The organism is Arthrobacter ginsengisoli, from assembly GCF_031456935.1.
In the GTDB taxonomy this organism is placed as follows: Bacteria; Actinomycetota; Actinomycetes; order Actinomycetales; family Micrococcaceae; genus Arthrobacter; species Arthrobacter ginsengisoli.
Map to the genome: position 1 here is coordinate 1 of NZ_JAVDVQ010000022.1, position 57,671 is coordinate 57,671.

Annotated in this window: 53 protein-coding genes and 1 tRNA gene (1 of these 54 running past the window's edge); 20 read left to right on the top strand and 34 right to left on the bottom strand. The window is 66.5% G+C overall.

The genetic code is table 11. The annotated features are described in order from the left end of the window. Positions 1-102: 102 nt before the first annotated feature. From J2X01_RS18055 to rpoB, 7 genes are all read right to left on the bottom strand, one after another. Entirely contained in the window at positions 103-1,653 is a 1,551-nt protein-coding gene (locus J2X01_RS18055; protein WP_310060635.1) for a carboxylesterase/lipase family protein, read from the bottom strand. 199 nt (positions 1,654-1,852) lie between these two features. Next, positions 1,853-3,043 carry an elongation factor Tu gene (gene tuf, locus J2X01_RS18060; protein ID WP_310060638.1) on the bottom strand — a complete coding sequence of 397 codons (1,191 nt, stop codon included), beginning with the start codon at positions 3,041-3,043 and terminating at the stop codon, positions 1,853-1,855. A gap of 241 nt (positions 3,044-3,284) precedes the next feature. Beyond that, entirely contained in the window at positions 3,285-5,399 is a 2,115-nt protein-coding gene (gene fusA, locus J2X01_RS18065; protein ID WP_310060641.1) for an elongation factor G, read from the bottom strand. Positions 5,400-5,468: 69 nt separating this feature from the next. Then, positions 5,469-5,939 (bottom strand): 30S ribosomal protein S7, encoded by a 471-nt coding sequence (gene rpsG, locus J2X01_RS18070; protein WP_011692813.1) that lies wholly within the window; start codon positions 5,937-5,939, stop codon positions 5,469-5,471. 1 nt (position 5,940) lies between these two features. Next, positions 5,941-6,315, bottom strand: a complete 375-nt coding sequence (gene rpsL / locus J2X01_RS18075) for a 30S ribosomal protein S12 (RefSeq protein ID WP_011692814.1) — start codon at positions 6,313-6,315, stop codon at positions 5,941-5,943. A gap of 536 nt (positions 6,316-6,851) precedes the next feature. Then, positions 6,852-10,751 (bottom strand): DNA-directed RNA polymerase subunit beta', encoded by a 3,900-nt coding sequence (locus J2X01_RS18080; protein WP_310060645.1) that lies wholly within the window; start codon positions 10,749-10,751, stop codon positions 6,852-6,854. A gap of 105 nt (positions 10,752-10,856) precedes the next feature. Beyond that, positions 10,857-14,375: a DNA-directed RNA polymerase subunit beta gene (rpoB, locus tag J2X01_RS18085; RefSeq protein WP_310060648.1), complete on the bottom strand. Its 3,519-nt coding sequence runs from the start codon at positions 14,373-14,375 to the stop codon at positions 10,857-10,859. A 368-nt stretch (positions 14,376-14,743) separates the two neighbouring features. On the opposite strand from rpoB, the gene J2X01_RS18090 reads away from it, so the two are divergent. Together J2X01_RS18090 and J2X01_RS18095 are read left to right on the top strand one after the other, a co-directional pair. Next, positions 14,744-15,943 (top strand): acetyl-CoA C-acetyltransferase, encoded by a 1,200-nt coding sequence (locus tag J2X01_RS18090; RefSeq protein ID WP_310060650.1) that lies wholly within the window; start codon positions 14,744-14,746, stop codon positions 15,941-15,943. 3 nt (positions 15,944-15,946) lie between these two features. Continuing rightward, a complete protein-coding gene (locus J2X01_RS18095; protein ID WP_310060652.1) occupies positions 15,947-16,471 on the top strand; it encodes an aminoacyl-tRNA deacylase in 525 nt (174 codons plus the stop codon). A 113-nt stretch (positions 16,472-16,584) separates the two neighbouring features. Here the strand turns inward: J2X01_RS18095 and rplL are convergent, their stop codons facing one another. From rplL to J2X01_RS18140, 9 genes are all read right to left on the bottom strand, one after another. After that, complete coding sequence (gene rplL, locus J2X01_RS18100) at positions 16,585-16,959, bottom strand: 50S ribosomal protein L7/L12 (protein ID WP_024365995.1); 375 nt, start codon at positions 16,957-16,959, stop codon at positions 16,585-16,587. Positions 16,960-17,032: 73 nt separating this feature from the next. Continuing rightward, the gene (gene rplJ, locus J2X01_RS18105; protein ID WP_310060656.1) at positions 17,033-17,617 is read right to left on the bottom strand and encodes a 50S ribosomal protein L10; all 585 of its coding nucleotides are present in this window, start codon (positions 17,615-17,617) and stop codon (positions 17,033-17,035) included. 310 nt (positions 17,618-17,927) lie between these two features. After that, positions 17,928-19,037, bottom strand: coding sequence for a GNAT family N-acetyltransferase (locus J2X01_RS18110; protein ID WP_310060658.1), 1,110 nt, complete (start codon positions 19,035-19,037; stop codon positions 17,928-17,930). Between the two features lie 93 nt (positions 19,038-19,130). Then, entirely contained in the window at positions 19,131-20,243 is a 1,113-nt protein-coding gene (locus tag J2X01_RS18115; RefSeq protein ID WP_310060660.1) for a GNAT family N-acetyltransferase, read from the bottom strand. An 82-nt stretch (positions 20,244-20,325) separates the two neighbouring features. Next, complete coding sequence (gene rplA / locus J2X01_RS18120) at positions 20,326-21,033, bottom strand: 50S ribosomal protein L1 (RefSeq protein WP_310060664.1); 708 nt, start codon at positions 21,031-21,033, stop codon at positions 20,326-20,328. A 139-nt stretch (positions 21,034-21,172) separates the two neighbouring features. Beyond that, complete coding sequence (gene rplK, locus J2X01_RS18125; RefSeq protein ID WP_255768063.1) at positions 21,173-21,604, bottom strand: 50S ribosomal protein L11; 432 nt, start codon at positions 21,602-21,604, stop codon at positions 21,173-21,175. Positions 21,605-21,733: 129 nt separating this feature from the next. After that, positions 21,734-22,597, bottom strand: coding sequence for a transcription termination/antitermination protein NusG (nusG, locus tag J2X01_RS18130; RefSeq protein WP_310060668.1), 864 nt, complete (start codon positions 22,595-22,597; stop codon positions 21,734-21,736). A gap of 115 nt (positions 22,598-22,712) precedes the next feature. After that, positions 22,713-22,982: a preprotein translocase subunit SecE gene (gene secE, locus J2X01_RS18135; protein WP_310060673.1), complete on the bottom strand. Its 270-nt coding sequence runs from the start codon at positions 22,980-22,982 to the stop codon at positions 22,713-22,715. A 92-nt stretch (positions 22,983-23,074) separates the two neighbouring features. Then, positions 23,075-23,147 (bottom strand) — tRNA-Trp (locus tag J2X01_RS18140). Positions 23,148-23,369: 222 nt separating this feature from the next. On the opposite strand from J2X01_RS18140, the gene J2X01_RS18145 reads away from it, so the two are divergent. Beyond that, positions 23,370-24,587, top strand: a complete 1,218-nt coding sequence (locus tag J2X01_RS18145; RefSeq protein ID WP_310060676.1) for a pyridoxal phosphate-dependent aminotransferase — start codon at positions 23,370-23,372, stop codon at positions 24,585-24,587. 82 nt (positions 24,588-24,669) lie between these two features. On the opposite strand, the gene J2X01_RS18150 is transcribed toward J2X01_RS18145, so the two are convergent. Further along, positions 24,670-25,344 (bottom strand): LuxR C-terminal-related transcriptional regulator, encoded by a 675-nt coding sequence (locus J2X01_RS18150; RefSeq protein WP_310060679.1) that lies wholly within the window; start codon positions 25,342-25,344, stop codon positions 24,670-24,672. Further along, a complete protein-coding gene (locus J2X01_RS18155; protein ID WP_310060682.1) occupies positions 25,341-26,702 on the bottom strand; it encodes an ATP-binding protein in 1,362 nt (453 codons plus the stop codon). Before J2X01_RS18155 ends, J2X01_RS18150 begins: the two co-directional genes overlap by 4 nt. 124 nt (positions 26,703-26,826) lie before the next feature. On the opposite strand from J2X01_RS18155, the gene J2X01_RS18160 reads away from it, so the two are divergent. The 5 genes from J2X01_RS18160 to J2X01_RS18180 all read left to right on the top strand — a co-directional run bounded on the left by J2X01_RS18160 (position 26,827) and on the right by J2X01_RS18180 (position 30,973). Further along, positions 26,827-28,470 (top strand): PspC domain-containing protein, encoded by a 1,644-nt coding sequence (locus tag J2X01_RS18160; RefSeq protein ID WP_310060684.1) that lies wholly within the window; start codon positions 26,827-26,829, stop codon positions 28,468-28,470. Position 28,471: 1 nt separating this feature from the next. Then, positions 28,472-28,768 (top strand): hypothetical protein, encoded by a 297-nt coding sequence (locus J2X01_RS18165; protein WP_310060687.1) that lies wholly within the window; start codon positions 28,472-28,474, stop codon positions 28,766-28,768. A gap of 3 nt (positions 28,769-28,771) precedes the next feature. Further along, the gene (locus tag J2X01_RS18170; RefSeq protein WP_310060690.1) at positions 28,772-29,026 is read left to right on the top strand and encodes a PspC domain-containing protein; all 255 of its coding nucleotides are present in this window, start codon (positions 28,772-28,774) and stop codon (positions 29,024-29,026) included. 157 nt (positions 29,027-29,183) lie between these two features. Beyond that, positions 29,184-30,209 (top strand): 6-phosphofructokinase, encoded by a 1,026-nt coding sequence (locus tag J2X01_RS18175; RefSeq protein ID WP_310060693.1) that lies wholly within the window; start codon positions 29,184-29,186, stop codon positions 30,207-30,209. Between the two features lie 53 nt (positions 30,210-30,262). Next, entirely contained in the window at positions 30,263-30,973 is a 711-nt protein-coding gene (locus tag J2X01_RS18180) for a GNAT family N-acetyltransferase (protein WP_310060696.1), read from the top strand. Positions 30,974-30,995: 22 nt separating this feature from the next. Here J2X01_RS18180 and J2X01_RS18185 read toward each other — a convergent pair whose 3' ends face one another. From J2X01_RS18185 to J2X01_RS18210, 6 genes are all read right to left on the bottom strand, one after another. Then, on the bottom strand, positions 30,996-32,522 hold the full coding sequence (locus J2X01_RS18185) for a DHA2 family efflux MFS transporter permease subunit (protein WP_310060698.1): 1,527 nt from the start codon (positions 32,520-32,522) through the stop codon (positions 30,996-30,998). 45 nt (positions 32,523-32,567) lie between these two features. Then, positions 32,568-32,966: an ankyrin repeat domain-containing protein gene (locus J2X01_RS18190; RefSeq protein WP_310060700.1), complete on the bottom strand. Its 399-nt coding sequence runs from the start codon at positions 32,964-32,966 to the stop codon at positions 32,568-32,570. After that, complete coding sequence (gene ygfZ / locus J2X01_RS18195) at positions 32,963-34,045, bottom strand: CAF17-like 4Fe-4S cluster assembly/insertion protein YgfZ (RefSeq protein WP_310060702.1); 1,083 nt, start codon at positions 34,043-34,045, stop codon at positions 32,963-32,965. The genes J2X01_RS18190 and ygfZ overlap by 4 nt, the downstream gene beginning before the upstream one ends. Before the next feature lie 22 nt (positions 34,046-34,067). Next, positions 34,068-34,775, bottom strand: coding sequence for a flavodoxin family protein (locus J2X01_RS18200; RefSeq protein WP_310060778.1), 708 nt, complete (start codon positions 34,773-34,775; stop codon positions 34,068-34,070). 107 nt (positions 34,776-34,882) lie between these two features. Next, positions 34,883-35,497 carry a nitrobindin family protein gene (locus tag J2X01_RS18205; RefSeq protein WP_310060704.1) on the bottom strand — a complete coding sequence of 205 codons (615 nt, stop codon included), beginning with the start codon at positions 35,495-35,497 and terminating at the stop codon, positions 34,883-34,885. Positions 35,498-35,669: 172 nt separating this feature from the next. Further along, positions 35,670-36,404: a permease gene (locus J2X01_RS18210; protein ID WP_310060706.1), complete on the bottom strand. Its 735-nt coding sequence runs from the start codon at positions 36,402-36,404 to the stop codon at positions 35,670-35,672. Positions 36,405-36,663: 259 nt separating this feature from the next. On the opposite strand from J2X01_RS18210, the gene J2X01_RS18215 reads away from it, so the two are divergent. The 8 genes from J2X01_RS18215 to asd all read left to right on the top strand — a co-directional run bounded on the left by J2X01_RS18215 (position 36,664) and on the right by asd (position 44,854). Further along, entirely contained in the window at positions 36,664-37,362 is a 699-nt protein-coding gene (locus tag J2X01_RS18215; protein ID WP_310060708.1) for a winged helix-turn-helix transcriptional regulator, read from the top strand. Between the two features lie 287 nt (positions 37,363-37,649). Beyond that, positions 37,650-38,621 (top strand): mycothiol synthase, encoded by a 972-nt coding sequence (mshD, locus tag J2X01_RS18220; protein ID WP_310060711.1) that lies wholly within the window; start codon positions 37,650-37,652, stop codon positions 38,619-38,621. Between the two features lie 136 nt (positions 38,622-38,757). Next, a complete protein-coding gene (locus J2X01_RS18225; protein WP_310060713.1) occupies positions 38,758-41,022 on the top strand; it encodes an RNA degradosome polyphosphate kinase in 2,265 nt (754 codons plus the stop codon). Between the two features lie 11 nt (positions 41,023-41,033). Continuing rightward, the gene (locus tag J2X01_RS18230; RefSeq protein ID WP_310060715.1) at positions 41,034-42,011 is read left to right on the top strand and encodes an NUDIX hydrolase; all 978 of its coding nucleotides are present in this window, start codon (positions 41,034-41,036) and stop codon (positions 42,009-42,011) included. Positions 42,012-42,039: 28 nt separating this feature from the next. Further along, positions 42,040-42,843 carry a thymidylate synthase gene (locus J2X01_RS18235; protein WP_310060717.1) on the top strand — a complete coding sequence of 268 codons (804 nt, stop codon included), beginning with the start codon at positions 42,040-42,042 and terminating at the stop codon, positions 42,841-42,843. Further along, positions 42,840-43,427 (top strand): dihydrofolate reductase, encoded by a 588-nt coding sequence (locus J2X01_RS18240; protein ID WP_310060719.1) that lies wholly within the window; start codon positions 42,840-42,842, stop codon positions 43,425-43,427. Before J2X01_RS18235 ends, J2X01_RS18240 begins: the two co-directional genes overlap by 4 nt. 4 nt (positions 43,428-43,431) lie before the next feature. Then, entirely contained in the window at positions 43,432-43,656 is a 225-nt protein-coding gene (locus tag J2X01_RS18245; protein ID WP_310060722.1) for an NF038396 family protein, read from the top strand. Between the two features lie 67 nt (positions 43,657-43,723). Next, positions 43,724-44,854, top strand: coding sequence for an aspartate-semialdehyde dehydrogenase (asd, locus tag J2X01_RS18250; RefSeq protein WP_310060724.1), 1,131 nt, complete (start codon positions 43,724-43,726; stop codon positions 44,852-44,854). 40 nt (positions 44,855-44,894) lie between these two features. Here the strand turns inward: asd and J2X01_RS18255 are convergent, their stop codons facing one another. Beyond that, positions 44,895-46,001, bottom strand: a complete 1,107-nt coding sequence (locus J2X01_RS18255) for a winged helix DNA-binding domain-containing protein (protein WP_310060727.1) — start codon at positions 45,999-46,001, stop codon at positions 44,895-44,897. Between the two features lie 69 nt (positions 46,002-46,070). Between J2X01_RS18255 and J2X01_RS18260 the strand changes: the two genes are divergently transcribed. Continuing rightward, positions 46,071-46,550: a hypothetical protein gene (locus J2X01_RS18260; protein ID WP_310060729.1), complete on the top strand. Its 480-nt coding sequence runs from the start codon at positions 46,071-46,073 to the stop codon at positions 46,548-46,550. 13 nt (positions 46,551-46,563) lie between these two features. On the opposite strand, the gene J2X01_RS18265 is transcribed toward J2X01_RS18260, so the two are convergent. From J2X01_RS18265 to J2X01_RS18280, 4 genes are read right to left on the bottom strand one after another with little or no spacing between them, the layout of a single operon-like run. After that, the gene (locus J2X01_RS18265; RefSeq protein ID WP_310060731.1) at positions 46,564-47,631 is read right to left on the bottom strand and encodes a UDP-N-acetylmuramate dehydrogenase; all 1,068 of its coding nucleotides are present in this window, start codon (positions 47,629-47,631) and stop codon (positions 46,564-46,566) included. A gap of 52 nt (positions 47,632-47,683) precedes the next feature. Next, complete coding sequence (locus tag J2X01_RS18270) at positions 47,684-48,961, bottom strand: MFS transporter (RefSeq protein ID WP_310060733.1); 1,278 nt, start codon at positions 48,959-48,961, stop codon at positions 47,684-47,686. Positions 48,962-48,976: 15 nt separating this feature from the next. Beyond that, the gene (locus tag J2X01_RS18275; protein WP_310060735.1) at positions 48,977-49,414 is read right to left on the bottom strand and encodes a MaoC family dehydratase; all 438 of its coding nucleotides are present in this window, start codon (positions 49,412-49,414) and stop codon (positions 48,977-48,979) included. A 2-nt stretch (positions 49,415-49,416) separates the two neighbouring features. Beyond that, a complete protein-coding gene (locus tag J2X01_RS18280; RefSeq protein ID WP_310060737.1) occupies positions 49,417-49,926 on the bottom strand; it encodes an FAS1-like dehydratase domain-containing protein in 510 nt (169 codons plus the stop codon). Between the two features lie 147 nt (positions 49,927-50,073). Between J2X01_RS18280 and J2X01_RS18285 the strand changes: the two genes are divergently transcribed. Together J2X01_RS18285 and J2X01_RS18290 are read left to right on the top strand one after the other, a co-directional pair. Then, complete coding sequence (locus tag J2X01_RS18285) at positions 50,074-50,451, top strand: ArsR/SmtB family transcription factor (RefSeq protein WP_310060780.1); 378 nt, start codon at positions 50,074-50,076, stop codon at positions 50,449-50,451. Continuing rightward, on the top strand, positions 50,448-52,118 hold the full coding sequence (locus J2X01_RS18290; RefSeq protein ID WP_310060739.1) for a SulP family inorganic anion transporter: 1,671 nt from the start codon (positions 50,448-50,450) through the stop codon (positions 52,116-52,118). Before J2X01_RS18285 ends, J2X01_RS18290 begins: the two co-directional genes overlap by 4 nt. On the opposite strand, the gene J2X01_RS18295 is transcribed toward J2X01_RS18290, so the two are convergent. Then, positions 52,115-52,339, bottom strand: coding sequence for a DUF3188 domain-containing protein (locus J2X01_RS18295; RefSeq protein WP_310060741.1), 225 nt, complete (start codon positions 52,337-52,339; stop codon positions 52,115-52,117). The genes J2X01_RS18290 and J2X01_RS18295 overlap by 4 nt on opposite strands. A gap of 204 nt (positions 52,340-52,543) precedes the next feature. On the opposite strand from J2X01_RS18295, the gene J2X01_RS18300 reads away from it, so the two are divergent. Then, positions 52,544-54,268 (top strand): HNH endonuclease signature motif containing protein, encoded by a 1,725-nt coding sequence (locus J2X01_RS18300; RefSeq protein ID WP_310060744.1) that lies wholly within the window; start codon positions 52,544-52,546, stop codon positions 54,266-54,268. Positions 54,269-54,790: 522 nt separating this feature from the next. Here J2X01_RS18300 and J2X01_RS18305 read toward each other — a convergent pair. The 4 genes from J2X01_RS18305 to J2X01_RS18320 form a co-directional block, all read right to left on the bottom strand. Continuing rightward, the gene (locus J2X01_RS18305; RefSeq protein ID WP_310060746.1) at positions 54,791-55,279 is read right to left on the bottom strand and encodes an SRPBCC family protein; all 489 of its coding nucleotides are present in this window, start codon (positions 55,277-55,279) and stop codon (positions 54,791-54,793) included. 67 nt (positions 55,280-55,346) lie between these two features. Further along, complete coding sequence (locus tag J2X01_RS18310; RefSeq protein WP_310060748.1) at positions 55,347-55,793, bottom strand: hypothetical protein; 447 nt, start codon at positions 55,791-55,793, stop codon at positions 55,347-55,349. Between the two features lie 294 nt (positions 55,794-56,087). Beyond that, entirely contained in the window at positions 56,088-56,951 is an 864-nt protein-coding gene (locus J2X01_RS18315) for an HpcH/HpaI aldolase/citrate lyase family protein (protein ID WP_310060752.1), read from the bottom strand. A 144-nt stretch (positions 56,952-57,095) separates the two neighbouring features. Then, positions 57,096-57,671, bottom strand: the 3' portion of a protein-coding gene (locus tag J2X01_RS18320; RefSeq protein WP_310060755.1) for a hypothetical protein. The gene runs 234 nt beyond the window's last position; 576 of the gene's 810 nt are visible here — the last part of the coding sequence; its start codon lies off the right edge, out of view; it ends in the stop codon at positions 57,096-57,098.

The window sequence follows — 57,671 nt, forward strand, 5'->3', positions numbered from 1 at the left end:
CCGCCGGCATCTGGCACAACTGGCGCATCAACGCACCCCGCAAGCGCTCACTCATCGCCTACGACCACTAAAACCAATAGGACTTAATCATCTAGTGGGAGGTCAGCGGAGGCCTGCCCAGAGGGACCGCTCCCAGGACCGCGGGTCCTCCACGATCCGGGAAGCCGTGTCGAAGCGCATCGTGGCCCGGCGCCCGGTTTCATACCGCGGCCAGCCCGGGTCGCCGGTGCGCGCAAAAGCCACCCACGCGGCGTGCATGGTGCGCGCGAGCTCCTGCGGCGGCTCGTTGCCGAGCATCGGCCCGAACAGCGGCACGTCCGGCGACGCGATGTCGAAGACAAAAGGAATCTCCAGGGCGTGGACCGCGCCGAGGCCGGGTGAAGCCCAATGGAACTCGTACATGTAGGTCCACGCCGCAGGGGCGGCCCCGGCGTGCGCCTCGGCGAGGCGGATCGCCGGGATCCGCATCCACCAGTCGGTCTGGGCCGCCGCGAGCAGCTCACCCGGGGGCGCCGTCGGGTATCTCTCCCGGTACGCGGCCAGTGCGGTGCCGGCCGGGAGTCCGTAGGCCGCCAGGCATTGGTGGCCGTAGGCGCGGACCGGCCCGGTCAGGATCTCGTCGGTGATCCCGGCGATCGCGCCGCTGACCGCCAGCCACAGCCGCCAGTCGTCGGCGTTCGTGCCGACGATCACGTCCACCTGAGCTCCGGCTCCGGCCGCGATCTGTTCGATCGGCGCGCCCGGCAGGATGTCGCCGTCGATCACGGGCTGCCACGGCATCACGCTGGCCACTACCGCCTGGCCCCAGCGGTCCGGGTCCGGGTCGGCGATCAGCTCGGCCTTCAACTCGGCCTGCGCCGCCAGCAGCCGCTCGACTCCGGCGCCCGCAATCGCCTCACGCGTCGCGGGCACGCCGAGTTTATCGGCCAGGTATCCGGCGATGCGCAGCGCGTCCGCGGCCGGCGTGACCTGGTGCGCCGCGCCGCTTTGCAGGATCGCCCGCCGGAAGAGTCCCTCGGCGCACGGCATCGCGAGCAGCATGCCGATGCTCATTGCGCCGGCGGATTCCCCGAAGACCGTGACGTTGCCGGGGTCCCCGCCGAAGGCGTCGATGTTCTCCCGCACCCACTGCAGCGCCGCGACCTGGTCAAGCAGTCCGAGGTTGGCGATCCCGTCGTCGAGATACAGGAATCCCTCGGCGCCGGGCCGCCAGTTGATGACGACGCAGACGACGCCGTCCCGGGCGAAGTGGCTCCCGTCGTAGGCCGCCGTCGAGCTGAGCTCGAACATGCCGCCCTGGATCCAGACCATCACGGACAGCCCGGCCGCGGCCGGATCCGGGGTCCAGACGTTCAGGGTGAGGCAGTCCTCGGACGGCGCGGCCCGCTTCACCGCGGCGAAGGCGGCCCCGACTTCCTCCCAGTCCTCGGCGGCCCCCTCCACCGGACCGGTGGTCGGCGGCGCCACCTGCGGGGGCTCGGGCCCGAGAGCCGTGGCGTTCCGCACACCGGGCCACGGCGAAACCGGCTGCGGCGGGCGCAGCCGGTTAGCGCCGAACGGCGGCGCGGCGTACGGCACCCCGAGGAAGGCGTACACACCGCCGGACATGCTGCCGCGCAGCTCACCGTTGACCGTTGACACCAGTTCGTTCATCACACCATCGTGGGACCCGCGCCCCGGCCCGGTAAGGGGCCTTGGACCTGCCGCCCGGGCGGGCACGCCGCGGTCCGCAAGGAACAAGCCCCGCCGCAAAAAAGAACAGCCCCGCTGCGATTGCAGCGGGGCTGTTCTTTGTTTCACGGGGCCGTCAGACGGCCAACCCGATCAGAGATCTAACACAGATCGGCAAGTATTACTTGAGGATCTTGGTAACGCGTCCCGAACCAACGGTGCGGCCGCCTTCGCGGATAGCGAAGCCGAGGCCCTCTTCCATGGCGATGGGCTGGATGAGCGCAACGGTCATCTCAGTGTTGTCGCCGGGCATAACCATTTCCGTGCCTTCCGGCAGGGTGATGACGCCGGTTACGTCCGTGGTGCGGAAGTAGAACTGCGGGCGGTAGTTGGAGTAGAACGGGTTGTGACGCCCGCCTTCGTCCTTGGAGAGGATGTAGACGTTAGCCTCGAAGTCGGTGTGCGGGGTGATGGAACCCGGCTTGACGACAACCTGGCCACGCTCGACGTCGTCGCGCTTCAGACCGCGGAGCAGGAGGCCACAGTTCTCGCCGGCCCATGCTTCGTCGAGCTGCTTGTGGAACATCTCGATACCGGTAACCGTGGTCTTCTGGATCGGGCGGATGCCGACGATCTCGACCTCGGAGTTGATGGCGAGGGTTCCACGCTCGGCGCGGCCCGTAACAACGGTGCCACGGCCGGTGATCGTGAAGACGTCTTCGATCGGCATCAGGAACGGCTTGTCACGGTCACGTACGGGGTCCGGAACGGACTCGTCGACAGCTTCCATGAGGTCCTCGACGGACTTGACCCAAACCGGGTCGCCTTCGAGAGCCTTCAGGCCGGAAACGCGCACAACCGGAGCGTTGTCGCCATCGAAGCCCTGAGCCGAAAGCAGCTCGCGAACTTCCATTTCGACGAGGTCGAGGAGCTCTTCGTCATCGACCATGTCCGACTTGTTCAGTGCAACCAGCAGGTAGGGAACGCCAACCTGGCGGGCCAGCAGGACGTGCTCGCGGGTCTGAGCCATCGGGCCGTCAGTGGCGGCAACCACGAGGATTGCACCGTCCATCTGTGCGGCACCGGTGATCATGTTCTTGATGTAGTCAGCGTGACCCGGAGCGTCTACGTGTGCGTAGTGGCGCTTCTCGGTCTGGTACTCAACGTGGGAGATGTTGATGGTAATGCCGCGCTGACGCTCTTCGGGAGCAGAGTCAATAGACGCGAAGTCGCGCTGCTCGTTGAGTGTCGGGTACTTGTCGTACAGCACCTTGGAAATCGCGGCCGTCAACGTCGTCTTACCGTGGTCAACGTGACCAATGGTGCCGATGTTAACGTGCGGCTTAGTCCGCTCGAACTTTGCCTTTGCCACAGGTTCCTCCTAGAACGTTTTCAAATGACTTACCCTTCGACCGCGCTTGTCGCGGCGAAACTTTAGCAAGTCTACTTGGGGGGCTTTGGATTGATGAAATTGCAGATTCAGGAACTAATACTAGTCCCACGAGCCTGTCGGTGCAGATGGCCGCCGGCCGGGCCGGAACCGGCCATCTGCACCAGGCGAATTTCCGGAACCGGAAACGCACCCGAGATTGCTGCTTTGAGAGCCTTGGAGACTACTCGCCGCGGGTCTTCTGGATGATCTCGTCGGCAACTGCCTTCGGGACCTCGGCGTAGCTGTTGAACGTCATGGAGTACACAGCGCGGCCCTGGGTCTTCGAGCGCAGGTCACCGATGTAGCCGAACATGCCGGACAGCGGGACGTGCGCGCGGATGACCTTGACGCCCTGGGCATCTTCCATGGACTGCATCTGGCCACGGCGGGAGTTGAGGTCACCGATAACTTCACCCATGTATTCCTCAGGGGTGCGGACCTCGACATCCATCAGGGGTTCGAGCAGGACAGGGTTCGCCTTGCGTGCGGCTTCCTTGAAAGCCATACGGCCGGCGATCTTGAACGCCATTTCCGAGGAGTCAACATCGTGGTACGCGCCGTCAATCAGCGTGGCCTTGATGCCGACAACCGGGTAACCGGCCAGGACGCCGTCGTTCAGTGCGTCCTGGATACCGGCGTCAACCGACGGGATGTATTCGCGCGGAATACGGCCACCGGTGACCTTGTTCTCGAACTCGTACATTTCGCCTTCGGACGTGTCCAAGGGCGCGATCGCAATCTGGATCTTTGCGAACTGGCCGGAACCACCGGTCTGCTTCTTGTGCGTGTAGTCGTGACGCTCTACAGCGCGCTTGATGGTTTCGCGGTAGGCAACCTGGGGCTTGCCCACGTTGGCCTCGACCTTGAATTCGCGGCGCATGCGGTCCACCAGGATGTCCAGGTGGAGCTCGCCCATGCCGGCGATGATGGTCTGACCGGTGTCCTCGTTGAGGGAGACCTGGAAGGTCGGGTCCTCAGCGGAGAGCTTCTGGATGGCTGTGGACAGCTTCTCCTGGTCGCCCTTGGTGTTCGGCTCGATCGCAACGGAAATCACGGGCTCCGGGAAGCTCATGGATTCGAGCACGATCTGGTTGCTGGAGTCGCACAGGGTGTCGCCCGTGGTGGTGTCCTTCAGGCCGATCGCTGCGTAGATGTGGCCGGCGGTAGCGCCGTCAACGGGCATTTCCTTGTTGGCGTGCATCTGGAACAGCTTGCCGATGCGCTCCTTCTTGCCCTTGGTGGAGTTGACCACCTGGGAGCCTGCTTCCACGTGACCGGAGTACACGCGGATGAAGGTGAGCTGACCGAAGAACGGGTGCGTCGCAATCTTGAACGCCAGAGCCGAGAACGGCTCCTCGGAGGAAGGCTTGCGCGTCAGTTCCTTCTCTTCGTCGCGGGGATCGTGACCGATCATCGGCGGGACGTCGAGCGGGTTCGGCAGGTAGTCGACAACAGCATCAAGCATCGGCTGAACGCCGCGGTTCTTGAATGCGGAGCCACAGAACACCGGGTAGAGCTCGGAGTTGATCGTCATCTTGCGGATGCCGGCCTTGAGCTCGTCTTCGGTGATTTCTTCACCTTCGAGGTACTTCTCCATGAGCTCTTCGGAGGACTCCGCAACGGTCTCAATGAGCGCTGCGCGGTACTCTTCAGCCTTTTCCTTGAGGTCAGCCGGGATCTCCTGGACCTCGTACTTGGCACCCATGGTGACGTCACCCTTGGAGTCGCCGGGCCAGACCAGTGCGCGCATGTAGAGCAGGTCGACGACGCCGATGAAGTCGTTCTCGGCGCCGATCGGCAGCTGCATAACGAGCGGCTTGGCACCGAGGCGGCTGATGATGGTGTCGACGGTGAAGTAGAAGTCAGCGCCGAGCTTGTCCATCTTGTTGACGAAGCAGATACGCGGGACGTTGTACTTGTCGGCCTGGCGCCAGACAGTCTCAGACTGCGGCTCCACGCCTTCCTTGCCATCGAACACGGCAACTGCACCGTCGAGGACGCGCAGGGAGCGCTCAACCTCAACCGTGAAGTCCACGTGGCCGGGGGTGTCGATGATGTTGATCTGGTTGTTTTCCCAGAAGCAGGTCACGGCGGCAGACGTGATGGTGATGCCGCGTTCCTTTTCCTGTTCCATCCAGTCAGTCGTCGAAGCGCCGTCGTGCGTTTCGCCGATCTTGTGGTTCACACCCGTGTAGAACAGGATGCGCTCGGTAGTAGTGGTCTTGCCAGCATCGATGTGGGCCATGATGCCGATATTGCGGACCTTGCTAAGGTCGGTAAGCACGTCCTGTGCCACGGGGTCTCCCTTTCGGATGGACTGCACGTTCGCCGCCGGCTCGGTTGAGCCGACGGCGTCCGGGAAGTATTACCAGCGGTAGTGTGCGAAGGCCTTGTTGGACTCGGCCATCTTGTGGGTGTCTTCGCGACGCTTCACAGCGGCACCGAGACCGTTGGAGGCATCCAGAATCTCGTTCTGGAGACGCTCGGTCATGGTCTTCTCGCGGCGGGCCTTCGAGTAGCCAACCAGCCAGCGCAGGGCGAGGGCGGTCGAGCGACCCGGCTTGACCTCAACCGGAACCTGGTAGGTGGCGCCACCGACGCGGCGGGAGCGGACCTCGAGGGAAGGCTTGACGTTCTCCATGGCCTTCTTGAGGGCTGCAACCGGGTCGCCGCCGGACTTGGCACGAGCACCTTCGAGGGCACCGTAAACGATGCGCTCTGCGGTGGACTTCTTGCCGTCAACGAGCACCTTGTTGATCAGCTGGGTGACCAGCGGGGAGCCGTAAACGGGATCTAGGACTAGCGGCCGCTTGGGGGCCGGACCCTTGCGAGGCATATTACTTCTTCTCCATCTTTGCGCCGTAGCGGCTACGAGCCTGCTTACGGTTCTTGACACCCTGGGTATCGAGGGCGCCACGGACGATCTTGTAACGGACACCCGGAAGGTCCTTCACGCGGCCGCCACGGACGAGCACAATGGAGTGCTCCTGCAGGTTGTGGCCCACACCGGGGATGTAAGCGGTGACTTCAACGCCACCGTTGAGGCGCACACGTGCAACCTTACGCAGAGCCGAGTTCGGCTTCTTCGGGGTCGTTGTGTAGACGCGGGTGCAGACACCGCGGCGCATGGGGCTGCCGTTAAGCGCGGGAGCCTTGGTCTTCTTGACCTTAGGCGTGCGGCCCTTGCGGACCAGCTGGTTAATCGTAGGCACTCTCGTGTTCTCCGTTTTATCCGGAGCGGCCGTTGGCAGCCGCTCTCTTGTCGCTGCGCCCCGCCGCTCGAGCTTTGAAGTTCTCTCCAGAGCAGCTGAGGCGAAGCCTTAATAGTCGGACCGCACGCCGGGATCCGCGGACTTCCATCCGGACCGCCCCTAGGCATGCGAAAATGTGGCATACGTTGCACAAGAACCCTGCAAACCGGAAACGTCGTCCTGGTTCAGCCTTTCAGCTTCCACCGGCGCACTCATCCACTGCCACAATAACAATTAGTCTCAAGTCTAACACGGACGGGTCCCAGCCCTTAATCGGCCCGCAACCAGGCCCATCCGACGTCGCCCGTTTCCCGACGTCGATTGCTCCGTAACCGCCCTTTTGGAGCCTCAAAAGGGCCGTGGGCCCACGCCGGCAGAGTTCCCTGGCCGAGCTTGCGAGGTGAGGGGGCCGGTGGGGAGCAATCGACGGGTTAAAAGGGGATGGTCCCCCACCTTGCGGTGCGGGACCATCCCATGGTGCAGGCTTTGAACTGCCGTTAGCGGAAGTCGCTGCCCAGGTCGTAGTCATCCAGCGGGATGGCGTGGAACTCGGGAGCCCCGTCACCGCCCAGGGAATCGTAGGAGAAGTCACTGAACGCGCTGGGGCCGGTGAACAGGTTGGCCTTTGCTTCTTCAGTGGGCTCCACGGTGACCTCGGTGTAGCGCGGGAGACCCGTGCCGGCCGGGATGAGCTTACCGATGATGACGTTTTCCTTGAGGCCGAGCAGCGGATCGCTCTTGCCTTCCATGGCCGCCTGCGTCAGGACGCGGGTGGTCTCCTGGAAGGAAGCTGCGGACAGCCAGGACTCGGTCGCCAGGGACGCCTTGGTGATGCCCATGAGCTCGGGACGGCCGGATGCCGGCGTCTTGCCCTCGGACACAACACGGCGGTTGGCATCTTCGAAGCGGCTGCGCTCGGCGAGCTCGCCGGGCAGCAGGTCCGATTCGCCGGACTCGATGACCGTGACGCGGCGCAGCATCTGGCGGACGATAACCTCGACGTGCTTGTCGTGGATACCGATGCCCTGGCTGCGGTACACGCCCTGGACCTCGTCAACCAGGAACTTCTGCGCGGCACGGGGGCCCATGATGCGCAGAACCTGCTTGGGGTCGACCGGACCGTTGATGAGCTTCTGGCCGACACTGACGTGATCGCCGTCTTCGATGAGAAGACGTGAACGGCGCAGGACCGGGTAAGCGATCTCTTCGGATCCGTCATCGGGGGTGATGACCAGGCGCATCTGGCGCTCGGACTCTTCGATGGTGATGCGGCCGGCTGCTTCGGCAATCGGTGCGACACCCTTCGGAGTACGGGCTTCGAAGAGCTCCTGGATACGGGGCAGACCCTGGGTGATGTCGTCGCCACCGCTGGAGGAGACAGCACCACCGGTGTGGAACGTACGCATGGTCAGCTGGGTGCCCGGCTCACCGATGGACTGTGCGGCGATAATGCCGACTGCCTCACCGATGTCGACGGTCTTGCCCGTGGCCAGCGAACGGCCGTAGCACAGGGCGCAGGTGCCGACGCTGGACTCACAGGTGAGTACGGAGCGGACCTTGACCTCGGTGATGCCGGCGGCGAACAGTTCGGCAATGACGACGTCGCCGCAGTCGGTGCCTCCTGCTGCCAGGACCTTGCCCTTGGAGTCAACGACATCCACGGCCAGGGTACGGGCGTACGCGCTGTTCTCGACGTTCTCGTCCAGGACCAGCTCGCCGTTGGAGTCAGCGACGGCGATGGCGGTCATAAGACCGCGCTCCGTGCCGCAATCCTCTTCGCGGACGATGACATCCTGCGAGACGTCCACCAGGCGGCGGGTCAGGTAACCCGAGTTGGCGGTACGCAGCGCGGTGTCAGCCAGACCCTTACGGGCACCGTGTGTGGCGATGAAGTATTCCAGCACCGACAGGCCCTCGCGGTACGAGGACTTGATCGGACGCGGGATGATCTCACCCTTAGGGTTGGCCACCAGGCCACGGATACCCGCGATCTGGCGGACCTGCATCCAGTTACCACGGGCACCGGAGGACACCATGCGGTTGATGGTGTTCATCGGCGACAGGCTGTCACGCATCGCCTGGGCGATCTCGTTCGTGGCCTTGTTCCAGATCTCGATCAGTTCCTGGCGACGCTCGTCGTCGTCGATCAGGCCCTTGTCGTACTGGCCCTGGATCTTGGCGGCCATGGTCTCGTAGCCGGCGAGGATCCGCGGCTTGTCCTTGGGCACCTCGATGTCGGAGATGGCGACGGTGACGCCGGACCGGGTGGCCCAGTAGAAACCGGCATCCTTCAGGTTGTCCAGCGTTGCCGCCGTGACGACCTTCGGGTAGCGCTCGGCGAGGTCGTTGACGATCGTGGACAGTTCGCCCTTGTCGGCAACGTTCTCAACCCAGGGGTAGTCCGCGGGAAGCGTCTCGTTGAAGAGGACCTGGCCCAGGGAGGTCTGGACGAGCACGGTCTGACCCGGCTCGTAGCCTTCCGGAGCTTCCCAGCCGGCGTAAGGGACAAAGCCCTCGAGCCGGATCTTGACCTGGGAGTTCAGGTGCAGCTCGTGCAGGTCGAACGCCATGATGGCTTCCGCGACGGAGGAGAAGATCCGGCCTTCGCCAGCTGAACCGACACGCTTCGTGGTCAGGTGGTAGAGGCCGATGATCATATCCTGCGAAGGCAGCGTCACCGGGCGGCCGTCGGACGGCTTCAGGATGTTGTTCGAGGACAGCATCAGGATCCGGGCTTCAGCCTGGGCTTCGGGGCTCAGCGGCAGGTGCACTGCCATCTGGTCGCCGTCGAAGTCAGCGTTGAAGGCGCCACAAACCAGCGGGTGGAGCTGGATTGCCTTGCCTTCCACGAGCTGCGGTTCGAACGCCTGGATGCCGAGGCGGTGCAGGGTGGGTGCACGGTTCAGCAGCACGGGGTGCTCGGTGATGATCTCTTCGAGGACATCCCAGACCTGCGGGCGGTAGCGCTCGACCATCCGCTTGGCCGACTTGATGTTCTGGGCGTGGTTGAGGTCAACCAGGCGCTTCATCACGAACGGCTTGAAGAGCTCCAGCGCCATCTGCTTCGGCAGGCCACACTGGTGCAGCTTCAGCTGCGGACCGACGACGATCACGGAACGGCCGGAGTAGTCAACACGCTTACCCAGGAGGTTCTGGCGGAAACGACCCTGCTTGCCCTTGAGCATGTCGCTCAGGGACTTCAGCGGACGGTTGCCCGGTCCGGTGACCGGGCGGCCGCGGCGGCCGTTGTCGAAGAGGCTGTCAACAGCTTCCTGAAGCATGCGCTTCTCGTTGTTGACGATGATCTCCGGAGCACCGAGATCAAGCAGGCGCTTGAGGCGGTTGTTGCGGTTGATCACGCGGCGGTACAGGTCGTTGAGGTCGGAGGTCGCGAAGCGGCCACCGTCCAACTGGACCATCGGGCGCAGTTCCGGCGGAATCACCGGGACGGCGTCCAGCACCATGCCGAGCGGGCTGTTGTTGGTCGTCAGGAACGCGTTGACCACCTTGAGCCGCTTCAGGGCGCGGGTCTTGCGCTGGCCCTTGCCGTTGGCGATGATGTCGCGGAGCATGTCCGACTCAGCCTGCATGTCGAAGTTCTCAAGACGCTTCTTGATCGCTTCGGCACCCATGGAGCCTTCGAAGTACATGCCGTAGCGGTCGCGGAGTTCGCGGTACAGGCCTTCGTCGCCTTCAAGGTCAGCGACCTTGAGGTTCTTGAAGCGGTCCCAGACCTGCTCGAGGCGCTCGATCTCAGCATCCGCGCGCTTGCGGACGTTGGCCATCTGGCGGTCAGCGGAGTCGCGGGCCTTCTTCTTGTCGGCAGCCTTGGCGCCTTCGCCTTCGAGACGGGCAAGCTCGTTCTCGAGGTCGCGGGCGATCGTGGCGATGTCCGAGTCGCGGTTGTCGATCAGCTGCTTCTTCTCGATGTCGTGCTCAACCTGGAGGTTGGGCAGTTCTTCGTGGCGGCTGTCGACGTCGACGCTCGTGATCATGTAGGCGGCGAAGTAGATGACCTTTTCGAGGTCCTTCGGTGCCAGGTCAAGGAGGTAGCCCAGGCGGGACGGGACACCCTTGAAGTACCAGATGTGCGTGACCGGGGCGGCCAGCTCGATGTGGCCCATGCGCTCACGGCGGACCTTGGCACGGGTGACCTCAACGCCACACCGCTCGCAGATGATGCCCTTGAAGCGGACGCGCTTGTACTTACCGCAGTAGCACTCCCAGTCGCGGGACGGTCCGAAGATCTTCTCGCAGAAGAGGCCGTCCTTCTCAGGCTTGAGCGTGCGGTAGTTGATGGTTTCCGGCTTCTTAACCTCGCCGTAAGACCAGCCACGGATGTCTTCCGCGGTGGCGAGGCCGATCTGCATGAGGCCGAAGGAGGATTCGCTGGACATATGGTCCCTGTTCTCTCTTGTTCTCTAAATTCTGAAGTCTTGGGTTACGGGAAGAGGGAGGTGGCTTACGACGGCGGGGGCGAACCCGCCGTCGTAAACCCCCTGCTAGACCTCTTCTACGGAACTGGGCTCTGCACGAGACAGATCGATGCCCAGTTCTTCCGCAGCCGTGAAGACTGCGTCATCAGAGTCACGCATTTCAATTGTGGTTCCGTCCGTGGAAAGAACTTCCACGTTCAGGCACAGCGACTGCATTTCCTTGATCAAGACCTTGAAGGACTCAGGAACGCCCGGCTCCGGGATGTTCTCGCCCTTGACGATGGCTTCGTAGACCTTCACACGACCGTGGATGTCATCCGACTTGATCGTGAGGAGCTCCTGGAGCGTGTAGGCGGCGCCGTAAGCTTCGAGCGCCCACACTTCCATTTCACCAAAGCGCTGGCCACCGAACTGTGCCTTACCACCCAGCGGCTGCTGCGTGATCATGGAGTACGGGCCGGTGGAGCGCGCGTGGATCTTGTCGTCCACCAGGTGGTGGAGTTTCAGGATGTACATGTAGCCGACCGAGATCGGATCCGGGAACGGCTCGCCGGAGCGGCCGTCGAACAGGCGGGTCTTGCCGGAGGAGTTGATCAGGCGGACACCGTCGCGGGTGACGTTGGTGGAGTCCAGCAGGCCCGTGATTTCCTCTTCACGCGCACCGTCGAAGACCGGCGTTGCCACAGTGGTCGAGCCACTCTCGCGCGGCAGGTTCGGCAGCTGCTTGACCCACTCGGGCTCGCCCTCGATCTTCCAGCCGGTCTTGGCAACCCAGCCGAGGTGCGTTTCGAGCACCTGGCCGACGTTCATACGGCCCGGAACACCCAGCGGGTTCAGGACGATATCAACGGGGGTGCCGTCGGCAAGGAAGGGCATGTCCTCGATCGGGAGGATCTTGGAGATGACACCCTTGTTGCCGTGACGGCCGGCGAGCTTGTCGCCGTCGGTGATCTTGCGCTTGGCAGCGACGTAGACGCGGACCAGCTGGTTGACGCCCGGGGGCAGCTCGTCGTCGTTGTCGCGGTCGAAGACGCGGACACCGATCACGGTGCCGGACTCGCCGTGCGGAACCTTCAGCGAGGTGTCGCGCACTTCGCGGGACTTCTCACCGAAGATGGCGCGCAGCAGACGCTCTTCCGGGGTCAGCTCGGTCTCGCCCTTGGGCGTGACCTTTCCGACCAGGATGTCGCCGGCTTCGACCTCGGCACCGATGTGGATGATGCCACGCTCGTCCAGGCCGGCCAGGACTTCCTCGGACACGTTCGGGATGTCACGGGTGATTTCCTCGGCACCAAGCTTGGTGTCGCGGGCATCGATCTCGTGCTCCTCGATGTGGATGGAGGACAGCACGTCCTCCGCCACGATCCGCTGGGACAGGATGATAGCATCCTCGAAGTTGTGGCCTTCCCATGACATGAATGCCACGAGCAGGTTCTTTCCGAGGGCCAGTTCGCCCTGGTCCGTTGCCGGGCCGTCAGCGATGATGCCGCCGACTTCCAGGCGCTGGCCTTCGCTGACCAGAACGCGGTTGTTGTAGCAGTTGCCCTGGTTGGAGCGGGCGAACTTGTTGATCCGGTAGTTGGTTTCCGTACCGTCGTCGTTGAGCATGATGACCAGCTCAGCGGAGACCTCGGTAACCACACCTGCCTTCTTGGCGATGGTGACGTCACCGGCGTCGACGGCAGCGGCGCGCTCCATCCCGGTGCCGACGAACGGCGCCTCGGAACGGACCAGCGGCACGGCCTGGCGCTGCATGTTGGCACCCATAAGTGCACGGTTGGCATCGTCATGCTCGAGGAACGGGATCAGGGCGGTTGCCACGGACACCATCTGGCGCGGGGAAACGTCCATGAACTCGACGTCGGCGGCGGGAACCAGCACGGGCTCGCCTCCACCACCACGGGCGCGGACGAGGACGGTCTCTTCGGCGAACTTCTTGTTCTCATCCAGCGGGGCGTTGGCCTGGGCAATCAGGACCTCCGCCTCGTCGTCGGCCGTGAGGTACTCGACCTCGTCGGAGACGACACCCTCGGACACGAGCCGGTACGGGGTCTCGATGAAGCCGAACGGGTTGATGCGTCCATACGAGGCCAGCGAACCGATCAGGCCAATGTTCGGGCCTTCAGGAGTTTCGATGGGGCACATACGTCCGTAGTGCGACGGGTGAACGTCTCGGACTTCCATGCCTGCACGGTCACGGGACAGACCACCCGGGCCAAGGGCCGACAGGCGGCGCTTGTGGGTCAGACCCGACAGCGGGTTGTTCTGGTCCATGAACTGTGACAGCTGGGACGTTCCGAAGAACTCCTTGATGGCTGCCACGACGGGGCGGATGTTGATCAGAGTCTGCGGCGTGATGGCCTCGACGTCCTGGGTTGTCATCCGCTCCCGGACGACGCGTTCCATCCGGGACAGGCCGGTGCGGACCTGGTTCTCGATCAGTTCGCCGACGGCGCGGATGCGGCGGTTGCCGAAGTGGTCGATGTCATCGATCTCTACACGCAGCTCGTGGTCCTGGCCGTCGCGCTTGCCCGTGAGGGTCTTCTCACCGGCGTGCAGGGCAACCAGGAACTTGATCATGGCGACAATGTCTTCAACGTGCAGGACAGACGCTTCCTTGTCGCCAAGGGAGCGGTCGATGCCGAGCTTGCGGTTGATCTTGTAACGGCCGACCTTGGCCAGATCGTAGCGCTTGGAGTTGAAGTACAGGTTGTCCAGCAGTGACTGGGCAGCCTCGACCGTGGGCGGCTCGCCCGGTCGCAGCTTCCGGTAGATGTCCAGCAAAGCGTCTTCGCGGGTTTCGGTGGCGTCCTTCTCCAGCGTTGCGCGCATGGAGTCGTACTGGCCGAACTCCTCGAGGATCTGGCCTTCAGTCCAGCCGAGGGCCTTCAGCAGCACCGTGACGGACTGCTTGCGCTTGCGGTCGAGGCGAACGCCGACCTGGTCGCGCTTGTCGATTTCAAGTTCGAACCAGGCGCCGCGGGACGGGATGATCTTCGCGGTGAAGATGTCCTTGTCGCTGGTCTTGTCGGCGGTGCGCTCAAAGTAGGCGCCCGGGGAGCGGACCAGCTGCGAGACAACAACACGCTCGGTGCCGTTGACGACGAAGGTGCCCTTCTCGGTCATCAGCGGGAAGTCACCCATGAACACGGTCTGCTGCTTGATTTCGCCCGTGTTGTTGTTCATGAATTCGGCCTTGACGTACAGCGGAGCCGAGTACGTTGCGTCCCGGTCCTTGCACTCGGCCATGGTGTACTTCGGATCAGCGAACTCCGGCTCGGAGAAGCTCAGGGACATGGTGCCCTGGAAATCCTCGATCGGGGAGATCTCTTCAAAGATGTCGGACAGTCCCGAGGAGGTGGCGACGCTGAGGTCGCCTTCCTCGGTGGCCTTGGCTACGCGCGCCTGCCAGCGTTCGTTTCCGACCAGCCAGTCGAAGCTGTCGGTTTGCAGGGCAAGCAGATTCGGAACGTCAAGTGGTTCGTGAATCTTTGCGAATGAGAGCCGGCGGGTTGCACCATCGGTGCTGTCGGCATTGATAGCGGTTGCAGCGTTGTTTACATTAGAGGTGCTCGAGGCGACCAAGAGGGATCCTTCCACAGACCTTCAGGCGTTTTCAGATCTCCCCCGTTATGTACCCTGCAGAGTGACTCCGCAGTGCTACCAGTCCGGTTCCGCTATATGACCCGGGACCCGCGCTGCCCATGCTGGTGCACGTTGTAGACGGCACATTGATGGCGCAGCTGCCAGGCTAAGCCCACCGCTATATGAAGGCTGAAGGTAAACAGGGAAGACGCAAATATCTACGATACGGCAAAGCAACCTACTTGTCTACCCCACTTCGCCCGGGATTGCAAGCACCGGCCGCCCGGCCCGGGCAGCCGCCCAAATGGCCCCGTGACGGGCGTCACGATAACCTAGCTGTATATCGTTCAAGATTGGAAGAGATAACCATGAGCAACTCCACAGACGACAATGACGTTGTCATCCTCGCCGCCGCCCGCACACCCCAGGGGCGCCTGAACGGGCAGCTCGCCGGCTTCACCGCCGTGGAGCTCGGCGCCCATGCCATCCGGGCGGCACTGGCCGCCAGCGGGGTGAAGGCCGAGCAGGTGGACTCGGTGATCATGGGCCAGGTGCTGCAGGCCGGGGCCGGCCAGAACCCCGCCCGGCAGAGCGCCATCGGCGCGGGCATCGGCTGGAACGTGCCCACCGTGACCATCAACAAGGTCTGCCTGTCCGGGCTGACCGCGGTGATCGACGCCGCCCGGATGATCCGCGCCGGCGACGCCACCGTCGTCGTCGCCGGCGGCCAGGAGTCGATGACCCGCGCGCCGCACATCCTTCCCGGCTCCCGGCAGGGCTGGACCTACGGTTCCGTCCAGGCGCTCGACGTCGCGGCCCACGACGGTCTCACCGACGCGTTCGACGGGCACTCCATGGGGCTGTCGACCGAGACCCGGAACCTCACGCTGGGGATTGACCGCACCTCCCAGGACGAGGTGGCGGCCGCGTCCCACCAGCGCGCCGCCCGTGCCGCCAAGGACGGCGTGTTCGACGGCGAAATCGCACCGATCAGCGTCAAGCAGCGCAAGGGCGAGCCGATTGTCCTGACCGCGGATGAAGGCATCCGGCCGGACACCACCGTCGGCTCGCTGGCCGGACTGCGGGCGGCGTTCGTCACGGACGGCACCATCACCGCCGGCAACTCCTCCCCGCTGTCCGACGGCGCCGCCGCCCTGGTGCTCTCCTCACGGAAGTTTGCCCAGGACAACGGCTTCGAGTACCTCGCCGTCGTCGGCAGGCCCGGGCAGGTGGCCGGTCCGGACAACTCGCTGCACTCCCAGCCCTCCCGTGCGATCCAGAGCGCCCTGCACAAGGCCGGCTGGTCCGCCGCGGACCTGGACTTCATCGAGATCAACGAGGCCTTCGGTTCCGTGGCCGTGCAGTCCCTCAAGGACCTCGACTACCCGCTGGAGAAGTGCAACATCCACGGCGGCGCGATCGCCCTGGGCCACCCCATCGGTGCCTCCGGCGCCCGGCTTGCGCTGCACGCGGCGCACGAGCTGAAGCGGCGCGGCGCCGGCAAGGCGGCCGTGTCCCTGTGCGGCGGCGGCGGGCAGGGCGAAGCGCTCCTGCTGTACCGCGACTGAGCCATGACGGACCCATCGGGGGCTGAGCGGGGAGCGCCCGGCAAGGGCGCGGCCGGTGACGGTGCCGGCCGGGAGCGGTTCCTGGCCGACGCCGCCGCCCGGGGGCTCAGTGTCCAACTCGTTGAGCGCCAGAACGCCGGCAGCCTGGCGGAGGCGGCACAGATCCTCGGGATCCGGCCCGCGGACATCGTGAAGTCCCTGGTGGTCAAACACAAGGACGGCAGCTTCCTGTTCGCGCTGATTCCCGGCGACCGGCAGATTTCCTGGCCCAAGCTCCGGGCGCTGCTCGGGGTCAACAAGCTCTCGCTCCCGGCGGCGGACGCCGCCCTGGCTGCCACGGGCTACGAGCGCGGCACCATCACCCCGCTCGGGAGCACCGTGGCCTGGCCGGTGTACGCGGACCGCAGCATCACCGGCCGCCGGATTTCGATGGGTGCCGGGGAACACGGCTACAGCGCCTTCGTCGACGCCGACGCCCTGACCGACGCCCTCGGCGCCGTCGTCGCGGATATCTCCGAACCGGCCTGATCCGCGGCTTAACTCCCCCGGGTTAAAGCAGGAAACCCCGCCCACCGGAGTGGACGGGGTTTCCCGGAGCGGAACGGGAACGCGGGGTTCCCGTCCAGTTCAGAAGCGGCGAGTTACTTGAGGGTAACGCGAGCGCCGGCTTCTTCGAGCTGTGCAACAGCCTTCTCGGCAGCTTCCTTGGTGACGCCTTCGAGGATGGCCTTCGGAGCGCTGTCAACAACGTCCTTGGCTTCCTTGAGGCCCAGGGAAGTGATCGCGCGAACTTCCTTGATGACTGCAATCTTCTTGTCGCCCGGGTGCTCCAGGATGACGTCGAATGCGGTCTGCTCTTCTTCTTCTGCGGCGCCGCCGGCAGCGGGGCCAGCAACTGCAACAGCAGCGGCCGTAACTTCGAAGGTCTCTTCGAAGAGCTTAACGAACTCAGAGAGCTCGATGATGGTCAGTTCCTTGAAAGCTTCAATGAGCTCTTCGTTGGTGAGCTTCGCCATGGTGTGGCGTCCTTCCTATAGTGGTGCCCGGCGGCCGGAGCCGTGCCTTCGCACCGGAGTCTGGTTTAGAGAGTTAGTTCTCTTCGGGGGCTGCGGCGTCGGCCGGAGCCTCAGCGGCGGCTTCAGCCGGAGCTTCTTCAGCGGCGGGTGCTTCGGCTTCAGCCGGGGCACCGTTCTCTTCTTCAAGCTTGAGGCGCAGCGCGTCGATGATGCGTACAGCAGCGGCAGCAGGAGCCTTGAGGATGCCTGCAACCTTGGCGAGCTGCAGCTCGCGGGACTCGAGTGCTGCCAGGGCAGCAACTTCGCTGGCGTTCAGTGCCTTGCCCTCGAAGTAACCGGTCTTGATAACCAGCTGCTTGTTGGTCTTGGCAAAATCCGTCAGGCTCTTGGCAGCGGCAACTGCGTCACCCTTGATGAACGCGATTGCAGTGGGGCCGGCGAGCTGACCGTCGAATGCTTCGACCCCAGCTTCCTTGGCTGCAATGGCGGTCAGGGTGTTCTTGACGACCGAGAACTTGGTGTCCTGGCCGAGAGAGACACGCAGCTGCTTGAGCTGTGCAACGGTGAGCCCGCGGTATTCGGTCAGGACAGCGGCGTTCGATTCCTTGAAATCGTTAGTGATCTCAGCTACTGCTGAAACCTTGCTAGGCGTTGCCATAACCCTCCTTCCGGGGATAGTGCCGGTGTTTCCCGGTCCCCGCTCAAAAGAGCTGCAAACTAAAAACGCCCCGCGCAGATGCACGGGGCTTGTCTCGACGCGGTCCATGACTGCGGAGCTTTGCTTCGTTCACCTGCGCCGGCCGCCCTATGTTCAGGGTCCTTCGTCTGGAGATCCACTGGCTCTCCCGGCGCGGCTGCAGAAGTGAGCCTTGCTTGGGAGAGTGGATTTCCAACAACCGACGGTCTTTGGTCCCCCCAGCTTACGCGAGGCGGGGCGGATGCTCCAAATCGGACGCCCGGCGGGCTGCTTAGCTGACGCTGGGGCCGAAGTCCGGGAGTTCCTTCTGCCAGATGCCCGTCACGCCGGCCGTGGTGAATCCAAGCTGCTGGTTGACGGTGAGCAGGTACCGGTTTTCCGGGGCGTTCCAGGTGTACAGGACGCGGGCGTCCGGGAACTGCTCCGAGAGCCGCTCCATGTTCGAGACTTTGATCAGCAGGCCCAGCTTGTTGCCGCGGTGGTCCCGGAGCACCATGGTGTCGTCCTGGAACACGACGTCGGGGCGCAGCGCGAGGACGCTGATGGTGGTCAGCCCCACGAGCTCGCCGCTGGCAATGTGCTCGACGGCGGTGACCACGGTCCGGCGCCCCTGCGCGATCGCGGCGTCCTCGGCCTCCCGGAGGATGCGGCCGTCGAAGACCATGCCCGTGTCGTCTACGCCGGGCACACCGTCCTCGCCGGCGCTGTTCTCCAGCACCGCGACGGCTTCGAGCCACTGCTCCGGGCACCGGTCCGTCCAGTGGTGCAGGCGGTAACGGCCGGCGTTGGCTTCCTCGGCCTCGGTTTCCAGCGCCTCGACAAGCACACTGTCCAGCGGCAGCCTGCAGGCACTGAATTGCTCGATGTGCTGCAGCGTGTAGCCGCTGTGCCGGGCGAACTCCACATCCCGGCTGTTCAACGGGACGAAGCCGAGACCCGTCCCGGGTACCAGTTGGCCTGCCTCGCTGTCACCCAGGGACGCGCTCGGATGGTTCGTGTCGATCAGGATGGTGTGGCGGCCCTCGTCGCGGGCGAAGTGCTCCGCGGCTTCGAGCAGTTGCCGGCCCACGCCCTGGCCCTGGAACTCCGGCAGGATGTCGAGGGCGAATTCGGCCAGGTCCAGGTTGTCCGACAGCGGCAGGGCAATGTCAACGGTCCCGACGATCTCGCCGCCGACCTTGGCTACCAGGATGACCTGGCGCTCGTACGGGTCCGCCATTTCCAGCAGCTTCTCCCCTGGCGCATAGGCGAGATCGTCGCTCCCCCAGGTCTGCATCCTGACCTTCCGGCCCACCTCGACGGCGGCGATGAAGTCGGCGGCGTCCTGCCCGTCCAGCGAATCAGGGATCCACAGCTGTTCAATCCGTACGTCGTTTGCCATTACGGGCATCATCCCCAGCTGTTCTGCCATCTAACGGGTACCGGAAACCCGGCAGCCGCCGGACTCTTCATCGCCAGCATATGCCGGTTTCGGTCACCGTTCCATGGGCGCCCCGGTGACCACGCGCTGCCATTCACCGTCCCAGCCGGCGGGCTGGAAGCCGAGGGCGATATTGATGGCGAGCATGTGCTCGTTTTCCGCCGCGTTGTAGGTGATGACGCGTTCCACCGCCGGGTACTCCGCCAGCAACCGGCGGAGGTTGATGATCTTGACCAGCATGCCCAGACGGTGCCCGCGGTGGTCCGCAGCGACGAGGGTGTCGTCCTGGTCGGCCAGCCACGGTTTCGCCGGGGTGAGCTGCAGTACGGAATAGGCGGCCAGGTCCCCGCTGTGCCGGTGCCTCGCCACCGCCACAAGCGACACGAGGCCGGCCCGCTGCCAGGTGTCCTCCACGTGCCGGACCCGCGCCACGTCCCACCGCTCGGCGTCGACGCTCAACTCCCCGGTCGGTACATCCGTGCTCATCCGGGACATCAGGAGCGCGAATTGTTCCGCGTACTCGTCCGGGCAGCTGCCCGTCCAGGACAGCAGTTCATATACCTGCCCCGCCTTCGCCCGGGCCTCCCGTTCCAGGGCGTCCCAGCCGGCGGCATGTGCCGGCAGGTCCAGGGCGCTGAACCGCTCGACCTGTTCCAGGCGGTAGCCGGCGTGCCGGGCAAACCGGACACCCGGCGCTCCAGCGGGAAGCGCCCCGGCTCCGGTGGCCGGCCTGACCGTGTCCGGTGAGCCGGCGTCGAAATCGGCCGGGTGTTCGGTGAAGCTCTGCAGAATGGTGCGGCCCTCGGCAGCGGCAAGTTCCTCGGCGTGCCGCAGCAGCGCGGAGCCGATGCCCCGGCCGGTGAACTCCCCAAGCACCTCGACGTGGAGGAGGGCGCTGCCAAGGTTCTCCTGGAGTTCGCAGCGCACCCACGAGCGCGCCACCATCCGGCCACCCTGGCGGACGAAGAAGAGGCGGATCTGCCGGTACCGGTTGTCGCACCAGAACTGAAGCCGGGCGTCGGCCGGCGTCGCCCGGTCAAGGTTCCCCCACGCGGCCAGGCTCATGGCGTCGCACAATTCCCCGAATTCCAGGAAATCGGCGGCGGCCGGGGAATCGAGGGCGTCGGGAACCACGAGGCGTTCTATCCGGTACGTCGCGGCAGTCACCGGGCCAGCCTAACCGGCCCCCGGAATGCGGAAAAGACCGCCCCGCAGAAGCGGGACGGTCTTTTCTCGGAGCCGGTGAGGATTAGACCTCGGTCAGGACCTTGGTGACGTTGGGGTCAACCGAGATGCCCGGGCCGAACGTCGTGGCGACGGTGGCCTTCTGGATGTAGCGGCCCTTGGAAGCGGACGGCTTGAGGCGGAGGACCTCTTCCAGAGCGGCTGCGTAGTTCTCGGCCAGCTTCAGGGCATCGAAGGACACCTTGCCGATGATGAAGTGCAGGTTCGAGTGCTTGTCGACGCGGAAGTCGATCTTGCCGCCCTTGATGTCGTTGACGGCCTTGGCGACGTCAGCGGTCACGGTGCCGGTCTTCGGGTTCGGCATCAGGTTACGCGGACCCAGAACCTTACCGAGGCGGCCAACCTTGCCCATGAGGTCAGGGGTGGCGACGGCGGCGTCGAAGTCGGTCCAGCCGGCGGAGATCTTTTCGATCAGGTCATCGGAACCAACGAAGTCGGCGCCGGCTGCGATTGCTGCGTCGGCCTTGTCGCCCGTTGCGAAAACGAGGACGCGGGCGGTCTTACCGGTGCCGTGCGGCAGGATAACGGTGCCGCGGACCATCTGGTCAGCCTTACGCGGGTCTACACCCAGGCGGAAAGCAACCTCAACGGTGGCGTCGAACTTGGACGGGTTGGTGTCCTTGGCCAGCGTCACTGCCTCGAACGGCGCGTAGAACTTCTCCGCGTCGATCTTGGCTGCGGCTGCCTCATATGCTTTGCTGCGCTTTGCCATGCTGCTTATTCTCCTTGTGCAGTTGTGGTCTGCGGACCGCGCTGGGCCCTGCCACAGTCAGGTTCCGGACGGTTCATCCGTACCGGAATTCCAACATTTCAATGATTAAGTGGTGCCGGTTTCCCGGCGGGGAAGGCTATTAGCCTTCGACGGTGATACCCATGGAACGGGCGGTGCCGGCGATGATCTTCGCGGCGCCTTCCAGGCTCGTGGCGTTGAGGTCTTCCATCTTGGTGGTGGCGATCTCGTTGACCTGGGCCTGGGTCAGCTTGGCAACCTTGACGGTGTGCGGGGTAGACGAACCCTTGGCAACACCGGCAGCCTTCTTGATGAGCTCTGCAGCCGGCGGGGTCTTGGTGATGAACGTGAAAGACCGGTCCTCGTAGACCGTGATTTCAACAGGAATAACGTTGCCGCGCTGGGCTTCCGTCGCAGCGTTGTACGCCTTGCAGAATTCCATGATGTTGACACCGTGCTGGCCAAGCGCAGGACCGATCGGCGGGGCCGGGTTAGCGGCACCTGCCTGGATCTGCAGCTTGATGAGGCCGGTGACCTTCTTCTTGGGAGCCAATGTAGGGTCCTTCTCTCAATAATGTCCTGGGACACAGGAGCGTGCCTCAGGTTGGTGGCCGCCATGGCGAGGCGGCCGGCCGCCCCTGGCTGCTAAAGCGGGCAGTCCGGGGCGAATTCTGTGGGGTAACTAGATCTTGCTGACCTGGTTGAAGGCCAGGGTGACCGGGGTCTCGCGCTCGAAGATGGAGACCAGCACCACCAGGGTCTGGGAATCGATCTTGATCTCGGAGATCGTGGCCGGAAGGGTCTCGAACGGGCCTTCCTTGACGATGACCGATTCGCCGACCTCGAAGTCGACGTCGACCTGCGCGGCCGCGTGCTTGACCGGCTTGCCCTTCTCGGCCTGCTCTTCCTCGAAGACCGGGGCGAGCATGGAGAAGACCTCATCGAGGCGCAGCGGGACCGGGTTGTGGGCGTTGCCCACGAAGCCGGTGACGCCGGGGGTGTGGCGGACGGCGCCCCAGGAGGCATCCGTCAGGTCCATGCGGACCAGGACGTAGCCGGGGATGCGGACGCGGTTGATGACCTTGCGCTGAGCGTTCTTGATCTCAACGACTTCCTCCATCGGAACCTGGATTTCGAAGATGTAATCTTCCATGTCCAGGGTCTGGATGCGGGTTTCAAGGTTGGCCTTGACGCGGTTTTCGTAGCCGGCGTAGGAGTGGATGACATACCAGTCACCCTCCTGGCGGCGCAGCTTGGCCTTGAACTCATCGGCCGGATCAACCTCGGCGGCGGCAGCGGCAGCCGCCAGCGCGTCGCCGGACTCGCCGTCGGTTGCTTCTTCGCCAGCGTCGGCGTTCTCGTCGGTGTCCGCCTCGGCGGACTCGCCAGCGGCGGCGTCCCCGGCTTCCGCCGTGTCAGCAGCCTCGTCGGCGACGTCGGATTCGGGCGCAGCAGACGCAGCCTCGGACTCTTCCCCGGCTTCCACCGCGGCGTCCTGGCTCTTATCCAGCTCAGTCTCAGTTACCTCGAGCTCCTGCTCAGACACTTGGTCTCCTGCTTCCTCATTGCCTAACATGCCTATTTAAATGACTCAATTCCGCACACCCCGCGGAACCTCCGGTGTCCCGGTGGTAATCCACGCAGTCTGCGGACCGGTCGCCTTAGCGGTCCGTTGGTCCCTGGCCGCCGAAGACCCAGGCCACTGCGGTCCCGAAGGCCAGATCCAGCACGGTGACGAGGAGCATCATGATGACCACGAACACCAGTACCACGACCGTGTAATTGATCAGTTCCTTGCGGGTCGGTGCGACGACCTTCTTCAGCTCGCCGATGACCTGGCGGACGAAGAGTGCAATTCGAGCGAAGAGGCCTGCCTTGGGGGCATTCTTGGCGGGGCGGCCACTGGAGCTGCTTGCAGCCGTTTCGGTCACCTGGTCCTCACTTATCCTCGCAAAGTCGGATACCCGGCTCTGAACTGAACCATGGTTGCTGCGCTCGTCCCGGAGAAACCGGAACAGCTGCGCAGGGCAGACAGGACTCGAACCTGCAACCTGCGGTTTTGGAGACCGCTGCGCTACCAATTGCGCCACTACCCTATGGATCGAAAATCCGCTCCGGCCCGGTTCCCCAGATTTCCCTGAGGCGCAGACCATCATCGTGTTTTCAACACCGGAGAACCAGTCTACGCAACAACTGCGCCTACGTCGAACCGGCACTCACGGACCCCCGTCATACCGGACGATCCGGTGAACAGCATAGAGTAGATCCCGTCGAATCCCACAAACAGCCACCCGCTGCAAGCGAAGAATGGACCCGCGATGCCTGCCGCCCGCATTTCACAGCGAATTTCCGCCATAGCCGAATCCGCCACGTTGGCAGTTGATGCCAAGGCGAAGGCGTTGAAGGCGGCCGGCCGCCCGGTCATCGGCTTCGGCGCCGGCGAGCCGGACTTCCCGACCCCCGATTACATTGTGCAGGCAGCCATCGAAGCCGCCGGCCAGCCCAAGTTCCACCGCTACTCCCCCGCCGGCGGCCTGCCGGAGCTGAAGCAGGCCATTGCGGCCAAGACGTTCCGCGATTCCGGCTACCGGGCCGAGGCATCCCAGGTGCTCGTCACCAACGGCGGCAAGCAGGCCGTGTACAACACCTTCGCCACGCTGCTCGATCCCGGCGACGAGGTCATCGTCCCCACGCCGTTCTGGACCACCTACCCGGAGGCCATCCGGCTCGCGGGCGGCGTGCCGGTCGAGGTCTTCGCCGGTCCGGAGCAGGAATACCTGGTCACCGTGGAGCAGCTTGAGAGTGCCCTCACGGACCGCAGCAAGATCCTGCTGTTCGTTTCCCCGTCCAACCCCACCGGTGCCGTGTACTCGCCGGAACAGGTCAGGGAGATCGGCCAGTGGGCCGCGTCGAAGGGCCTGTGGGTGGTCACCGATGAGATCTACGAGCACCTGACGTACGACGGTGTGCCCTTCACCTCGATCGCGACCGCCGTCCCGGAGCTGGGCGACAAAGTTGTGATCCTCAACGGCGTTGCGAAAACCTATGCCATGACCGGCTGGCGGGTCGGCTGGATGATCGGCCCGGCCGACGTTATCAAGGCCGCCACCAACCTGCAGTCGCACGCCACGTCGAACGTGTCCAACATCCCGCAGATGGCTGCCCTCGCCGCCGTGTCCGGTCCGCTGACCGCCGTCGACAAGATGAAGCTCGCGTTCGACCGGCGCCGCAAAGCCATCGTGGCCGGACTGAACGCCATCGAGGGCGTTGAATGCCCGACGCCGAAGGGCGCCTTCTACGTCTACGCGGACGTCCGCGCCCTGCTGGGCAAGGAGTTCCCGTCCGCGAACGGGCCCGTCCGGCCCTCGACGTCGGCGGAGCTGGCCACGCTGATCCTGGACGAGGTCGAAGTGGCGGTGGTTCCGGGCGAGGCGTTCGGCCCCTCCGGTTACCTGCGCCTCTCCTACGCCCTCGGCGACGAGGACCTGGCGACCGGCGTCGCCCGCCTGCAGGACTTCCTCGGCAAGGCCCAGTAGGACGCCCGCAACCCCCGTTGCGCTATCACTTACGGTCCTTATTCCAGCGCGATAAGGACCCTAAGTGGTAGCGCATCCGTGGCTAGAGGAGGCGGCGTTCGGCGGCCCAGCGGGTGAGTTCGTGCCTGCTCGAGAGCTGGAGCTTGCGCAGCACGGCCGAGACGTGGGTCTCCACCGTCTTGATCGAGATGAACAGTTCCTTGGCGACTTCCTTGTAGCTGTAACCGCGGGCGATCAGCCGCATCACCTCGAGCTCGCGCGCGGACAGCCGGTCCAGTTCGTCGTCGGCGATGTCGGACGGGGCGGTTCCGAAGGCATCCAGCACAAAGCCCGCCAGCCGGGGCGAGAAGACCGCGTCGCCGCCCGCGACGCGACGGACGGCGTCGGAGATTTCCGCTCCGGAGATGGTCTTGGTGACGTAGCCGCGGGCCCCGGCCCGGATCACCGAAACGACATCCTCGGCCGCGTCCGAGACGCTCAGGGCGAGGAACCTGGTGCTGCCCAGCAGGGGCGCCGAGCCCGCCAGCACTTCGCGGCCGCCGCCGCCGAGCCCGCCCGGCAGATGGACATCGAGGAGCACGACGTCGGGACGCACCGCGGCGATCACCGCCACGGCCGCTTCCACTGTCCCGGCCTCGCCGGCGACGATGATGTTCGGGTCCAGGTCGGCCTTCAGGCCGGAGCGGAAGATGGCGTGGTCATCCACGATCACGACCCGGATTTCCGGGGCCGGGCTCCCCGATTCGGTGCTGCTCACAGTCGTGCCTCTCCGTTGCTGTTATTGGCGGCGGCGCCGGCGGGTGCTGCCGCGGCCAGGGGCAGCCTCAGCCGCACCTCGGTGCCGTCTTCGCTGCTGGTAATGCTGGCGGTGCCGCCATGGCGGTTCATCCGGCCGATGATCGATTCGCGGACTCCGAGCCGGTCCGCGGGGACGGCGTCCGGGTCGAAGCCGGGGCCGCGGTCCTTCACGAAGACCTCCGCCGAGCCGTCGGTCACTTCCAGGTACACCGACACGGCGCCGCCGCCGTGCCGGGCCGCGTTAAGCATCGCCTCGCGGGCCGCCTGGACGAGGGCCTCGTGGCGTTCGGACATGGCGCAGTCGCCCACGCTGACCACCTCGACGACATGGCCCAGGGCGTCCTCCACTTCCGCCGCCGCGGCCTGGATGCCCTCGGACAGTTGCCCGGCTTCCTTGCCCGGGTCCCGGTACAGCCAGCCCCTCAGTTCGCGCTCCTGGGCGCGGGCAAGGCGGACGACGTCGGTCTCGCTGCCGGCGCGCCGCTGGATCAGGGCCAGGGTCTGCAGCACGGAATCGTGCAGGTGCGCCGCGATCTCGGCCCGCTCGGTGGCGCGGACACGGCCGGCCCGCTCCGCCTCCAGGTCCCGCCAGAACCTCAGCCCCCAGGGCAGGAGGACCAGGGCCACGCCGCCCAGCACCGCCACCGAGGCCAGCAGGGCAAGCCAGGTCTGCTCCCAGGACCCGGAGCCGGAGACCATGACCAGGACCCCGGCCACAACGAGCGCCAGCCCGGCCGCCAGACGGGCCCAGCCGCCGGCCTGGTCCGCCTTGGTCTTGTCCACGAGGCCGGCCCGGCGGGTGTCATCCAGTTGCATCCAGGCGATGGCCGCGCCGCCCAGGATGGCGGCGACCGGGATGAGGGTTCCGAGCGGAACATCCACGCCGAGCAGGCCGGCGATCAGGATACCGGCAGCCAGCAGCAGTCCCGCGCCGAGCAGAATCTCCTTGCCGTAGCGCATGCCGGTGACCCGGCTCCGCCAACTGTCGGCGGGAACCGCTGCGGCCGGCGCGGCTGCCGGGCCCGGACCGGCCCCGCCCGCGGCATCGGGTGCGGGTGCGGGTGCGCTGACTGCCGGGGCAATGGGCGACACCGGCTGGCGGGCAGTGCGTTTGGCGTTTTCGTCCGCGGTGGGCACCATAATCCAGAGCCAGGCATAGAACGCGACGCCGGCACCTCCGGCGAGCGCGGCCACCACCATGCCGATCCGGACCACCCGCACCGGCAAGCCCAGGTGCCGGGCGAGGCCGGCGCAGACGCCGGCAATCACCCGGTCGCTGCCGCGGACCAGCGGCGGACGGGACACGGCGGTTGTCATGAGTCAATCCAAGCACGGATCAGGGTTGCCCGGACCCGTTTCCAGCCCTAACCGGGGGTGACTCAGGGACAGTTCAGGGTGTTCCCCAGTAGAGCGGATCGGCGCCGGACGGGAGGATCGAAGTATGAATCCGCACACGCCGAACCACGATGAGGACCACGAGCCCGCAGGCCGCACTGCCGGGCAGTCCGCAGCCAAACCGGCCGACCACGCCGCTGATCAGTCCGCAGCCCAACCGGCCGACCACGCCGCTGATCAGTCCACCGACACCGCCGGCAGCTCCACGGCCGACCACCGGCCCGCGGCGGATACATCCGCCACCCTTCCGCTGGACTTTCCGGCCGGGCCCACCGGCCCGGGAATGCTTCCGCCCCCGCCGCCGTCCTCCGGCTCCGGCCCGACGCCCCCGCCCTACTACGGCCCGCCGGCCCCGCCGGCAGCAAGCCAGCCGCAGAATTTCTTCGACTGGATCCGCAGCCAGGGCATCCACCGTGGCCGCGAGCGCTGGGTCGGCGGTGTCGCCAGCGGCATCGCCGGGCGCTTCGGCGTCGACCCGCTGATTGTCCGCGGCATCCTGATCGTCCTGACAGTGTTCGCCGGCGTCGGGGTCCTGCTCTACGGCGTCGCCTGGGCCCTCCTGCCCGAACCCGACGGCCGCATCCACGTCCAGGAGGCCGCCGCCGGCCGCTGGTCGTCCGGCATGACCGGTGCCCTGATCACCACGGTCATCGGCTTCCCGAGCCTGGGCACCGGCGTGTGGGGCTGGGACCGCTACGGCTTCGGCCCCTTCATCTGGACCGTCCTCTGGGTAGGTGGCCTCATCTACCTCGTCTACTTCCTGACACAGCGCAACAAGCCCCGGATCGGAGCCACGCCCATGTCCTCGACGCCCCAGCCCGCCGGCCCGGCGGGCCCCGCCTACCCGGCAACAGCGTCAACAGCCTCGTCCACGCCGTCAGCCGCGTCGGCGCCCTTCGCCGCCACCGGCTACGGCGCGTCCGAGACGCTGCCCCACTACGGCGGGTCAACCGTGCCCGGCCCGGCCTGGGGCGCACCGCCGCCCTCGGGCCCCGGCTTTCCCCCCGGCGGCGGCTACCAGCCGGGGCCGGGCGGCGGACCCGTCCCGCCGGCCAAGGCCCGGAACTTCGGCCCCGGTGCCCCCGCCGTCGCCGTCACGGCCGGCCTCGCCCTGCTCGTGGGCGGCGGCCTCAAAGCCCTCGACGTCGCAAATGTGATCGACCTCGGCACCTCCAGCAACGCCATCGTCTGGGCCAGCGCCGCTGCGGTCCTCGGTCTTGGCATCCTCATCGCCGGCCTCCGGGGCCGCACCTCGGGCATCCTCGGGTTCTTTGCCGTCGTCGCCCTGATCGCCGGCGGCATCTCCAGCGTGATCCCCAACGGCGACCGTTTCCGGCCGCAGAACGCCGACTGGTCCCCGGTGAGCATCGAACAGGCGCTGGGCGGCTTCGACACCACCGCCGGAAACGGGACGGTTGACCTGACGAGGCTCGCACTCAACCCGCCGCTGCGGACCGATCTTGTGGTCCCCATCGACGCCACGGCGAGCAACCTCACGGTGGTCATTCCGGATACCGTTCCGGTGGAGGTCCGCGCCGACATGACAATGGGCAACCTCAATGAGGGCGGCCAGAACCACGGCGGCATGACCACCCAGCAAAGCCACTACAACACCGGCAAGCCGGGGGCCACCCTGATCGTGAAGATCAACGGCACCTTCAGCAACGTCACCATCAAGGAAGGGAACTGACATGAGCAGCTATGACGCACCGACCGGCCGCGCGGAAGACAGCAGCCCGGCCACTCCCCCGCCGACCGCGGTCCCCGAGCCGTTTGAGGACTCCCCGGCACGCGTGGGCACGATCGTCTGGGGGCTGGTCGTGGTGGCCCTCGCCGCGCTCCTCATCGTCTCCCAGCTCGGCATCGTGGCGCTGAACGGCACCTACGTGCTGATCGGCCTGATGATTGGCGCCGGCGCGGCGCTCGTGATCGGCGGGCTGCTCTCGGCCCGGGGGCGTGACAAAGAAGCCCCGACAAGGAAGGCTTGAGCCATGGAAAAGTTCTTCAGCACCGTCAGGGGCCTTGGCCTGAAACGTGGTCCGCAGCGCTGGTTGGGCGGTGTCTGCGGCGGGATCGCCGCCAAGCTGAACGTGGATGTGGCGTTCGTCCGGATCGCGTTCCTGCTCTTCGCACTGCTTCCCGGACCCGCCTTCGTGTTCTACCTCACGGCCTGGCTGCTCCTCCCGGACCAGCGGAACGCCATCATCCTCGAGTCCTTCCTGGCGAAGCGCTCGATCCGGCCCTGAAACCCCTCCCGCCAGCAACGGAAGTGCCCCCGCCCCCGGCAGGGGCACTTCCTGCTGTAACCTTTTGTGTCCTGCCCCACAGGCGCCATTAGACTCTAGGTGAGCTCAGCGTGGCGCTCTGCCTGTAACCACTTCGAGCCAGGATTTGAGCCGAGACATGAAAATTGGAATCCTCACCAGCGGCGGCGACTGCCCCGGTCTGAACGCCGTCATCCGCGGCGTCGTCCTGAAGGGCATCGCCGTCCACGGCCACGAATTCGTGGGATTCCTCGATGGCTGGCGTGGCGTCGTCGAGGGCGACATCATCGAGCTCCCCCGCACCATGGTCCGCGGCATCGCCAAGCAGGGCGGCACCATTCTGGGCACCTCGCGCACCAACCCGTTCGAAAACAACGGCGGCCCCGAGGTCATCAAGGCCAACATGGACCGGCTCGGCATCGATGCCCTGATCGCCATCGGTGGCGAAGGCACCCTGGCCGCGGCGAAGCGGCTCACCGACGCCGGACTGAAAATCGTCGGCGTCCCCAAGACAGTCGACAACGACCTTGACGCGACCGACTACACCTTCGGCTTCGACACCGCCGTCGAGATCGCCACCGAGGCGATCGACCGGCTGCGCACCACGGGAGAATCCCACCACCGCTGCATGATCGCCGAGGTGATGGGCCGCCACGTCGGCTGGATCGCCCTGCACGCCGGCATGGCCTCGGGCGCCCACGCCATCCTCATCCCGGAGCAGAAGGCCTCGATGGAGCAGATCGCCGAGTGGGTCCTCTCGGCCCGTGACCGTGGCCGCGCACCGCTCGTGGTGGTCGCGGAGGGCTTCGTGCCGGAGGGCCAGGAGACGCCGCACTCCGAACGCGGCCTGGACACCTTCGGCCGGCCGCGGCTGGGCGGGATTTCCGAAATGCTGGCCCCCGACCTGGAGGCCAGGACCGGCATCGAAACCCGGGCGACAGTGCTGGGCCACATCCAGCGCGGCGGGGTTCCCACCGCATTCGACCGTGTGCTGGCGACCCGCCTGGGCATGGCCGCCGTCGACTCAGTCGTCGAAGGACGCTGGGGCACCATGGTGTCCCTCAACGGCACCGACATCGTCCACGTCGGCTTCGACGCTGCGCTCGGCAACATCAAGGCCGTCCCGCAGCACCGCTATGACGAGGCCGCGGTCCTCTTCGGCTGATCCTCCTGATCCCTCCGCGCCGAGCCCGACACGCCGGTGGGTAGGCTGAAGTCATGACACTTGAGCCCGGTTCGATCGACATCATCCAGCTCGCGTGGGCCCGCCGCCTGGGGCTCGACGACGGCGCCTTCGCGGCTGCCGCGGGCGAACGCATCACGCGCGCCGATGAGGCGGCCCGGACCGTGCAGTTCGTCCGGCTGTTCGGCAATTCTGTCCTGGTGGGCCCGCAATGGGCGCTGGATGCCGCCGCCGGGCTGCCCGACGGCGAACTCGCCCAGCACGTCACCCTGCTCACCATCAGCCGGGACCATGGCGGCCACGGACTCGGCGCCGCCGCGCTGTTCTTCGCCGACGACCTGCCGTTGCAGCAGCCGGCCGAGGAGCTCACCGTCTCACACGGCAACCCGGAAGCGGTCGAACTGGAATCCCTGTGTCCGCCGGATGACGTGAACGAGGTAGGTCTTTCCGACCTCGAGCACCGTTTCACGATCATGCACGCGGAGGACGGCCGGCGGACCCCCGTGGCCTGCGGCGCCTACACCGAGTGGGAAGGGATCATGGCGCAGATGGGCGTGCTGGTCGCTCCGGAGTGGCGCCGCCGCGGGCTGGGCTCGCTGGCGGCCTCGATTGCGGCCCACGAGGCGCTCGCCTCCGGGCTGACGCTGCAGTGGCGCTCCGATGTCAGCAACAAGGGCTCGCTGGCCATCGCCCGGAGCCTGGGCTTCGCCGCCGGCGGCATCCAGACCAGTGTGCTGCTGGGCTGACCGGCAGCACCCCGGTCCCACCTCAGCGGGACGGCGCCGCGGCGTCCCTGGCACCGGCTGACGTGGACGGCACGGCGCCGGGTGTCCCCCAGCCCTGCACCGGCTGGGGCTTGGCGAAGAACAGCGCCACCGCCGCGCCGAGCAGGATGACAGCGGCGGGCAGCAGGATGGACTGGCCCATCGCCGTCGAGAATCCATCCTGCAGGGATTCGGACAGGGCGCCGCCAAACGACATCGGGCTTGCCTCCCCGGATCCGCCCGGGACGGCAGGGAGTTCCGCCACAAGCCGGGCCTGGATCAGGACCGCAATCGCCGCGCTGCCCAGGACGGCCCCGATCTGGCGCGTGGTGTTGTACACGCCGGCGCCGGCGCCGGCCAGCCGCGGCGGCAGGTTCCGCGTGGCGGTGGTACTCAGCGGCGCCCAGATGCCGGCGTTCGCGAACCCGAGCACGGCGCTCGGCAGCAGGAACAGCAGGATCGGCGTATCCGGGTGCATCAGGAACCCATTCCAGAACAGCGCCACGGACATCAGGAACAGGCCGGCGGCGGTGATGAACTTCGGGTTGACCCGGTCGATGATCTTGCCGACCACCGGCGCGAGTCCGCCGGAAATGAGCGCCATCGGCACCATCATCAGCGCGGACTGGGTGGGGGTCAGGCCGCGGACAACCTGGAAGTAGAAGATCAGCGGCAGGGTGAAGGCGGTGACCGTGAAGCCGACCGTGGTGATGCCGATGTTCGCGAGGGAGAAGTTGCGGTCCTTGAACAGGGACAGCGGCAGCAGGGGTTCGCCCTTGTTCACCTTTTGCCACAGGACAAACACCACCAGCACCGCGATCCCGGCGATGATGAGCCCCCACACCGTGATGGGGCCGGTGATGGTGCCCCAATTGTAGGTCTCGCCTTCCTGGATGCCGAACACCAGCAGGAACAGCCCGACGGCACTGAGCAGCACGCCGGGGATATCGAACTTGTGCGGGTGCGTGCTCAGCGTAGGCACGAAACGCAGCGCCAGGAAGAATCCGACGACGCCCACCGGGAGGTTGATGAAGAAGATCCACTCCCAGCCGAGGCCGTCGACCAGGACGCCGCCGAGGATCGGCCCGACCAGGGTGGCGACGCCCGCGGTGGCGCCCCAGATTCCCATCGCGGCCCCGCGCCGGTCCGGCGGGAAGATCCGGGTGATGACGGCCATGGTCTGGGGTGTCATCAGCGCGGCGCCGAGGCCCTGGAACACGCGGGCCAGGATCAGCGTCTCCACATCGCCGGAGAGACCACACCAGAGCGAGGCCAGCGTGAAGACGACCAGCCCGGTCAGGTAGAGCCTTTTCGGGCCGAACCGGTCGCCCAGCCGGCCGGTGATCAGCAGCGGGACCGCGTAGGCGAGCAGGTAAGCGCTGGTTACCCAGATCACCGAGTTGATGTCGGTGTTCAGGCCTTCCATGATGCTTGGGTTGGCCACCGACACGATGGTCGTGTCGACCAGGATCATAAAGAACCCGATCACGAGCGACCAGAGTGCCGGCCACGGCCTGGCGACGTTTTCCATGAGTTTCCTTACGGTAAAGGTCCAGCCGGGCACCTGGCGGACGAATCAGCCTAACAGGGCAAGAATGTCTTTCCGCTCGAACATCTCCGCGGCGGCCCGGGCGGATGGCGTGCCGGCGTCGGGGTCAGCGCCGGCGTCAACCAGTGCCTTCACCACCTCCGTGTAGCCCTTGAAAACGGCTCCGGCGAGCGGCGTCTGGCCGCGGTCGTTGGCGGTATTGGCATCCCCGCCGTGGGCCAGGATCAGCCGGACCGTGTCGGCGTGGCCGTGATAGGCAGCCAGCATCAGCAGGGAATCGCCGGCCGCGGTCATCATCGTCGCCGGGGCACCGGCGGACAGGTAGCGGCCGAGCAATGCATCGTTGCCTTCGCGGGCCGCATCGAAGAGGGCATGGGCCAGGGCGAGGGTCTCCTCGTCCGGGACGCCCGGGGTGTCGCCGCTCATCGGGTGCCCCGCAGGAAGCCGGTCTGGCGCCCGACGACCTGGCCGGCGTCGGGGGCGACGATGACCTCCTGCGCGGCGGTGTACGGCTCCTCGCCGTCAAGGACGGTCAGGACTTCCCCGGGCGGGACCGAGCGCTTCACCACCGCCAGGGCCACCGGCCCCATTTCGAAGTGCTGCGCCACCGAGGTCACGGTGCCGACCTTGCGGTCACCGGACCGGACCTCGCTGCCAACGGCGGGCATCGTGTGCTGCGAGCCGTCAAGCTGCAGGAACACCAGCCGGCGGGGCGGGTGGCCCAGGTTGTGGACCCGGGCCACGGTTTCCTGGCCCTTGTAGCAGCCCTTGTTCAGGTGCACGGCGGTGCGGAGCAGGTCCAGTTCGTGCGGGATGGTCTTGTCATCGGTTTCGGCGCCCCAGCGCGGACGCCACGCTGCGATCCGCAGCGCCTCGGCGGCCCAGATCCCGGCGAGGGGGCGGTCGCCGACGGTGGCTTCCAGCTCAGCGGCCGGGACAAGGTACTCGAACCAGGGCCGTTCCAGCCCGGGGTGGGTGTCCTCGCCCACGACCGCATAGGAATAGCCGCCGGCTCCGACGTGCGGCCAGGGGTCTTCCCAGACCAGCAGGCCGGACCATTCCGGCACCGGGCGGGTGGTTCCCAGCACGGCCCAGTCCGCCGAAACGTCGGCGATCTCCACGCGGAGCATGAACTTCATCTTGTTGAGCCACTCGGCCAGCGGCCCGGCCTCCGCGGCCTCCACGATCAGCCAGGTCGTCGCGCCGTCGTCGAGCACCCGTGCGTCGAATTCGATCCGGCCCTGCACACTCAGCAGCAGCAGTTCGCTGGACTGTCCGGGCGCCAGGTTGGTGAGCTGCTGTGAGGACAGGGTGTTGAGCCAGCTCAGCCGGTCCGGCCCGGCGACGGTCACGACGCCGCGGTGGGACAGGTCCACGACGGCGCTGCCGGCGGCCAGCGCCCGCTGTTCGCGCAGCGGTTCGCCGTAGTGGGAGGCGACGCCGGCGTCAGCGCCGCCGGCTTCGACGGCGCCGGGGCGCGCCAGCAGGGGGCTCTTGATAGTCATATGTAGTAGAAGTCCTTCAGGGTTAGCGGTATTCCGGATTTTCAAAGTCAAACCGGGTTCCGGCTTTCCAGGCGTCGGGCAGGTTGCCGTAGGCGGGAATGCCGCCTGCGTCCTTCAGCATCCGGGCCAGGTGCAGCAGGTTCCAGGTCATGAAGGTGGTGTTGCGGTTGGTGAAGTCGCTTTCCGGACCGCCGGAGCCTTCGTCAAGGTAGCTCGGGCCCGGCCCCACAGCGCCGATCCAGCCGGCGTCCGCCTGCGGCGGGATGGTGAAGCCGATGTGCTGGAGGCTGTACAGGACGTTCATGGCGCAATGCTTGATCCCGTCCTCATTGCCGGTGATCAGGCAGCCGCCCACCTTGGGGTAGAACGCCCACTGCCCCTTGCCGTTGAGTTCGCCGGAGTGCGCATAGAGGCGTTCGATCAGTTTCTTGGTCTGGGAGGAGTTGTCGCCCAGCCAGATCGGCCCGGCCACGACGACGATGTCGGCGTCCCGGACGGCCGGATAGAGCTCCGGCCATTCGTCGGTCCGCCAGCCGTGCTCGCGCATGTCCGGGTAGACGCCGCTGGCGATGTCGTGGTCCACCGTCCGGATGACCCGCGTGGTGACCCCGTGTTTCTCCATGATCCGGCGGCTGACCTCGATCAGTCCCTGCGTGTTGGAGGTCTCCGGGGACTTCTTGAGGGTGCCGTTGAAGTACACGGCCTTGAGATCGCTGAAATCGGCAGGCATGGCAGGTATGGCATTCACTGTGGTGCTCCCTGCGGTCGCTACGGACAACGGACAATCAGTGAGACCCCAAGACCAGGCTGCGGTTCGACGGCGCGGGGCGCCGCCGGTCAGTTGACCTTGTGAAGGATGGCGGAGGCGTGGGCCTCCAGGCCGCTGCCGCCGTCGGGACCCTTGCCGGTAGCCACGTCCCAGCGCCAGAGCAGGTTGCCGTCCACGAGTCCGAAGATCCTGGTGGCGGCCGTGTACTCCTTGGAGTGGCTGCCGCGCATCACCATGTCGGTGCTGAGCTGGATCTGCGGGCCCTTGATCTGGCCGTAGTACAGTTCCGAGATCCCGCCGGGGTGGGCGATCGAGACGGAGATGTCGAAGCCGCCGTCTTTGTTACGCAGGGCCTCGACCTCGTCGGCGCTTTTGAGCACGGGAACGATGTCAGCCGGGATCAGACCCGGGCCGCCGTCTTCTTCGCGCTGCTTGCGCTCCAGGGCCCAGAAACCGGTTTCGACGGTCAAAGGACGCAGCCGGGTGCCTTCGTCATCCGTCAGCCAGCTCTCGGCACGGTACTGCAGGTAGGGCAGACCGTTGTGCGTGAACGATACGTGCTGCAGGAAGTGCTCGGAATCCTCTTCCCCGGCCCCAAGCCTGCCCCGGCCCTCCCACTCACCAATGAGCCAGGACAGCGGAACAATTTCGGGTGTCAGGTCTGTCGGTATTTCAATCGGCACAGCTACCTCTGGAAAAGAAGACGGCTAATAGTTTCTGGCTGTTACTTCTGGCCTTTGAATAGGCGATAGACAACAAAGCCGGCGAACCACGCCATGGCCAGGCTGGCAACGCCGAGCAGAACAAGGAAGAAGATTTCAAATGCAAGTACGGACATGATGCCATCCTAGCGCGTTAGAAGATGAGTAGTTTGTCTATGAAGTAGGCCAGCGAACCGACGGCGGAAACCGGGCCCAGCCCTATTCCGAGGGCTGCCGCAAAGCTTAGCGATTCACCGCGGAGGATCACCAACCGGCGGAAACTCACCAGCACGGCTCCCACCACAACCCCGACAATTGCGGCCGGCAGCACCGCAATGTCGGAGAAGATGAAGCCCGCGAGCGGGCCTGCCAGCCCCGCCCCGACGACGCCGAGCGGAGCCACCACGCGGTCCGGCCAGCGGATCAGGCCCGCCAGCAGGGCGATCGCAGCGCTGATCGCCGCGACCAGGACCATCTCGCGCACGCCGTTGAAGCGGGAGCAGGCGATCCATCCGGCACCCAGGCAGGACAGCATGACGCCTGCACTGGAACCGAGCGTGGACTCCAGGCGCTGAGCCTGCCCCGTACCGCGGATCAGCTGCATCACGAAGATCGCCATCAGGCCGGCCGCCATGAACGATGGCGTCCAGTCCAGGAAACCCGGGGCCGGAAGGTAAGCGGCTGCCAGGGCGGCGCCAACACCGGGGAGGCCGATCAGGACGCCCAGGGTTTTCCGGGCGGGGATGCCCAGGAAATGCGGCCAGCCGATTCCGATGGCGGCGGCGGTCAGCACACCAACTACCAGGAGAGCCTCCGGCGAGGCGTAGGATGCGCCGACAACGGCGGCGAGTCCGGCCAGGCCGATGATGCCGATGACCCACGACTTCACTGTTCACCCGACATCTGTTTATCCGTCATCTGTCTTCCGGCCATCGTCGTACCTTCGCTCACTGCGGACCCCAATTCGACCTGATCTTTCGTCAGGGGACTGCGGCCCTCCCGACGGATCAATCCTGCCCTATGTGACCGTTGTGTGTCGCACGGGAAACGGCCACACGTGGCCGCATCATGTCCGGGAAGGGGCATTTGGGTATACTCGGAGTCAGCTACAGACGCCCAACGATGCGCTGACACCCCTTGGAGGAAACATGTCGCACATCCTGCTACTGACGAACAGCACCGGCTCCTCGGTGGACGTCCTGCCTGCTCTGGAATTACTGAACCACCGGGTCCATATTCTCCCGGCCGAGCCGACGGCGCTGCTGGAGACCGATCCCTGCGATATCGTCCTGCTCGACGCCCGCAAAGACCTCGTTGGCGCACGCTCCCTGACCCAACTGCTGAAGGCCACCGGCCTGAGCGCCCCCCTGATGCTGATCCTGACCGAGGGCGGCATGGCCGCCGTTTCCTCGGCGTGGGCCGTGGATGACATCCTGCTGGACACCGCCGGACCCGCCGAGGTCGAGGCCCGGATCCGGCTGGGCGTCGCCCGCGCCGCCACGGAGCAGGACGATGCCCCGACCGAGATCCGGGCCGCCGGCGTCGTCATCGACGAGGCCAGTTACACCGCCCGGGTCAACGGCGCGCCGCTGAACCTGACCTTCAAGGAATTTGAACTGCTCAAGTACCTGGCACAGCACCCCGGCCGGGTCTTCACCCGCCAGCAGCTGCTGACCGAGGTCTGGGGCTATGACTATTACGGCGGCACCCGCACGGTGGACGTTCACGTCCGGCGGCTGCGCGCCAAGCTCGGCGCCGACCACGAGAACCTGATCAGCACGGTCCGCAACGTGGGCTACCGGCTGACCCTGGTCCGGCATGCCGAGGAAGAACTCACCGAAGCCTGACCGAGACGGGGCGCCCCAGCCCGCGCTGGCGCTCCCCAATCCCGGCCACCCAGGGCAGACAAAAAGCCCCGGACAACAGTCCGGGGCTTTTTGCTTGACTTGAGTGGAGGACATACGGGTCGAACGTATCGAGGCCACCCCAGTGGTGGATCCCCCTCGCATCTGGACTGCCGGTTTCCAGGACACAGGCCCTGGTCCGAACAGCCGGATGAGTTACCGACTATACGGAACAGTTCCGGAAACCACAAAATCGGCCCCGCCCCGGCCGCACCGTATAGCCTTGCACCATGAGTCCCGCGCATCCCGAAGACTGGCCCGTACTCGCAGCCAAGGGAGCTGCGGACGCGCAGCTCCTGAAGGACATCAAGGCCCTCGCGGCCGCCGCGGAGGAATCCGACGGCAATCCGCCGCTGTCCGAACAGACGCTGGTCACGCTGCGCGCCGCGGACACCGGCGGACATTCAGTGCTGACACTGGCGCTGTACAGCCCGGATGAGAAGCCGGACCCGGCCACGGCCCAGGACCTGGCCGGGGTCGCCGTCGTCATCGAGGAGCCGGACGGCACGGGAGTCCTGGAAGTTGCCGTCCACCCCAGCTACCGCAACCAGGGCGTGGCCGACCGGCTGGTCGGCGAGCTCCGGGCCACCCGCGGCTTCGCCGGCCTCAACGCCTGGTCGCACGGCAACCATGAGGCTGCGGCGGAGCTCGCCGCGCGCTATGGCTACGGCCCCGTGCGCGAGTTGTGGAAGATGCGGCTGACGAGCGCGGCCGCGGAACTGCCGGACGTCCCGCTGCCCGACGGCGTGACGCTTCGGGTATTCGTCCCGGGCCGGGATGAGGACGCCTGGCTCGCCGCGAACCGGGCCGCCTTCGCGCACCACGCCGAACAGGGAAACATGTCACGCGCCGACCTGGACGCCAGGATGGCCGAGCCGTGGTTCGATCCCGCCGGTTTCCTGCTGGCCGTCGACGCCTCGGACCGGATCATCGGCTTCCACTGGACCAAGGTGCATCCCCGGCACGGGGACCATCCCGCGATCGGCGAGGTGTACGTCGTGGGCGTTACACCCCACGCGCAGGGCACCGGGCTGGGCAAGGCGCTGACGGTCGCCGGCATCCGGCACCTGCAGCACCAGGGCCTGCACGCCGTCATGCTCTACGTCGATGCGGACAACATTCCGGCCGTGTCGCTGTACCGGCGGCTGGGCTTCACCCGCTGGGACGTCGACGTGATGTACGCCCCGCTGGAAGGGCGCTGACCCACCCGGCAGGCATCCGGAGTGCACCCGGCGTTCACCTTGTGTTCACCCGGGGGAATTCCGGACTCCCGACAGCTGATCGGCGCGTGATTGCTTGTAAGGTTGAAGCAAAATCGCGCCAGTATTAGGAGAGACCATGCAACGGGATTCAGCCCGGACCGCCACGTCTGAGGCCGCCACGTCGGACACCAAGGCTCCAATCGCGCGCGCCCAGTTCGGCTCCTCCGAAGTGCCTGCCTCGCGGGCCACGCAGGACCGGATCGACATTCCCGAATTCGCGCCCAGCGTGGAGCCGGAGGGCGACTTCAGCCCGGACCGCTTCCTGGACCGTGAACTGAGCTGGCTCTCGTTCAACGCCCGCGTGCTGGAGCTCGCCGAAGACCCGAACCTGCACCTGCTGGAACGCGTCAGTTTCCTCTCCATCTTCGCGTCCAACCTCGATGAGTTCTTTATGGTCCGGGTCGCCGGGCTGAAGCGCCGGATCGCCACCGGCCTCGCCGTCCCCTCCCCCGCCGGGCTCAGCCCGGTGCAGGTCCTGGAGCAGATCGGTGACGAGGCCCACCGGCTGCAGCAGCGCCACGCCCGTGTCTACGCCGAGCAGATCCGTCCGGCGCTGGCCTATGAGCACATCCACCTCATGCACTGGGAGGACCTGGATTCCCAGGCCCAGGACCAGCTCAGCGCCATGTTCGCGGAGAAGGTCTTCCCGATCCTGACCCCGCTCGCGGTGGACCCGGCCCACCCCTTCCCCTACATTTCAGGGCTCTCACTGAACCTCGCCGTGGTGGTCCGCAACCCGGTCAGCGACAAGGAACTCTTCGCCCGCCTCAAGGTCCCGGACCAGCTGCCCCGGCTGATCTCGATCGACGGCCCGCGCGCCGGTTCCGTGCCGGGCCGGGTGGCCCGTTTCATCGCGCTCGAGGAAGTCATCGCCGTCCACCTGGACCAGCTCTTTGCCGGCATGGAGGTGCTGGAACACCACACCTTCCGCGTCACCCGCAACGAGGACCTGGAAGTCGAAGAGGACGACGCCGAGAACCTGCTGCAGGCGCTCGAAAAGGAACTGCTGCGCCGCCGTTTCGGCCCGCCGGTCCGGCTCGAAGTCACGAACGACATCAACCCGAACATCCGGGCGCTGCTGATCCGCGAGCTCGGCGTCGAGGAATCCGAGGTCTACTCCGTCCCTGCACCGCTGGACCTCCGGGGCCTCTCGGTCATCGCCGGAATCGACCGGGCGGACCTGCACTACCCCAAGCATGTCCCGCACACGTCCCGGCACCTGAACGAATCGGAAACTTCCAAGGCGGCGAACGTCTTCGCGGCCATGCGGCGGCGGGACATCCTGCTGCACCACCCCTACGATTCCTTCTCCACCTCGGTGCAGGCGTTCCTGGAACAGGCGGCCTCGGACCCCAAGGTCCAGGCCATCAAGCAGACGCTGTACCGCACCTCGGGCGACTCGCCGATCGTCGACGCGCTGATCGACGCCGCCGAAGCCGGCAAGCAGGTCCTGGCCCTCGTGGAGATCAAGGCCCGCTTCGATGAGCAGGCCAACATCTCCTGGGCCCGGAAGCTGGAGCAGGCCGGCGTCCACGTGGTCTACGGCATCGTGGGATTGAAGACGCACTGCAAGCTCTCCCTCGTGGTGCGCCAGGAAGTGGACGGGCTCCGCCGCTACTGCCACATCGGCACCGGGAACTACCACCCCCGCACGGCCCGGTACTACGAGGACCTGGGCCTGCTGACGGCCAACGAGCAGGTGGGCGAGGACCTTTCCAAGCTGTTCAACCAGCTCTCCGGCTACGCCCCGAAGTCGACCTTCAAGCGGCTCCTGGTCGCGCCGCGGTCGGTCCGCTCCGGACTCATCGACCGGATCGAAACCGAGATCCGCAACGCCCGTGCCGGCCTGACCGCCCGGGTCCAGATCAAGGTCAACTCGATGGTGGACGAAGCCATCATCGACTCCCTGTACCGGGCGTCGCAGGCCGGCGTTCCCGTGGACATCATTGTCCGCGGCATCTGCTCACTGCGCCCGGGCGTGCCCGGACTCAGCGAGAACATCACGGTCCGCTCCGTGCTGGGCCGCTTCCTGGAACACTCCCGCGTCTTCGCCTTCGCCAATGCCGGGGACCCGGTGGTGTACATCGGTTCGGCGGACATGATGCACCGCAACCTTGACCGGCGAGTGGAAGCCCTCGTCCAGCTCACCAGCGGGGACGACACCACCTACGTCATGGACCTGCTGCGCCGCTACATGGATCCGGGGACCGCCAGCTGGCACCTGGACAACCAGGCGGAATGGACCCGCCACCACCTCACCGAAGATGGGCGCGACCTCGAAGACATCCAATCCTGGCTGCTCAATTCCCGCTCGCGGCAGCGCGCGGCCGGGCTGCGCTAGGGGCGCCGTCATTGAATAGCGATTCACCGATTGCCGACCAGACAGACCATCCCGGCGAGGAAATCGTGGTGGTGGCTGCGGGTGCCCTGCCGTGGCGTGTCGCCCCGGGCGAGAAGGACAAACTCGAGGTCCTGCTGATCCACCGCCCCCGCTATGACGACTGGTCCTGGCCCAAGGGCAAGATCGACCCCGGCGAGACGGTGCCCGAGTGCGCCGCCCGCGAGGTTGACGAGGAAATCGGGTTGAGGGCGCCGCTGGGCATCCCGCTGCCGTCCATCCATTATCACGTCCCCCTCGGGCTGAAAGTGGTCCACTACTGGGCCGTTGACGTCAACGGGGCCCAGATCCTGCCGGACGGCAAGGAAGTGGACAGCGTGATGTGGTGCTCGCCGGAGAAGGCTGCCAGCCTGCTCAGCAACCCGAGCGACGTGGCCCCGCTGGAGCATCTGGCGGCTGCACATGCCCTCGGTGAACTGAAGACGTGGCCGCTCGTGATCGTGCGCCATGCCAAGGCCAAACCGCGCTCCTCGTGGTCCAAAGCCGAAGGTGACCGGCCGCTGGCAGCCACCGGGACGCGCCAGGCGCAGGCAGTTGGACGGCTTCTGCAGGCCTGGAAGCCAATGCGAATTGTCTCCAGCCCCTGGCTCAGGTGCACCTCCACGATCGCCCCCTACGCCAGGGCGTCCGAGGCGAAGGTGAAGCTGAATGAAGCCCTCACCGAGCACCGGCACGCCCGCCACCCGCACAAGACTGCCGCCGCGGTCGAAGGCCTCTTCGACAAGCAGCGGGCCGTGGTGCTTTGCACGCACCGCCCGGCCCTCCCCACGGTGTTCGCCCAGCTCGGGAAGCACATGGGTTCCAAGCTGCGGGCCCAACTGCCGGGCTCCGACCCGTTCCTGGCTCCCGGCGAGATCGTGGTGTGCCATGTGGCCCACCACAGCAAGGACAGGGTGGTCGCGGTAGAGCGGTTCAGGCCCTTCGACGATTGAGGCCCTGAGTTCTCAGTAGACTGGGACGGTGAGCATTCCAACGCCCTATGAAGACCTGCTGCGCGATGTCCTGGCGCACGGCACGCACAAATCGGACCGGACCGGGACCGGGACCCTCAGTGTGTTCGGCCGCCAGCTGCGTTTCGACCTGAGCAAGAACTTCCCCCTGATCACCACCAAACGCGTGCACTTCAAGTCCGTCGCGGTGGAGCTGCTCTGGTTCCTGCGCGGGGACACAAACGTGAAGTGGATGCAGGACCAGGGTGTCACCATCTGGAACGAATGGGCCGACGCTGACGGCGAACTGGGCCCGGTTTACGGTGTCCAGTGGCGCTCCTGGCCGACCCCCGACGGCGGCCATATCGACCAGATCGCCGAACTCATCGAGAACCTCAAGACCAACCCGGATTCCCGGCGGCACATCGTCTCGGCGTGGAACGTCGCCGAGCTCAAGGACATGGCCCTGCCGCCGTGCCACGCGTTCTTCCAGTTCTACGTGGCCGACGGCAAGCTCTCCTGCCAGCTCTACCAGCGCTCCGCTGACACGTTCCTGGGGGTGCCGTTCAACATCGCCTCCTACGCCCTGCTGACCTGCATGGTCGCCCAGCAGACCGGTCTGGAACCGGGCGAATTCGTCTGGACCGGCGGCGACGTGCACATCTACGACAACCACATGGACCAGGTCCTCAAACAGCTGGCCCGGGACCCCTACGAGTACCCCCAGCTCAAGATCACCCGCAAGCCGGACTCCATCTTCGACTACACCCTCGATGACTTCGAAGTGGTCGGATACCAGCACCACCCGACGATTAAGGCCCCGATAGCCGTATGAGCAACGACAAGACCCCGGGCACACAGCCCGCCGACTTCACCGGCACACTGGCCGACCTCACCGGCCTCGGCGTCGTCTGGGCCCAAACCAACACCGGCGTCATCGGGAAGGACGGCGGCATGCCGTGGCACCTTCCCGAGGACATGTCCCACTTCAGCCGGTTGACCACCGGCCACCCGGTGATCATGGGCCGCAAGACCTGGGAATCCTTTCCGGACAAATACCGCCCCCTGCCCGGCCGGACGAACATCGTCATCACCCGGCAGGAAGGCTGGGGCGCAACTGCGGCGGCGGAGGGCGCCATCGCGGTCAAATCCCTGGACGACGCGCTCCTGGAGTCCCAGTTCGCCCCGGGCAACGACATGGTCTGGATCATCGGCGGCGGCAAGATCTTTGCGCAGTCGATGGACCTTGCCGACATCGCCGTCATCACCACGATTGACACCACCACGGAGGGCGACACGTTCGCCCCGGAGCTCGGCTACGACTGGACGATGGGCGCCAGCCTTCCGGCCGACGGCTGGCAGACCGCCGACAACGGCACCCGCTACCGCATCAACGTGTGGCGCCGGACGGAGCACTAAGCGAATGCTGAAGAAACCCGAAACCCTCTTTGTCCTCGGCTACATGCTGCTGCCGCTGCTGGCGCTGCTGTCCGCGATCGTAGGGCTGACCATGATCCTGGGCGGCAACAAGATCGTCGGAGCCATCGTGCTCGTGGTCATCACCCAGGCCTTTGCCTTCGGGGCGTTCTTTGCCCTCCGGAAGCGAAAGCACGCCCTGCTCGCGGAGCCTCGGGGCGACGGCGCCTGATGGGCGTCGTCCGCTCCGGTGACGTAACCGACTGCGCTCCGGAGCCGGCAAAGTCTAAACTGGCACAATGACTACAGCAGCTACTCCGTCCGTTGGACTGGTCGGTTGGCGTGGCATGGTCGGTTCCGTCCTAATGCAGCGCATGCAGGACGAGGGCGACTTCGCCAACATCAACCCAGTATTTTTCTCCACCTCGAACGCCGGAGGGGCGGCGCCCGCGTTCGCTGACGGCGCCGGCAAGCTCGAGAACGCGTTCGACGTCGACGCCCTGGCGAAGCTGCCAATTATCGTTACCGCCCAGGGCGGCGACTACACCAAGCAGGTCCACGGCGAACTGCGCGGCCGCGGCTGGGACGGTCTCTGGATCGACGCCGCGTCCACGCTGCGGATGAACGACGATTCCATCATCGTGCTGGACCCGATCAACCGCGACGTCATCGACGCCGGGCTTTCCGGCGGCGTAAAGGACTTCATCGGCGGCAACTGCACCGTCTCCTGCATGCTGATGGGCCTCGGCGGGCTGTTCAAGAACGGCCTCGTCGAATGGGGCACGTCGATGACCTACCAGGCCGCCTCCGGCGGCGGCGCCCGGCACATGCGCGAACTGCTGAGCCAGTTCGGCACGCTCAACGCCCAGGTCAGCACGGAACTGGACGACCCGGCGTCGGCCATCCTGGACATTGACCGCAAGGTCCTGGCCCACCAGCGCACCGACATCGACGCCAGCCAGTTCGGTGTCCCGCTGGCCGGATCGCTGATCCCCTGGATCGACGCGGACCTCGGCAACGGCCAGTCCAAGGAGGAATGGAAGGCCGGGGTGGAGACCAACAAGATCCTCGGTACCTCCGGCGATGACCACATCATCATGGACGGGCTGTGCATCCGGATCGGCGCCATGCGTTCGCACTCCCAGGCGCTCACGCTCAAGCTCCGCGAAGACCTCTCCGTCGCCGAGATCGAAAAGCTCCTCGACGAGGACAACGAGTGGGCCAAGGTCGTGCCGAACTCCAAGGACGCGTCCATGGCCGACCTGACTCCCGTGGCGGCGTCCGGCACCCTGGACATCCCGGTGGGCCGCATCCGGAAACTGGAGATGGGCCCGCAGTACATCAGTGCGTTCACCGTCGGCGACCAGCTGCTCTGGGGCGCGGCCGAACCGTTGCGCCGCATGCTCAACATCGCGACCGGAACCCTCTAGGAACCTCGCCATACCGGTCCAGCACCGGTTCAGCACCGGTTCAGGTGCCGAGGAATCTCCGGTACTTCGCGGCCTGCAGCCCAAAGGATCTTTGGGCTGCGGGCCGCAGTCCGTTAACCTCGTCGAAGGGCTCAGGTACTGCCACGGCGGCGGCGCCGCTGCGGGATACCTCCCAGGTGCCGATGACCTGGCCGCCGGCCACAATGGTTTTGCGGAAGACGCCGTTGCCGCCCGGCACGATCTTGTCCGCATGCTCGGGCGGCAGCACCAGCGACCGGTCCTTGTAGCCGAGCAGGAACTCATCAAATCCGGGCAGTGCCAGCACCAGGCGTCCGGCGGGGACGCCGGTGTCGAGCAACGCGGCTGTTTCCGGGGAGAGCCAGTAACCGGTCCCCTCGAAGGTCACCTGCGCCAGCTGGTCCTTCACGGTGGCCAGGGCGGCGCGGACCTCCGTCAGGGGAATCCCGGACCACCAGGAAAAGTCACGCTCCGTGGCCGGGCCGTGGCTGCGCAGGTAGCGCAGCAGCCACTCGGCGATGCCTTCGGCCCGGTCCAGGCTCCGCGACTCGGAGATCCAGTCGTCGAAGGCCACGACGAGCTGCTGGTTCCCGGCCAGCGGCCCCAGCACCAGCCAGCCGCGCTGGCACAGGATCCCCAGCAGGTGGATGCCGCGCTGCCCGGCCGTGGACTGGCCCGCCCGTTCGAAGGCCTGGAACAGCTCCGCCCGGCTGGCGGCTGCCCCGCCGGAGACAAGCTCCAGCGCGGTTCCGGCAGCGGCGTCGACGTCCCCGGCAGAAATCTCCAGCTCGCGGTGGCGCCCGGCCATGCCGCGGATCAGCCGCTCGGAGGTAATCGCCAGCATCCACTTCAGGTCCTCGGGAGCCAGCAGGTGCAGCGTGCCGCGCATCGGCCAGGAGCGCACGATCTCCCCCCGGTCGAGGGCGCTGCGGACATCGCCGACCCGGGAACCCGGACAACGCTGGCCGACTGCCCAGAGCGCCGCCGCCAGGTCCTGCGCCTGCATCGCCGTCATCCAGCGCACCGCCGCCGCGGCGCTTCTGAATCCCGCCCCGGCCAGGCCCTGCGAGACCAGGCGCAGACGGCCCAGGACCGCCCCGCTGAGCCGCACACGCGCCGTTGCTGTCATGCACTCATGCTAAGCCGCCGGACGGGTGGTTCCCAGCCGCCTTCCAGCCGGACTCCTTACCCTTGATGGATGACCATACGGGAGATGTGGCCGCTGCTGCGGCCCCTGAGCAGGAGGCTGGCACTGCTGGGCTGGGTGTCCAGCGCCGCCGGCATGGCCGCGGGGCTCGCCATTGCGATTGCCAGCGGGACACGGATTTCCCCGATGATGAGCACGATGCAGCTCGTGGCCATGGTGTCGATGGCCGTCGCGGTGACCAGTTTCGTCACGGCCGCATCGGTGCAGCCGCGCTCGGCAATCCGTGACGCCGGTGAATCACCGGACGGCCTGGACAACGGGGGCCTGCCGGACACCGTGCGGAGTTTCCTGCTCGGCTCGCTGGCACTGCTGCTCGGCGCGGTCGTGTTCGCGCTGGCCGGTTTCTTGCTCCGCAGCGGGCACAGCGCCCAGACCGTGGCGTTTTGCCAGGTCTTCTTCCTCGGCGCCGCGGCGTCCGGCTTCACCTTTATGCTGTTCAGCCGGGTCATCGGACACCGCGGCAGGAGCTGAGGACCGCCGCTTCCTAAAGCTCGACGCCGATGAGCAGCGGTTCCGGGTGCAGCTCAATCCCAAAGCGTTCGACGACGCCGCGGCGCACCTCACGCGCGATCGCCAGCAGGTCCGCGGTGCGGGCGTTTCCCCTGTTGGTGATGGCCAGGGTGTGTTTCGTGGAAAGCGAGGCCCGGCCGCCGGAAACGCTGTCCGGTTCCAGCCCGAAGCCCTTGCCGTAACCGGCCTGGTCGATCAGCCAGGCCGCCGACAGCTTCGTCAGCCCGTCCGCGCCGCCCGGGTAGCGGGGCGCGCCGTCAGGCAGCCCGGCCGCCTCGGCTGCCGGCACAATCGGGTTGGTAAAGAAGGAACCGGTGGAGTAGGTGTCCCGGTCGGCTGCGTCCCACACCATGCCCTTGGACGCCCGGAGCCGGAGCACCTCCCGCCGGACATCGTTGGAATAGGCCCGCTGGCCGGCCTCGACCCCCAGCGCGCGGGCGAGTTCGGCGTAGCGGATGGGGGCGCTCATCCGGCCCAGCGGGAGCTGGAATTCGACCGTGAGCACCACGAAGCGCGGTGAGCCGTTGACGGTGGTCTGCTTGAGGAGCGAATCGCGGTAGCCGAACTTCAACTCGGAATTCGTGAAGGTCTTCACGGCGTTGCGTTCCCGGTCCCAGGTCCGGACCGCGGCGATGGTCTGGGAAACGTCCGAGCCGTAGGCACCCACGTTCTGGACCGGGGTGGCGCCGGTGGCGCCGGGAATGCCGGAGAGCGCCTCGATCCCGGACCAGGCGTGCCGCACGGCGTGCTCAACCAGGGCGTCCCAGTTGTGCCCCGCCTGGACCACGACGGCGACCCCGCCGCAGGAGTCCTCCGCGGTGACGGTGAACCCCTCCGAGGCGATCTTCAGTACGGTGCCGGGGAACCCGTCGTCGGATACCAGCAGGTTGGAGCCCCCGCCGATGATCAGCAGGGACTCACCGGCAGCGTCCGCTGAGCGGACGGCGTCGACGATTTCCGCCTCGGTGCGGGCCTCGATGAAACGGCCGGCGGGGCCACCGACGGCGGCCGTGGTCAGGGTGGAGAGCAGTGTCTGGGTCACCCGACCAGCCTAGTCCCGCAACGCCGCACTCCCCTAAGCCGGTACCGTCCGGTCAGCTGATTTTCCGGGCCACCGGGGAGAGCAGGAAGCTGACCACGAGCATCACCATAACGGCCAGCAGGGAGTGCAGGATCCCGACGTGCTCTGCCAGCAGGCCCAGCAGCGGCGGGCCGCAGAGGAACGCCCCGTAGCCGATCGTGGAGACCACCGAGACCCGGGCGGCCGCCTTGGCCGGGTCGTCGGCGGCGGCGGACATGCCCACCGGGAAGCCCAGCGAGGCGCCCAGCCCCCAGACCGCGAGGGCCACATAGGCCATCCACGGCACCGGAGCGAAAACGAACAATCCCAGGCCCAGCACTGCCAGGGCGGCGCACCAGCGCATCACCGGGACGCGGCCGAAGCGGTCCAGGACCCCGGTGCCGGCGAAGCGGCCGATGGTCATGAACGTGACGAACAGCCCGTACCCGGCGGCGCCCGCGGCATCGGACTGGCCGTGGCCATCGGCGAGCGCCAGCGCCACCCAGTCCCCCGCTGCGCCCTCGGCGAGGGCGAGCCCCAGCACCAGCACCCCCAGCAGGAGCGTCCGGCGGTCCCGCCAGGCGCGCGCGATCTGCCGCTTGTTGTCCAGCGGTTCTTCGGGCCGGTCCGGCGCCGGCAGGACGACCGGGATGGGCCCGGTGGAAGGACCCTCGACGGTGTCGGGCCGGGCCGGCTTGAAACTCGGCCCGACGTCGACCGGCGTGATGTCGGCGCGGAACCAGGCAGCGGCGGTGGCCACGGAAGTGGCGACGAGGACGCCCACCACGGCGAAATGCCAGAACACGGACACGCCGGCTGCGGCGGCCCAGGCTCCGGCCGCGGCTCCTGCGACGGTACCGAGACTGAACGATCCGTGCAGGCGGGGCATGATGTGCCGCCGGACGGCCCGTTCCACCGCGGCACCCTCCACGTTGGAGGCCGTGTTCCAGCTGGCCGTGCCGAGGCCGATCACGGCGAGCCCCGCGGCGGTGGCGGGCGGGCTGACCAGGACCGAGGTTCCCAGTCCGGCGAGGACCAGCCCGGCACCCACCATGATGCTGCCGATCCGGATGGTCTGCTTCGAACCGAACCGCAGCACGATCAGCCCGGACGCCGAGACCGAGAGGAAGGAGCCCAGGGTCATGCAGAGCAGCAGCAGCCCGACATTCGCCGGGGTCAGGTCCAGCCCGTCGCGGATGGCCGGCAGCCGGGACACCCAGGTGGCGAATGCGATGCCGCTGACCGCGTAGGCGGCCACGACGGCGTTGCGCCAGTGCGTGACCTCTGCGGCCTGGCCGGTGCGCAGGTTCAAAGCATCGTCACGCGGCTAGGACAGCCTGACGACGGCCTGCGCCTTCATCAGCACCTTCTGGCCGGCACAGGTGACGGTAAGGTCCACGCGGGCGGTGCCTTTGTCGGCGTCGAGCGCTCCGATGGCGCCGCTGATCTCGATCACGGCGCCGGCCTCGGCGGTCCCGGTGGTGTCGGACACCGGGACCGGTTTCGTGAAGCGCGTCTGGAAATCGACGACGGCGGCGGGGTCGCCGGCCCAGTCGGTCACCAGCTGCACTGCGGAGCCCATGGTGAACATGCCGTGCGCGATCACCCCGGGCAGTCCAACGCTGGTGGCGAAGGCCTCGTTCCAGTGGATCGGGTTGAAGTCGCCGGAGGCACCGGCGTACTTGACGAGGTCTGTGCGGGTGACGTTGATGCTGCGGCTGCCGATGTCCTGGCCGACGGCGAGTTCTGAAAATGTGGGTGTCATGGCTACTGTCCCTCTCCGCGGACCAGGATGGATGAGGTGGCGGTGGCGACGGCCTCGCGTGCCTCGGCGCCGGCTGCACCGGGGTCTGCATCTGCGTCTGCTGCAGCGGCCGCGCCGGCGGCCAGGGCGAAGATTTCCGAGCGCGTGGTGATCATGGCTCCGCCGCCCATGGCACGGACGCCGTCGACGTGCAGTTCCACAACCAGCCGGTCCCCCGCGACGATGGGCCGGTGGTGGATGAAGCGCTGGTCCGCGTGGACCACCCGGGAGAAGTCGATGCCGGAGTCGGGGTCCTCGATCAGCTGGGCGTCCGCCCGTTGCGCCACGATGATGGCGAACGTCGGGGGCGCCACGAGGTCGCTGTGGCCCAGGGCCCTGGCGGCTTCCACCTCGAAATGGGCGGGGTGGGTGGCCTTGACCGCGCGGGCGAACTCGCGGATTTTCTCGCGGCCGACGTCGTACACCTCTTGGGCAGGGTAACTGCGCCCCTGCAGATCCGGATTGATAGTCATGCTTCCAGCCTAGCGTCAGGCCTTCGGCCGCCTGAGCCGATGACAGGAGGCTGACCAGAATGACGAAACGCGGTATGATGAAAACATCATTTCATCAATTCATGGCCTGACCCGGGGGTCCGCGGGGGCCGGAAAGTACAGGCAGTGATGATTTCGGCAGCGCAAACCCCCTTGTACGAGATCAAGGCGAACCTGTTCAAGGCCCTCGCCCACCCGGCGCGGATCCGCGTACTCGAACTGCTGTCCGCGGCGCCGGACAACTCTGCGCCTGTCAGTTACCTGCTGGCCGAGACGGGTCTCGAACCCTCGCACCTTTCCCAGCACCTCGCCACGCTGCGCCGGCATGGTGTGGTCACCTCCGCCCGCTCTGCGAATGCCGTCACTTACCGGCTGGCTCATCCGAAGATCGCCGAACTGCTGGCCATCGCCCGGACCTTCCTCCTCGACAGCCTGGCCGATTCCAACGAACAGCTCAAACTTGCCCAGGACCTGCCCAGCGAGCATCTGCAGGGTTCCGCTTCATGAGCGCCGCAGTGGCGCATCTCAGCCGGTTCCTGCCGTCCCGCCGCGACTATGACGGGCTGCGTTCCTCCTGGAAAACGGATCTGCTGGCGGGCATCACCGTGGGGATTGTGGCGTTGCCGCTGGCACTGGCCTTCGGGGTAAGTTCCGGCGTCGGCGCCGAAGCCGGGCTCATCACCGCCGTCGTGGCCGGCCTGGTCGCCGCGGTCATGGGCGGCTCGCACGTCCAGGTCTCCGGGCCCACCGGCGCGATGGTGGTGGTGCTGGCCCCGGTCGTCGCCGTCCACGGCGTCGGCAGCATCGCCCTGGTCTCGCTGATGGCGGGGCTGCTCGTGATTATCCTGGGCATCAGCGGGCTCGGCCGGGCCGTGGCCTTCATCCCGTGGCCGGTGGTGGAGGGCTTCACGCTCGGCATCGCCGCGATCATCTTCCTCCAGCAGGTCCCGATGGCCACCGGCACCGCGGTGATACCGGGCCACAACACCCTGCTGGCCGCCGTCGAGAGCGCCGCCCAGGCCACGTCGCCCGCCGTTTTTCAGACGCTCGGCGTCGTGGCGGGCGTGGCCGCAGTCATGCTACTGCTCCCGAAACTGAACAAGGCCCTGCCGGCAAGCCTGATCGCCGTGCTGCTGGCCACCGTGGCCGCCGAACTGCTTCAGCTGGAGATTCCCCGGATCGGCGATCTTCCGCATTCGCTCTCAGCGCCAACGGTGCCGTCGCTGGATCCGGCGGCGATGGGAGGCCTGCTGATGCCGGCGGTGTCTATCGCGATGCTGGCCGCCATCGAATCCCTGCTCTCCGCACGCGTGGCCGCCGGAATGGTGGGCCCTGACGGGAGGCCCTCCGGGGCCTACAGCCCGGACCGGGAGCTCATGGGGCAGGGCCTCGCCTCCGTCGCAGCAGGATTCTTCGGCGGCATGCCGGCCACGGGCGCCATCGCCCGGACCGCCGTCAACGTCCGCTCCGGAGCCAAGACCCGGCTCTCCGCGATTGTCCATGCGCTGGTGCTGCTGGCCATCATCTACCTGGCGGCCGGTCTGGTCGGGAGGATCCCGCTTGCGGTCCTGGCCGGGATCCTGATGGTTACGGCCACCCGCATGGTGTCACGGCGCACGGTGCGCGCCATCATGCATTCCACCCGGGCCGATGCTTTTGTGTTCATCCTGACGGCCCTCATCACGGTGGCATTCGACCTGATCGTGGCCATCGAGATCGGGCTTGTCGCCGCGGCCCTCTTTACGCTGCGGAAGTTCGCCTCGCTCAGCGGCGTGAACCGCGAGGAGGTTCCGGAACCGCACGAGGACGGCGACGAGCACATCGCGATTTTCCGTCTCGACGGGGCCATGTTCTTCGGGGCGGCGGAACGCGTTCTACAGGAAATCAGCCAGGTCAAGGACATCCAGGTCGCCATCATCCGGCTGTCCCAGGTGCGGATGCTCGACGCCACCGGGGCCCACACGCTGGTCGAGGTCATCTCGGCACTGGAGCTGCGCGGTGTGACGGTACTGCTGAAGGGTGTCCAGCCGCAACACCTCGAGCTGGTGACCAACGTCGGTGTGATCCGTTCGCTGCGGCACCACAAGCACCTGTTCACCTCGCTGCCCGACGCCGTGGAGCACGCCCGCAGCCATGTGCTGCGCAACGCGGCAGCCAAGGTACCTTCGGGTTAGCGCCTGAGGTTCTTCCGGATCGTCTGGCCGCGGACCACAATCCCGGCAATGTGCAGGATCAGGCCAAGTCCGATCACCGCGAGCGACGCGACGGCCAGCTCCTGGTTCCCGGAGGTGTTGCCAACCAGGTTCAGGGCGATGCCGACGGCGAGCAGCCCCATCGCGCTGAAAACCAGCACCTTATAGGTGGTTGACGCGGAATCCCAGAATTCTTTCAGCACCGTGCCAGTCTACTGGTGAGGGCGCCGCGGCGGGTTCGCCCGTGACAGCCCCGGAGCCTGCCCGGCATCCCTGACCACGCTGTCGAACAGATAGCTGCTATCGATCACGACGTGGTGGGGTCCGCTGAATGCGCGTCTTCCGGTGTCCGATCGGCCGGCGGCCGGTGTCGCCTTATTGTCGGAGCCACCTGATTTACTGGGTTTATGGAAAGCACAGCGTGGAGTGCGGGGTGCAGGGAGGCCCTGGCGGCCGTCGCCGCGTCCGCTGCCGCGCTGGCCGCCTTCGCCGGCGCTGACCATGCCGATCCGTCCGGCGCGGACCAGGCTGAACCTTCCGGCGCGGACCACGCCGAACCTTCCAGCGCGGACCCCGCCGATCCGTCCCGCGCGGAGCACACTGATCCGTTGCGGGTCCTGGCGGATGGTTGCCTGGACGGCATGGCCCTGGCGGCCCGGCTGGATGCCAGCACCGCGGCGCTGAAAGTCACGCTGGCCGCCGGCTACCTGCAGGCCACCGAAGCCCTGGCGCCCCCGGCCTTGTCACCGCACGACGCGACCTGCCAGGAAATGGCCGTGAGGGCCGAAGTCGCGTGCGTCCTGACCGTCAGCGAACAGACCGCCGCCGCGTTCCTGTCCGACTGCCAGGACCTCACGCAGGGCCTGCCGCTGACCCTCGCGGCGCTCAGTGCCGGGACGATCTCCTGGGCCCACGCCCGGATCCTCGTGGCCGAAACCACCGGCCTGGACCCCGCCGGGGCGGCCGCGCTCGAGGCGCACTTCCTGGACCCCGCAGCACCGGACCCGGCCCGCGGGTGCCCGGCCGGGGACCTCGTCCCGGGACGGTTCCGCGCCAAGGCCCGCGCCTGGCGCGAACGCCACCACCCGGTCAGCATCGAAACCCGCCACACCAAAAGCGCCGCGGACCGGCGGGTCGAATACCGCCCGGACCGGGACGGGATGGCCTGGCTCTCCGCCTACCTGCCGGCCGACACCGCCGCCGGGATCTGGGACCGGACCACCGCCGCCGCCCGCGCCCTGCAGGGCCCCACCGAGGACCGCACCCTCACCCAGCTGCGCGCCGACACCGCCGCGACCTGGCTCCTCACCACCGGCAGTGGAGAGGGCGTGGGCGGGGGTGTGCCGTCGCCGCGGGCGCAGGTCCTGATCACCGTCCCGGTCCTGTCGCTGCTGGGCGCCGGCGAGGAACCGGCCACCCTGGACGGGTACGGGCCGATCCCGCCCTCGATGGCCCGCCGCCTCACCGCCGGCGGCGCCGGGTCCTTCTACCGGGTCCTGACCGACCCGCGGGACGGGGCCCCGCTGGAAATCGGCCGGACCAGCTACCGCCTCACCACAGCCCAACGCCACTGGCTCCAGCTCCGCGACGGCAGATGCCCCTTCCCCGGCTGCAACAACCACTCCCTGGACAACGACGCCGACCACCTCCTGGCCTGGGCCCACGGCGGCACCACCGGCATCACCAACCTCGGCCAACCCTGCCCCAAGCACCACCGGCTCAAACACAGCTCAACCTGGACACCCGCCGGGGCCAGCAAAAACGCCCCGCCCGGCTGGACCTCCCCAACCGGCCGGCACTACCCCAGCGAACAACAGGACTGGGAACCACCCCACTGGCCACCCGGCCTCCTGGAAACATACCCGGACCCGAACCCCGACGCGCACATGGACGCAGCCCCGGACCGCGGCCTCCCCCCGGACCCGGACATCGATCCGGACCGCGGCCTGCCCCCGAACCCCGGCCCGTATCCAGAACAGAAACAAGAACAGGAACTTCCCCCGGATCCCTTCCCGGACTGGCACCTGCTCACGCCCGGGCACGCAGTGCCCGCCGCAAAGGCGGCCGATCCTGGCTGGCAAGAACCCCTCGAAGCCAGCATCCTGGAACACTTCCTGATGCAAGACGCCTGACCGGCTAAGCCGCCGTCCCGTTCCAGCGCGGAATTCCGACCACGGTACGTCACAGGGCACCGGGGAGTGTCTGCCAGATTGTTCGCGCCGGGTTTCTCAAACGATGAGTGTGACAGTTTGATTCAGGACCCGATTGCGGCTTGGCCGGGATCCACTTCTTAAGACGAATTAGACGGCCGGCGCCAATTTAGTGCCCAAGAATCATGGCCGAGGCCAGATTCTGGTGAGGTCCCACTCCTGCTGGAAATCAACCTCGCGGCCCTCGAACCACACGTCCTGCCCGCTCATCGTGTGCCCTTGACCAGGATTATTCCAATTGGGCTTGACCTTGATGTGAATAAACTGTCCGTCCGGGCCTAAACCGAAGTGACTAGCTGGAAATTTCCTCTGCTCAGCTTGGCAAAGTTGTTCGTCAATGTCTGGATTTATCACGACGCCCCCCAAAAAAGCATGAGACTGCTTGGGGAGAAAAGAATACGCGCGGCGCTAATGCGTGTCTATGGCGCCTGTTTGCTCAGTCATTTAGCCGGCCTTATCGTCGCCCGACTCGAGCCAGGGTCGGCCCGGTGAAGCGTGGAGCCTGGTTTCGTGTCTGCTGAGTAGTTCGGCGCGTTTCTTGACGGCGAGGACGTACTCGGCGAAGGCCCGTTCTATATCGGGAATGGACTTGTGAAGCAGGCCCAGCAGCGGGCCTGTGAACTTCTCCGTGACGCGCAAGTGCGTCATGCCACGGTGGGGCGTGAGCGTGAATGTTCGCACACCCTTGAACAGGCCAAGGGGCAGGCCACCCGTCCAGATCATCATCTCACCCGGTATCTGCCGGATGCGAAGACGGAAGGTGCGATTCCCGCCGGTGCGAGTCCGAACTCTAACTGCTCCCCCATTGCGCAGTTCGCCGTCGATGCGGGTAATGCCGGAGTCCCAAACGGTATAGTTGCCGCCGTCTGTGATGATTTCCCATACCGTGGCGTTCCGGGCGTTGATCAGCGTCTCGGCCTCGACGGTTTTCATGGCGCTCTCAGGCCGGCTTGATGCGGGGCACGAAGTTAACCGCGTTTCTCTGGGAAGATTCCTGGTCTTAGCACTTGGCTGACGTCTGGAGGTCGCTGACGGCGGCCTGGACGTTTGCTGCTTCGTCCCGCAGGGAGGAGACTGCCTGGCTCAGGGTGGCGTCGTCGGGAACGGCTTTGACGGCCTGCTCGAACTTGTTTTTTGCCGTTTTGACCGCCTCCACCTCGTCTTTCGCTACGTCCTGGCTCGCTTTGATCAGATCGTCGTAGGTTTTCGCGACCTGATCCCGGGCCGAATCGACCTGCCCCACGGTGACACCCGGCTTAAGTGTCTGCTTGAAATTTGTCAGGGCTCCGGCAAAGGCACTGGCGGCAGCGCACGCCTGCGAAACATTCTCCTGTGCTCTGGCGCTGCTGACACTCGCTCCAGGGCTGGAAGGGCTGCACCCCGTGAGCAGTGCGACGGCTGCCCCGATTGCTATCGATCCGGCCAGAATTGGGTGTGGTCTCGACATTTCGAGGCTCCTATCCGAAATGGGCTTCGCCAGGCAACCGCGCCACTGGCATACAAAACCATTCTCTGGCGGCACCGGAGGCGTGTACCTCATCCACGGAAGGTGATCCGCGTTGGTTCCGGGACCTTCCGGTTGCCTGGCTGCTGGCGGCGGCGGCGGCCCGGCGAGCACCAACGCCACGCCCGGGCCGCCTACCCCGGCTTCAACCGCATCTGCATAGAAACGAACCGCCGTGGTATGTCCATGCATATCGCGGATCAAGGGCCTCGGTTAGGGTCGAAGGGCCCGCCTGGTTCAAAGGGCCGGCTGCACTCCGAAGGCCACTGCGAGCTTCATGATCTTCTCGGCGCGGCCCAGGCGTGGCAGGTCGGAGCCGTCCCGGATCACGCGTCCGCTGGCCTCGAAGTCGGCCATGAAATCAGTGGCCCAAGCGACGTCGGACGGCGTCGGGCTGATGACCTCGTTTATGACGGGGGTCTGGTCGATCGCGAGGCAGAGCTTGCCGGTCATGCCCATCATCACGGTAATGCCGGTCTGCTCGCGGAGGATGGGGTGGTTGGTGCCGACGGTGGGGCCGTCGATGGGGCCCGGCAGGTTGCCGACGCGGCTCGCTACGACCAGTTTGGCGCGCGGATATGCCATGGCTTCGGCGGTGGCCGCCATGCCCGTGTCGCGGCGGAAGTCGCCCGAGCCGAACGCCAGCCGGAAGGCACCCTGGGCCTTGGCGATGTTGTTGGCTTCCTCAATGCCGACGGCGGACTCGACCAGCGGGATGACGGGCGTCTTGCCGTCCATGCGGTGGAAGCTCTCGGTGACCTGGTCTGCGGACTCGGTCTTGGCCAGCATCACACCGAGCAGGCCCGGGGTGCCGCGGAGGCCGGCCAGGTCGTCCGCCCAGAAGGGGCTTGTGGCGTCGTTGATCCGCACCCAGGCGCTGCCGCCGGCAGTCAGCCAGTCCACGACATTGCCGCGGGCGGCGTCCTTCTGCGAGGGGTCCACCGCGTCCTCGATGTCCAGGATGATGGCGTCCGCGCGGGACGCCGCCGACTGGTCGAAAAGCTCGGGTTTCATCGCGTTGACCAGCAGCCAGGAGCGGGCGATTTCGGCGGGGATGTTGCGTTGGGGCCGGACGGTCCCGGCAGTCGTGGTGGAAGTCATGTATCTACGCTATCCGCCCAGGGGCGTTTGCGGCTAAGCGATCCGGCCCTCTGGGGCGACCAATACGACCAAAATCACGTCCCCGCCCGGCTGCGCCCGCCTCTGGGCCGCGCGAGTGGCTGCGGAGGTAGCTGTCGAAGCCTCTCACTTGCCGCCGGAGCTCGTTGCTGCAATTTCGGCATTGGGGGTCCGGGCGTAGTCGGTGTTTACCTGGTAGCCGTGCTGGTCGAGTATCAGCGCCTGCTGGTTGATGTTCTTCAGCTCGGCGTCGGAGAGCTGTTCCACCTTGACGAGGTCCAAGGTCTCCTGATTGTCCCCGCCTACGGCTGTCACTTTCACCAGACCCGTGCCTGCTGAATAGAACTTCTGCTGGTGGCCTACTGCCGGTTCCAGCGGATTGTGTTCATCAATGACCAACACATCGTCGTAGCACCCGGTGGGAACACACGTTCGCTGGTTCTCCTGAACCACGCCCCCGCAGTCCAGGAAGTTCACTGCTGGCGCATGAGCCTGCACGTAGCTCGGCGTGCCGACCCGGGGCTCGGCCGGCATCGCTATCCCCGCCTGGGCTCCGGACAAGCCGCTCAGAAAGGTGGCGGGTGCGCCGGTGAATTCGCCGCTTTCGAACTCTTCCGGATATTCCCCGAAGAGCCAGACGTCTCCACTGTTTGACTGGGCAAAAAAGGCCAGTTCGGATTCCACCAGTTCCCCGTCGGCGTA

Bases quoted from the DNA above. Each gene is read 5' to 3' on its own strand.
- J2X01_RS18055 (WP_310060635.1), bottom strand. From the start codon at position 1,653: ATGAACGAACTGGTGTCAACGGTCAACGGTGAGCTGCGCGGCAGCATG.
- rpsG (WP_011692813.1), bottom strand. From the start codon at position 5,939: ATGCCTCGCAAGGGTCCGGCCCCCAAGCGGCCGCTAGTCCTAGATCCC.
- J2X01_RS18080 (WP_310060645.1), bottom strand. From the start codon at position 10,751: ATGTCCAGCGAATCCTCCTTCGGCCTCATGCAGATCGGCCTCGCCACC.
- J2X01_RS18090 (WP_310060650.1), top strand. From the start codon at position 14,744: ATGAGCAACTCCACAGACGACAATGACGTTGTCATCCTCGCCGCCGCC.
- J2X01_RS18095 (WP_310060652.1), top strand. From the start codon at position 15,947: ATGACGGACCCATCGGGGGCTGAGCGGGGAGCGCCCGGCAAGGGCGCG.
- rplL (WP_024365995.1), bottom strand. From the start codon at position 16,959: ATGGCGAAGCTCACCAACGAAGAGCTCATTGAAGCTTTCAAGGAACTG.
- rplJ (WP_310060656.1), bottom strand. From the start codon at position 17,617: ATGGCAACGCCTAGCAAGGTTTCAGCAGTAGCTGAGATCACTAACGAT.
- J2X01_RS18110 (WP_310060658.1), bottom strand. From the start codon at position 19,037: ATGGCAAACGACGTACGGATTGAACAGCTGTGGATCCCTGATTCGCTG.
- rplA (WP_310060664.1), bottom strand. From the start codon at position 21,033: ATGGCAAAGCGCAGCAAAGCATATGAGGCAGCCGCAGCCAAGATCGAC.
- J2X01_RS18145 (WP_310060676.1), top strand. From the start codon at position 23,370: ATGCCTGCCGCCCGCATTTCACAGCGAATTTCCGCCATAGCCGAATCC.
- J2X01_RS18155 (WP_310060682.1), bottom strand. From the start codon at position 26,702: ATGACAACCGCCGTGTCCCGTCCGCCGCTGGTCCGCGGCAGCGACCGG.
- J2X01_RS18160 (WP_310060684.1), top strand. From the start codon at position 26,827: ATGAATCCGCACACGCCGAACCACGATGAGGACCACGAGCCCGCAGGC.
- J2X01_RS18165 (WP_310060687.1), top strand. From the start codon at position 28,472: ATGAGCAGCTATGACGCACCGACCGGCCGCGCGGAAGACAGCAGCCCG.
- J2X01_RS18170 (WP_310060690.1), top strand. From the start codon at position 28,772: ATGGAAAAGTTCTTCAGCACCGTCAGGGGCCTTGGCCTGAAACGTGGT.
- J2X01_RS18175 (WP_310060693.1), top strand. From the start codon at position 29,184: ATGAAAATTGGAATCCTCACCAGCGGCGGCGACTGCCCCGGTCTGAAC.
- J2X01_RS18180 (WP_310060696.1), top strand. From the start codon at position 30,263: ATGACACTTGAGCCCGGTTCGATCGACATCATCCAGCTCGCGTGGGCC.
- J2X01_RS18185 (WP_310060698.1), bottom strand. From the start codon at position 32,522: ATGGAAAACGTCGCCAGGCCGTGGCCGGCACTCTGGTCGCTCGTGATC.
- J2X01_RS18190 (WP_310060700.1), bottom strand. From the start codon at position 32,966: ATGAGCGGCGACACCCCGGGCGTCCCGGACGAGGAGACCCTCGCCCTG.
- ygfZ (WP_310060702.1), bottom strand. From the start codon at position 34,045: ATGACTATCAAGAGCCCCCTGCTGGCGCGCCCCGGCGCCGTCGAAGCC.
- J2X01_RS18200 (WP_310060778.1), bottom strand. From the start codon at position 34,775: ATGCCTGCCGATTTCAGCGATCTCAAGGCCGTGTACTTCAACGGCACC.
- J2X01_RS18215 (WP_310060708.1), top strand. From the start codon at position 36,664: ATGTCGCACATCCTGCTACTGACGAACAGCACCGGCTCCTCGGTGGAC.
- mshD (WP_310060711.1), top strand. From the start codon at position 37,650: ATGAGTCCCGCGCATCCCGAAGACTGGCCCGTACTCGCAGCCAAGGGA.
- J2X01_RS18225 (WP_310060713.1), top strand. From the start codon at position 38,758: ATGCAACGGGATTCAGCCCGGACCGCCACGTCTGAGGCCGCCACGTCG.
- J2X01_RS18240 (WP_310060719.1), top strand. From the start codon at position 42,840: ATGAGCAACGACAAGACCCCGGGCACACAGCCCGCCGACTTCACCGGC.
- J2X01_RS18245 (WP_310060722.1), top strand. From the start codon at position 43,432: ATGCTGAAGAAACCCGAAACCCTCTTTGTCCTCGGCTACATGCTGCTG.
- asd (WP_310060724.1), top strand. From the start codon at position 43,724: ATGACTACAGCAGCTACTCCGTCCGTTGGACTGGTCGGTTGGCGTGGC.
- J2X01_RS18255 (WP_310060727.1), bottom strand. From the start codon at position 46,001: ATGACAGCAACGGCGCGTGTGCGGCTCAGCGGGGCGGTCCTGGGCCGT.
- J2X01_RS18260 (WP_310060729.1), top strand. From the start codon at position 46,071: ATGACCATACGGGAGATGTGGCCGCTGCTGCGGCCCCTGAGCAGGAGG.
- J2X01_RS18275 (WP_310060735.1), bottom strand. From the start codon at position 49,414: ATGACACCCACATTTTCAGAACTCGCCGTCGGCCAGGACATCGGCAGC.
- J2X01_RS18280 (WP_310060737.1), bottom strand. From the start codon at position 49,926: ATGACTATCAATCCGGATCTGCAGGGGCGCAGTTACCCTGCCCAAGAG.
- J2X01_RS18285 (WP_310060780.1), top strand. From the start codon at position 50,074: ATGATTTCGGCAGCGCAAACCCCCTTGTACGAGATCAAGGCGAACCTG.
- J2X01_RS18290 (WP_310060739.1), top strand. From the start codon at position 50,448: ATGAGCGCCGCAGTGGCGCATCTCAGCCGGTTCCTGCCGTCCCGCCGC.
- J2X01_RS18300 (WP_310060744.1), top strand. From the start codon at position 52,544: ATGGAAAGCACAGCGTGGAGTGCGGGGTGCAGGGAGGCCCTGGCGGCC.
- J2X01_RS18305 (WP_310060746.1), bottom strand. From the start codon at position 55,279: ATGAAAACCGTCGAGGCCGAGACGCTGATCAACGCCCGGAACGCCACG.
- J2X01_RS18310 (WP_310060748.1), bottom strand. From the start codon at position 55,793: ATGTCGAGACCACACCCAATTCTGGCCGGATCGATAGCAATCGGGGCA.
- J2X01_RS18315 (WP_310060752.1), bottom strand. From the start codon at position 56,951: ATGACTTCCACCACGACTGCCGGGACCGTCCGGCCCCAACGCAACATC.